53 protein-coding genes and 1 other RNA gene (2 of these 54 running past the window's edge) are annotated in these 57,671 nt (G+C 40.0%); 28 read left to right on the top strand and 26 right to left on the bottom strand.

What is annotated here, in order from left to right:
- Positions 1–217: the 3' end of an N-6 DNA methylase gene (locus M1F25_RS14365; RefSeq protein ID WP_105881188.1), read on the top strand. The gene continues 2,327 nt to the left of window position 1, outside the view; only the last 217 of its 2,544 coding nucleotides appear in the window; the start codon falls outside the window, past its left edge; it ends in the stop codon at positions 215–217.
- Positions 204–989 (top strand): retron system putative HNH endonuclease, encoded by a 786-nt coding sequence (locus M1F25_RS14360; RefSeq protein WP_105881187.1) that lies wholly within the window; start codon positions 204–206, stop codon positions 987–989. The genes M1F25_RS14365 and M1F25_RS14360 overlap by 14 nt, the downstream gene beginning before the upstream one ends.
- Positions 990–1,057: 68 nt before the next feature.
- On the opposite strand, the gene M1F25_RS14355 is transcribed toward M1F25_RS14360, so the two are convergent.
- The 3 genes from M1F25_RS14355 to smpB form a co-directional block, all read right to left on the bottom strand.
- Entirely contained in the window at positions 1,058–2,278 is a 1,221-nt protein-coding gene (locus tag M1F25_RS14355) for an integrase domain-containing protein (protein ID WP_181488190.1), read from the bottom strand.
- 183 nt (positions 2,279–2,461) lie between these two features.
- Positions 2,462–2,825: a transfer-messenger RNA gene (gene ssrA / locus M1F25_RS14350) on the bottom strand.
- Between the two features lie 48 nt (positions 2,826–2,873).
- Positions 2,874–3,356: an SsrA-binding protein SmpB gene (gene smpB / locus M1F25_RS14345; RefSeq protein ID WP_004265004.1), complete on the bottom strand. Its 483-nt coding sequence runs from the start codon at positions 3,354–3,356 to the stop codon at positions 2,874–2,876.
- 153 nt (positions 3,357–3,509) lie between these two features.
- Between smpB and M1F25_RS14340 the strand changes: the two genes are divergently transcribed.
- Complete coding sequence (locus M1F25_RS14340) at positions 3,510–3,944, top strand: type II toxin-antitoxin system RatA family toxin (protein ID WP_036959027.1); 435 nt, start codon at positions 3,510–3,512, stop codon at positions 3,942–3,944.
- A complete protein-coding gene (locus M1F25_RS14335) occupies positions 3,928–4,233 on the top strand; it encodes an RnfH family protein (RefSeq protein ID WP_004265002.1) in 306 nt (101 codons plus the stop codon). Before M1F25_RS14340 ends, M1F25_RS14335 begins: the two co-directional genes overlap by 17 nt.
- Before the next feature lie 173 nt (positions 4,234–4,406).
- Here M1F25_RS14335 and bamE read toward each other — a convergent pair whose 3' ends face one another.
- From bamE to nadK, 3 genes are all read right to left on the bottom strand, one after another.
- Complete coding sequence (gene bamE / locus M1F25_RS14330; RefSeq protein WP_004265001.1) at positions 4,407–4,799, bottom strand: outer membrane protein assembly factor BamE; 393 nt, start codon at positions 4,797–4,799, stop codon at positions 4,407–4,409.
- Positions 4,800–4,911: 112 nt separating this feature from the next.
- On the bottom strand, positions 4,912–6,573 hold the full coding sequence (gene recN / locus M1F25_RS14325) for a DNA repair protein RecN (RefSeq protein WP_112308256.1): 1,662 nt from the start codon (positions 6,571–6,573) through the stop codon (positions 4,912–4,914).
- Between the two features lie 86 nt (positions 6,574–6,659).
- Positions 6,660–7,559 carry an NAD(+) kinase gene (gene nadK / locus M1F25_RS14320; protein WP_094961682.1) on the bottom strand — a complete coding sequence of 300 codons (900 nt, stop codon included), beginning with the start codon at positions 7,557–7,559 and terminating at the stop codon, positions 6,660–6,662.
- Positions 7,560–7,660: 101 nt separating this feature from the next.
- On the opposite strand from nadK, the gene grpE reads away from it, so the two are divergent.
- Positions 7,661–8,254: a nucleotide exchange factor GrpE gene (gene grpE, locus M1F25_RS14315; RefSeq protein WP_004264998.1), complete on the top strand. Its 594-nt coding sequence runs from the start codon at positions 7,661–7,663 to the stop codon at positions 8,252–8,254.
- A gap of 53 nt (positions 8,255–8,307) precedes the next feature.
- Here grpE and ung read toward each other — a convergent pair whose 3' ends face one another.
- Positions 8,308–8,988 (bottom strand): uracil-DNA glycosylase, encoded by a 681-nt coding sequence (ung, locus tag M1F25_RS14310; RefSeq protein WP_181488188.1) that lies wholly within the window; start codon positions 8,986–8,988, stop codon positions 8,308–8,310.
- Positions 8,989–9,368: 380 nt separating this feature from the next.
- Here ung and grcA point away from each other — a divergent pair, with 380 nt between their 5' ends.
- A complete protein-coding gene (gene grcA, locus M1F25_RS14305; protein ID WP_036959024.1) occupies positions 9,369–9,752 on the top strand; it encodes an autonomous glycyl radical cofactor GrcA in 384 nt (127 codons plus the stop codon).
- A 158-nt stretch (positions 9,753–9,910) separates the two neighbouring features.
- Positions 9,911–11,356 (top strand): ankyrin repeat domain-containing protein, encoded by a 1,446-nt coding sequence (locus M1F25_RS14300; RefSeq protein WP_112308257.1) that lies wholly within the window; start codon positions 9,911–9,913, stop codon positions 11,354–11,356.
- A 32-nt stretch (positions 11,357–11,388) separates the two neighbouring features.
- Here the strand turns inward: M1F25_RS14300 and srmB are convergent, their stop codons facing one another.
- The 4 genes from srmB to M1F25_RS14280 form a co-directional block, all read right to left on the bottom strand.
- On the bottom strand, positions 11,389–12,726 hold the full coding sequence (srmB, locus tag M1F25_RS14295; protein WP_181488186.1) for an ATP-dependent RNA helicase SrmB: 1,338 nt from the start codon (positions 12,724–12,726) through the stop codon (positions 11,389–11,391).
- A gap of 191 nt (positions 12,727–12,917) precedes the next feature.
- Positions 12,918–14,123, bottom strand: coding sequence for a sodium/glutamate symporter (gene gltS / locus M1F25_RS14290; RefSeq protein WP_181488184.1), 1,206 nt, complete (start codon positions 14,121–14,123; stop codon positions 12,918–12,920).
- Positions 14,124–14,767: 644 nt separating this feature from the next.
- On the bottom strand, positions 14,768–15,685 hold the full coding sequence (gene hutG / locus M1F25_RS14285) for a formimidoylglutamase (protein ID WP_112308258.1): 918 nt from the start codon (positions 15,683–15,685) through the stop codon (positions 14,768–14,770).
- A 2-nt stretch (positions 15,686–15,687) separates the two neighbouring features.
- On the bottom strand, positions 15,688–16,419 hold the full coding sequence (locus tag M1F25_RS14280) for an IclR family transcriptional regulator (RefSeq protein WP_181488182.1): 732 nt from the start codon (positions 16,417–16,419) through the stop codon (positions 15,688–15,690).
- Between the two features lie 158 nt (positions 16,420–16,577).
- Between M1F25_RS14280 and trmN the strand changes: the two genes are divergently transcribed.
- The gene (gene trmN, locus M1F25_RS14275; RefSeq protein WP_181488180.1) at positions 16,578–17,312 is read left to right on the top strand and encodes a tRNA(1)(Val) (adenine(37)-N(6))-methyltransferase TrmN; all 735 of its coding nucleotides are present in this window, start codon (positions 16,578–16,580) and stop codon (positions 17,310–17,312) included.
- Between the two features lie 30 nt (positions 17,313–17,342).
- On the opposite strand, the gene nadB is transcribed toward trmN, so the two are convergent.
- A complete protein-coding gene (nadB, locus tag M1F25_RS14270; protein ID WP_164455436.1) occupies positions 17,343–18,938 on the bottom strand; it encodes an L-aspartate oxidase in 1,596 nt (531 codons plus the stop codon).
- A 394-nt stretch (positions 18,939–19,332) separates the two neighbouring features.
- Between nadB and rpoE the strand changes: the two genes are divergently transcribed.
- The 11 genes from rpoE to acpS all read left to right on the top strand — a co-directional run bounded on the left by rpoE (position 19,333) and on the right by acpS (position 29,225).
- Positions 19,333–19,911: an RNA polymerase sigma factor RpoE gene (gene rpoE / locus M1F25_RS14265; RefSeq protein ID WP_004264984.1), complete on the top strand. Its 579-nt coding sequence runs from the start codon at positions 19,333–19,335 to the stop codon at positions 19,909–19,911.
- Positions 19,912–19,969: 58 nt separating this feature from the next.
- Positions 19,970–20,593, top strand: coding sequence for an anti-sigma-E factor RseA (gene rseA, locus M1F25_RS14260; RefSeq protein WP_110591977.1), 624 nt, complete (start codon positions 19,970–19,972; stop codon positions 20,591–20,593).
- A complete protein-coding gene (rseB, locus tag M1F25_RS14255) occupies positions 20,593–21,543 on the top strand; it encodes a sigma-E factor regulatory protein RseB (RefSeq protein ID WP_004264982.1) in 951 nt (316 codons plus the stop codon). Before rseA ends, rseB begins: the two co-directional genes overlap by 1 nt.
- 3 nt (positions 21,544–21,546) lie before the next feature.
- Positions 21,547–22,011 carry a SoxR-reducing system protein RseC gene (rseC, locus tag M1F25_RS14250; protein WP_004264981.1) on the top strand — a complete coding sequence of 155 codons (465 nt, stop codon included), beginning with the start codon at positions 21,547–21,549 and terminating at the stop codon, positions 22,009–22,011.
- Between the two features lie 403 nt (positions 22,012–22,414).
- On the top strand, positions 22,415–24,208 hold the full coding sequence (gene lepA, locus M1F25_RS14245; protein ID WP_036959062.1) for a translation elongation factor 4: 1,794 nt from the start codon (positions 22,415–22,417) through the stop codon (positions 24,206–24,208).
- Between the two features lie 17 nt (positions 24,209–24,225).
- Complete coding sequence (gene lepB, locus M1F25_RS14240; protein WP_004264979.1) at positions 24,226–25,191, top strand: signal peptidase I; 966 nt, start codon at positions 24,226–24,228, stop codon at positions 25,189–25,191.
- A gap of 302 nt (positions 25,192–25,493) precedes the next feature.
- A complete protein-coding gene (rnc, locus tag M1F25_RS14235; protein WP_004264978.1) occupies positions 25,494–26,174 on the top strand; it encodes a ribonuclease III in 681 nt (226 codons plus the stop codon).
- Positions 26,171–27,079, top strand: a complete 909-nt coding sequence (era, locus tag M1F25_RS14230) for a GTPase Era (protein WP_004264976.1) — start codon at positions 26,171–26,173, stop codon at positions 27,077–27,079. Before rnc ends, era begins: the two co-directional genes overlap by 4 nt.
- An 11-nt stretch (positions 27,080–27,090) precedes the next feature.
- On the top strand, positions 27,091–27,819 hold the full coding sequence (gene recO, locus M1F25_RS14225) for a DNA repair protein RecO (RefSeq protein ID WP_004264975.1): 729 nt from the start codon (positions 27,091–27,093) through the stop codon (positions 27,817–27,819).
- A 288-nt stretch (positions 27,820–28,107) separates the two neighbouring features.
- Positions 28,108–28,839, top strand: coding sequence for a pyridoxine 5'-phosphate synthase (gene pdxJ / locus M1F25_RS14220; protein ID WP_180312562.1), 732 nt, complete (start codon positions 28,108–28,110; stop codon positions 28,837–28,839).
- Positions 28,839–29,225, top strand: coding sequence for a holo-ACP synthase (acpS, locus tag M1F25_RS14215; RefSeq protein WP_140172293.1), 387 nt, complete (start codon positions 28,839–28,841; stop codon positions 29,223–29,225). Before pdxJ ends, acpS begins: the two co-directional genes overlap by 1 nt.
- Positions 29,226–29,312: 87 nt before the next feature.
- On the opposite strand, the gene M1F25_RS14210 is transcribed toward acpS, so the two are convergent.
- Positions 29,313–29,573, bottom strand: a complete 261-nt coding sequence (locus M1F25_RS14210; protein WP_036959019.1) for a YfhL family 4Fe-4S dicluster ferredoxin — start codon at positions 29,571–29,573, stop codon at positions 29,313–29,315.
- Positions 29,574–30,114: 541 nt separating this feature from the next.
- Positions 30,115–30,564, bottom strand: coding sequence for a hypothetical protein (locus M1F25_RS14205; protein ID WP_004264971.1), 450 nt, complete (start codon positions 30,562–30,564; stop codon positions 30,115–30,117).
- A gap of 184 nt (positions 30,565–30,748) precedes the next feature.
- Here M1F25_RS14205 and leuE point away from each other — a divergent pair, with 184 nt between their 5' ends.
- Together leuE and tadA are read left to right on the top strand one after the other, a co-directional pair.
- Positions 30,749–31,402 (top strand): leucine efflux protein LeuE, encoded by a 654-nt coding sequence (gene leuE / locus M1F25_RS14200; protein ID WP_140172294.1) that lies wholly within the window; start codon positions 30,749–30,751, stop codon positions 31,400–31,402.
- A gap of 95 nt (positions 31,403–31,497) precedes the next feature.
- Entirely contained in the window at positions 31,498–31,980 is a 483-nt protein-coding gene (gene tadA / locus M1F25_RS14195) for a tRNA adenosine(34) deaminase TadA (protein ID WP_004264969.1), read from the top strand.
- Positions 31,981–32,020: 40 nt separating this feature from the next.
- Here tadA and mltF read toward each other — a convergent pair whose 3' ends face one another.
- Entirely contained in the window at positions 32,021–33,685 is a 1,665-nt protein-coding gene (gene mltF, locus M1F25_RS14190) for a membrane-bound lytic murein transglycosylase MltF (protein ID WP_050763803.1), read from the bottom strand.
- Between the two features lie 270 nt (positions 33,686–33,955).
- Here mltF and purL point away from each other — a divergent pair, with 270 nt between their 5' ends.
- Positions 33,956–37,843, top strand: a complete 3,888-nt coding sequence (gene purL / locus M1F25_RS14185; protein WP_112308262.1) for a phosphoribosylformylglycinamidine synthase — start codon at positions 33,956–33,958, stop codon at positions 37,841–37,843.
- Positions 37,844–37,958: 115 nt separating this feature from the next.
- Here purL and M1F25_RS14180 read toward each other — a convergent pair whose 3' ends face one another.
- From M1F25_RS14180 to M1F25_RS14165, 4 genes are all read right to left on the bottom strand, one after another.
- Positions 37,959–38,606: a 3-keto-L-gulonate-6-phosphate decarboxylase UlaD gene (locus tag M1F25_RS14180; protein ID WP_110591972.1), complete on the bottom strand. Its 648-nt coding sequence runs from the start codon at positions 38,604–38,606 to the stop codon at positions 37,959–37,961.
- On the bottom strand, positions 38,603–39,433 hold the full coding sequence (locus tag M1F25_RS14175) for a Cof-type HAD-IIB family hydrolase (RefSeq protein WP_004264964.1): 831 nt from the start codon (positions 39,431–39,433) through the stop codon (positions 38,603–38,605). Before M1F25_RS14175 ends, M1F25_RS14180 begins: the two co-directional genes overlap by 4 nt.
- Positions 39,434–39,483: 50 nt before the next feature.
- Positions 39,484–39,951 carry a PTS sugar transporter subunit IIA gene (locus M1F25_RS14170; RefSeq protein ID WP_094961694.1) on the bottom strand — a complete coding sequence of 156 codons (468 nt, stop codon included), beginning with the start codon at positions 39,949–39,951 and terminating at the stop codon, positions 39,484–39,486.
- A gap of 72 nt (positions 39,952–40,023) precedes the next feature.
- Complete coding sequence (locus tag M1F25_RS14165; protein ID WP_094961695.1) at positions 40,024–41,778, bottom strand: PTS ascorbate-specific subunit IIBC; 1,755 nt, start codon at positions 41,776–41,778, stop codon at positions 40,024–40,026.
- A gap of 402 nt (positions 41,779–42,180) precedes the next feature.
- On the opposite strand from M1F25_RS14165, the gene ulaR reads away from it, so the two are divergent.
- The 4 genes from ulaR (at position 42,181) to M1F25_RS14145 (ending at position 45,579) form a co-directional block, all read left to right on the top strand.
- Positions 42,181–42,936: an HTH-type transcriptional regulator UlaR gene (gene ulaR / locus M1F25_RS14160; protein ID WP_036959016.1), complete on the top strand. Its 756-nt coding sequence runs from the start codon at positions 42,181–42,183 to the stop codon at positions 42,934–42,936.
- Between the two features lie 113 nt (positions 42,937–43,049).
- Entirely contained in the window at positions 43,050–44,117 is a 1,068-nt protein-coding gene (ulaG, locus tag M1F25_RS14155) for an L-ascorbate 6-phosphate lactonase (RefSeq protein WP_004264959.1), read from the top strand.
- A gap of 310 nt (positions 44,118–44,427) precedes the next feature.
- The gene (locus M1F25_RS14150) at positions 44,428–44,721 is read left to right on the top strand and encodes a 2OG-Fe(II) oxygenase family protein (RefSeq protein ID WP_094961698.1); all 294 of its coding nucleotides are present in this window, start codon (positions 44,428–44,430) and stop codon (positions 44,719–44,721) included.
- A gap of 129 nt (positions 44,722–44,850) precedes the next feature.
- Entirely contained in the window at positions 44,851–45,579 is a 729-nt protein-coding gene (locus M1F25_RS14145) for a DMT family transporter (protein ID WP_232368684.1), read from the top strand.
- 153 nt (positions 45,580–45,732) lie between these two features.
- Here the strand turns inward: M1F25_RS14145 and fbpC are convergent, their stop codons facing one another.
- The 7 genes from fbpC to M1F25_RS14110 form a co-directional block, all read right to left on the bottom strand.
- On the bottom strand, positions 45,733–46,773 hold the full coding sequence (gene fbpC, locus M1F25_RS14140) for a ferric ABC transporter ATP-binding protein (protein ID WP_036959014.1): 1,041 nt from the start codon (positions 46,771–46,773) through the stop codon (positions 45,733–45,735).
- Positions 46,774–46,789: 16 nt separating this feature from the next.
- Positions 46,790–48,868 (bottom strand): ABC transporter permease, encoded by a 2,079-nt coding sequence (locus M1F25_RS14135; protein WP_096863437.1) that lies wholly within the window; start codon positions 48,866–48,868, stop codon positions 46,790–46,792.
- 202 nt (positions 48,869–49,070) lie between these two features.
- Positions 49,071–50,102 (bottom strand): ABC transporter substrate-binding protein, encoded by a 1,032-nt coding sequence (locus M1F25_RS14130; RefSeq protein ID WP_004264950.1) that lies wholly within the window; start codon positions 50,100–50,102, stop codon positions 49,071–49,073.
- A 14-nt stretch (positions 50,103–50,116) separates the two neighbouring features.
- Positions 50,117–51,442 (bottom strand): MFS transporter family glucose-6-phosphate receptor UhpC, encoded by a 1,326-nt coding sequence (gene uhpC / locus M1F25_RS14125; RefSeq protein ID WP_036959008.1) that lies wholly within the window; start codon positions 51,440–51,442, stop codon positions 50,117–50,119.
- 106 nt (positions 51,443–51,548) lie between these two features.
- Complete coding sequence (locus M1F25_RS14120) at positions 51,549–53,075, bottom strand: MASE1 domain-containing protein (RefSeq protein WP_110591969.1); 1,527 nt, start codon at positions 53,073–53,075, stop codon at positions 51,549–51,551.
- Between the two features lie 7 nt (positions 53,076–53,082).
- Positions 53,083–53,709 (bottom strand): response regulator transcription factor, encoded by a 627-nt coding sequence (locus M1F25_RS14115; protein ID WP_144140264.1) that lies wholly within the window; start codon positions 53,707–53,709, stop codon positions 53,083–53,085.
- A gap of 156 nt (positions 53,710–53,865) precedes the next feature.
- Positions 53,866–54,891, bottom strand: coding sequence for a methyltransferase (locus M1F25_RS14110; RefSeq protein ID WP_096863440.1), 1,026 nt, complete (start codon positions 54,889–54,891; stop codon positions 53,866–53,868).
- A gap of 1,236 nt (positions 54,892–56,127) precedes the next feature.
- Between M1F25_RS14110 and M1F25_RS14105 the strand changes: the two genes are divergently transcribed.
- A complete protein-coding gene (locus M1F25_RS14105) occupies positions 56,128–57,567 on the top strand; it encodes a sensor histidine kinase (RefSeq protein ID WP_153673946.1) in 1,440 nt (479 codons plus the stop codon).
- Positions 57,567–57,671 carry the start of a two-component system QseEF-associated lipoprotein QseG gene (gene qseG / locus M1F25_RS14100; protein WP_181488178.1) on the top strand. 726 nt of this gene lie beyond the right edge of the window, so only the first 105 of its 831 coding nucleotides appear in the window; it begins with the start codon at positions 57,567–57,569; its stop codon lies off the right edge, out of view. The genes M1F25_RS14105 and qseG overlap by 1 nt, the downstream gene beginning before the upstream one ends.

The raw sequence follows: 57,671 nt of genomic DNA, 5'->3' as shown, positions 1-57,671 counted from the left end.
TGTTTTAGGTGGTAATAATAGAGCCCAACATCTTGATATTGTTAAGAAATTAAATCGTTACACGGAGTTGGTAGAGGCCGATGAATGGGATACAGATGAGGCATTAGAACTCAAAAAAGAGTTATATAAATGGGGAGGGCAGACTGAAGATGAACTTCAAAAATTAGAAACTGATATTCGTATTCGTGAGTTTGAGCGTCATAATGAAAAAAATTAATAAGCTAGATGAGCCAAATCGACTTGGTGTGTTTAGATGTACTCATCCTAATGCTTTGTGGGAGAGGGATAAAAGCTCTACTACAGAGGCTTTTCGCTGTTGCACTGCAAGATATCAGGAAACTCTTCAACAATTACGTACGGATCAAGGCAATTTATGTGCATATTGTGAACAGGACTTAATGTCAGGAACAGATGGGGCATTAGATGACTGCCGCATTGAGCATTTTCACCCTAAGTCAAAACGAGAACGGGGAGAACCTAATTGGGCTCTGGAATGGGGAAATTTATTAGTTGTTTGCTGTGGCGGAAATCAAAGTAATGTTGTTAATTCTGAGCAAAGATTTGATACTGATCGAAAAAATTATTCTTGTGATGTACCAAAGAGTGACAAAATTTTAGATGGCATTATCTTAAATCCACTTAACCTTCCTGAATTAAATCTTTGGAAGTTTGATCGTTCTTCGGGACAGATTTCCGTAAATGAAGATTCTTGCTTAGAGCTCGGCATAAGTGTTGGAATGGCACACCAAACAATTAAGGAGCTGAATTTAAATTCCCCTAGATTAACTAGATTCCGAAAGACTGTTCTAGATAATATCAACGATCAAATTACAAAAATGTTGAAGAATGGACAAACAGTTGAGCAGGCTGTTAGTTTTATTGCTAGATCACTCCTCAGAAAAAATGGATCAGGTGATTGGCCCTCTTTTTTTAGTGCTATACGATCTTATCTAGGTCAACCGGCTGAGCTTGTTTTAGGTGATGTATAGTTCTATGGCGTTATAAACCAGCTCAAATTTGAGCTGGTTTATAACAGCTACCCAACTAGCGATATCCCTCAGATCCCACCATCAATAATACTTCCTCTATCTGCTGCCTCAATAAAATCAGCCCACCATTGCATCATGGGGCGTCTTTGCTCTAGGTAGTCACTGCGATTATAGGCGCGTCTAACTTCGTTTTTATCAACGTGGGCGAGGGCGGCTTCGATAACATCAGGTGGAAAGCCTTGCTCATTGAGAGCGGTACTAGCAATTGAACGTAGACCGTGAGAAACCAATACGCCACCGAATCCAGCACGTTTTAGTGCAGCATTGACGGTTTGGCTGTTCATTGGTTGGGTAGGCTTGATTCGGCTAGGAAAAATAAACTCACGATTACCACTTAATGGTTTCATTAGCTCTAAAATAGCTAAAGCAGCGTCAGATAACGGAACAGTGTGCTCACGGTTCATTTTCATTCTAGCAGCCGGTATCTTCCATTCCTTGGTTTCAAAGTTGATTTCGTCCCAACGGGCTTCAGCGGCTTCGGCAGGGCGTGATATGGTGAGTAATTGCCACATAAACAAACATCTAGTGGGCAAAATAATATTAGCTGTACGCATCGTTTGCATCAGTTGCGGTAATTGCTCAGGGCGAATACTTGGCATATTTTTTTTCTTTGGTTTTTCAAAAGCCTTACCAATGTTGATACTTGGAACAGCATCAATTAATCCAGTATTTTGAGCATAGATCATCACTTCGTTGATACGTTGACAAAGGCGACGAACAGTTTCTAATGCACCTCTAGCTTGAACCGGTTGTATTGCTTGAACCAAGATATGGGCTTTAATATCGGTAACACTAATATCGCCAATAGCGGGGAAGACATCTCGTTCAAGTGAACGCCAAATATCATTACCGTAATCTTCAGTTACGGTGGACTTCTTCACTTCCCACCAACGTTCAGCGACAAGTTGAAAGGTATTTGCCTTTGCTTCTAAGGTGTTACGGACTTGCTCTTTATGGTGATCTTGTGGGTCTATCTGTTTTGCGAGCAGTGTTCTTGCTTCAAGGCGATAACTACGAGCATCAGCAAGACTTACGGCAGGGTAAGAACCAAGGCCCTTTTTAGCTCGCTTTTTAGTGATAGGGCGAATGTAGCGAAATGACCACAGCTTGCTGCCATTGGATTTAACCAATAGTTCTAATCCATCACCATCATAGAGGACATAATCACTCTGTTTTGGTTTTGCTGCTTCGATCTCTTTTACGGATAAAGGTTTGGTTTGTCTTGCCATTTTTGATGTTCCATTGTTTTTAGGCACCTCAAAAACTATAAAGGTTTGCGAGGTGCCTATCAAGGTGCCTAAGATAATTGGATTTAATTAGGTGACATCAGACTGCGCAGGACATAAAAAAGCCCGCAACTCATTGAATTAGCGGGCTTTTCAGTCTTCTTTGGACGTCCTTAGAAGATAATTTGGTGGAGCTGGCGGGAGTTGAACCCGCGTCCGAAATTTCTACATCCTCGGTACTACATGCTTAGTCTAGTCTTTGAATTCATTTGCCAGCTGCGGACAGACACGCCACCAACAAACTATCCTGATTAAGTTTAACGCTTCAACCCCAGGCAAGGCATCCACGCGATCTCTTTTGGGTTTGACCTCTCTTGATCCCCGTCCTAAGAGCGGAGGCTAGGGAGAGAGGGCTCTAAGCAGGTTATTAAGCTGCTAAAGCGTAGTTTTCGTCGTTTGCGACTATTTTTTTGCGGCTTTTTACGAGGCCAACCGCCCCTCGGCATGCACCTTGGGTTTCGCAAATCCCGTCGAATCCAGAATCAGCCCCAAGTTGTTGAGCGCAGTATAACAGAAAAATACTCTATAAAGCTAGAGGTTAGCGATTAGAATGTTTCATTATACGTGCTTTATCGAGTTGCCATTCACGTTCTTTAATATCAGAACGCTTATCGTGAGATTTTTTACCTCTGGCAACGCCGATTTTAACTTTACACCATGCATTTTTCCAGTAGAGAGAAAGTGCAATAACGGTATAACCTTCGCGGTTAACTTTACCGTAGAGTGTATCTAATTCACGTTGATTTAAAAGTAATTTTCGGCTACGAGTTGGGTCGCACACAACGTGCGATGATGCAACAGTCAGCGGTGTGAAGTTTGCACCGAATAAATAAGCTTCGCCGTCCCTTAAAAGAACGTAGCTATCTCCAATGTTGGCTTTGCCCGCACGGAGTGATTTGACTTCCCAACCTTGCAGGGATAGACCCGCCTCGAACTCCTCTTCGATAGAATATTCGTGGCGAGCACGCTTGTTCATAGCAATTGTTGCTGAACCGGGTTTATATGGTTTTTTCTTTGTCATAGTGCAATCATTATACTGTAAGCTGAGTTGAAAGAAATCTTTCTAAGCTGATATTTTTTTGATTGTGCAAATCTTGCCCTATGTGGGTTTTGTTTTTTGTTTAACCAATCAAAGATGGTATTATACGCTCAGTTTTTGGGGATAGGAATTGATATGCCACAGATTAGTCGCTCTGCGTTGGTCCCTTTTAGCGCAGAACAAATGTATAAACTCGTTAATGACGTTATTTCATATCCGAGCTTTTTGCCGGGGTGTGTAGGTAGCCGAATTATTAGTCATAGTTCTGAAGAAATGACCGCTTCTGTTGAAGTGTCAAAAGCAGGCATTAGCAAAACTTTTGTCACAAAAAATGTGCTAGAGGATAACAAGTGCATTCATATGCAACTTGTGGAAGGGCCATTTAGTAAATTAGCTGGTGGTTGGAAATTTATTCCTTTAAGCCCTGATGCTTGTAAAATCGAGTTTCACCTTGATTTTGAATTTACAAATAAATTGATAGAACTTGCATTTGGCAAAATTTTTAAGGAATTAGCTAATAATATGGTTCAAGCCTTCACTTTAAGAGCAAAGGATGTATACAGTGTCTGAGCTGAATATTGAAGTGACATATGCGCTTCCTGAAAAGCAATTTTTGCTATCAGTAAAAGTGAAAGAGGGGGCGACAATAGAAGAAGCAATACTAGCTTCTGGTATTTTAGCTCTTAGAGATGATATTGATCTTAAAAAAAATAAGATTGGTATTTATAGTCGCCCTGCTAAATTGACAGATTTAGTGCAAGATGGGGATCGTGTTGAGATTTATCGACCTTTGATTGCAGACCCAAAAGAATTACGTCGCAAACGAGCGGAAAAGTCTAAAGAAGTTAAAAATAAGTAAACCGATTATACGTAGCGAACCGAGCAAAGCTCGGTTTTTGTCTTTAAATTTATTTATACAAGTTGAGTCTAAATAAATTTTTAATAAAGATACTCATAATAACAACCCGCCTGAATAAGTCCTTCATAAAACAGGTTGTTACTATCACACTAGGTGGTTCTTAGTGTTTGTGGTTAGTCAGCTGTTTTAGTTTCTGATGCTTTTGTTTCAGCAGCTTCCATTGATTCCTGCGCGGCAAGATTTTTCTCGTTTTTGATGTCAGTAAGAATACCATTGCGATCAAAAATCAGAGTCAAAGTTTCTTGCTGAACTGGGTCATGCCCTAGTTCTTGGCGGAAAACATAATACCAAGTCTGAGTACCAAACGGGTCAGATAACATTGGCGTGCCCAAAGTATAAGCGACCTGTTGCTGTGTCATTCCTTTTTGGATCTTAGCAACATCTTTCGCTGTGAGGTAATTACCTTGGTTAATGTCCGGGTGATAGACAAGACGTTCCATCATTGAACAGCCCGTAGACATTAATGCGAGTGATAGTGCGGCAGCAGTTAACAATTTATAACGCATGGATATCTCATTCCTTTTGGAGTCAGAACATCAATGATAATCGACATTGATACAATTTAAAACCTTCCTTATCGACTCTAAGACCACATGAGCGTAAAAAAGTTGTCAAAAATTATGCTGCAAGTAACTCTTTTGCGTTGGCTAGTGTATTTTTGGTGACTTCTGAACCTGCCAAAAGGCGCGCAAGCTCTTGTAATCTAGATTTTTTATCTAATAGCTGCATATGAGTTTCAGTTTCAACGCCATTAGTTTCTTTGCTTACATAAAAATGATGATGTCCACAACCTGCAACTTGAGGTAAATGCGTTACACACATGACTTGAGTTGATTCACCTAACTCACGTAATAACTTACCAACAATAGCGGCTGTTGGTCCGCTAATACCCACATCGACCTCATCAAAAATTAACGCTGGAGTATCCATTTTCTTAGCGGTAATAACTTGAATAGCTAGTGCGATACGCGATAGTTCACCACCTGAAGCAACTTTAGCGAGCGCCTGATGTGGCTGACCTGGGTTCGTTGTAACATTGAATTCTATCTTACATGCACCATCAACCTGCAATTGTTCTGGTATAAATTTCACATCAATAGTAAACAGACCATGAGGCATTGAAAGTTGATGCATACTGTTGGTAATTAGTGTGCTTAACTCTTGGGCATAATGCAGTCGCACATGGTGTAAACGCTCTGCACAAGCTAATGCTTTTTGATGATCGATAGTAACTTGCTCGTTTAAAGTTTCACAATCTTCGTTTTGATTAGCAATTTGTTCTTGCTCAGTCAATAACTGTTGAAATAGTTCAGGTAGTGCCTCGGGGCTAACATGATGTTTTCGAGCTAAGCTAATTTGTTTAGAGATACGTTGCTCAAGTTCAAATAAACGGTTGGGATCAAGTTCGTATTGATCGCAATAATGTTTTATTTCATCACTGACTTCACTGACTTGTATTGATGCTTCTTCAAGCATATCGAGAAGTTCTGAAAATTTCGGATTGAGAGCAACGAGATCAGTCAATTCATTTTTTGCCATATTTAATAAACTAATGACGTTCGCATCATCATTTTCAGATAGTATGTGCGTGGTTGTTTGACCAATAGATAAAAATTGCCCATGATTAGCGAGTTGTTTATATTCTTGGTCTATCTCTTCAAATTCTCCTTGAACAGGAAGGAATTCGTTCAGTTCTTTTAGATGATATTCCAGCAACTGTTGTCGAGATTCACGCTCTTGCATCTCTTTTTGAAATACGGCTAATTGTTGGCAGGAGTCGTGCCATGTTTTCCATGCTTTTTTCATTTGAGCAAGTAGTTCTTGCTGGTTTGAATAGGCATCAAGCAGGGACTTTTGATGAGTGTTATCTAGCAAGAGTTGGTGCGCGTGCTGGCCATGAATTTGGATCAGTAATGTACCGAGTTCTCTAAGTTGTGATAAAGGTACAGAAACGCCGTTAATAAAACCTCGGGAACGGCCGTCAGGAGAGATAGTCCGACGTAATAAGCACTCATTTTGGTTATCAAGTTGGTGCTCAATAAGCCAATTAGCAGCCATCTCAGCATCAACTAAGGAAAAACGGGCACAAAGATCAGCACGCAGTGCACCAGGGCGTACCATATTGGCTTCACCCCGATTACCTAAACATAGGCCAAGAGCATCAATAGCAATGGACTTACCCGCACCTGTTTCACCGGTTATGGCTGTCATACCATTACGGAAATCAATTTCTAATTCACGTACGATTGCAAAATTATTGATTGTTAGTTGGGTAAGCATCTACGCTCTCCTGTAAAAATACACACCTGTGTTTTAATACAGTGTATGACTGTTTTTTTATACAGTAAAGAGGCAGAATGAAAAAATTAAAAAGTTTTTTTAGCCCAGCCTAATTTTGAACTTAATGTATTGAAATAATTGTAATCTTGTGGATGAACTAAATTAAGATTTTTATTACTACGTTTAACAATAACTTCCTCTCCATCCTGAATAGGGAGCATAATTTGGCTGTCACAGCTGACTTCATAATCAATATTTGTTCGTAAAAACTTCAACCGAATACTGCTGTTGCTGCTAATCACCAGTGGTCTGGAGGATAAGGTATGTGGAAACATTGGAACTAATACAATAGCATCCAAGTTTGGGGTTAAAATAGGGCCACCTGCGGAAAGAGAATAAGCTGTAGAACCTGTTGGTGTGGCGATAATCAAACCATCAGAACGTTGAGAAAAGGCAAATTTTTCATCAATGTAAACCTCGAATTCGATCATATGCGCAACTTTGCCTGGGTGCAGAACAATCTCATTAATTGCGGTGCTTTTACGTGCTTTTTGGTTAGCTTTAATGACTTGTGCTTCTAGTAAAAAACGTCTTTCTTCGCGGTATTTTCCTTCAAGAACACTTGAAAGTTGTTGCAATGCATTATCAGGGTCTAAATCAGTAAGAAAACCGAGATTACCACGATTTACACCGATCACTTTATTATTATACCGGGATAAAATACGAGCAGCGCCAAGCATATTGCCATCCCCGCCAACGACGACAACTAAATCAGCCTGTTGGCCTATTTCAGTTAATGTACCAGTGTTGGCATTATCTAATTTTAAATCTTTAGCAACTTGTTTATCGATAATGGCATGATAATTTTTTGAAATTAACCAATGGTATATTAATTCATGAGTTGCCAATGCTTCAGGATGCCTAGGGTGCCCGACAATGCCTATCGTTTTAAAATGTGGTAGTGCTGTATTATTGTCCTTTCGCATACTTTTTTGGCCTCTGATTGTATGACTTCCCTTGAATCCCTGTATTAGATCCCCATAATACTCTCATATATGGGATTAATGCTAAATACGCGGAGATATTCATGAGTAGTAAAGACCAAAACATGCATGATGAGCAAGCTTTTGAACAAAATGAATCACAAAAAGTTCAAGCTGAGCAAGAAGCCAGCGTTCAACAAGCTGATGAGTTACAAGCAGACGAACAAGCGTTAGCCGCGCGTATTGCTGAGCTTGAGCAACAGTTAGAAGCTTCACAAAAAACTGAACGTGAAGCGATGTTACGTGCACACGCAGAAATTGAAAATATTCGTCGTAGGACTGAGCAAGATATCGAAAAGGCACATAAATTTGCACTGGAAAAATTCTCAAATGAATTATTGCCAGTGATTGATAACTTGGAACGTGCAATAGAAGCTGCTGATCACGAAAGTGAAGAGTCTAAAGCGATGTTAGAAGGTTTAAATTTAACGTTAAAAACCTTTTTAGATGCAGTGGCTAAGTTCGGTATTGAGCCTGTCAGTGAAGTGAATGTGCCATTCAACCCTGAAGTTCACCAAGCGATGACGATGATTGAGTCACCTGATCACCAAGCTAATCATGTGATTGATGTGATGCAAAAAGGGTACACGTTAAATAACCGTTTACTCAGACCTGCAATGGTTATTGTGTCTAAATAATCGATGAAATGGGATACGTGAGTATCCCATTTTTTCTTGTCCGCAATTTGAAATTATTCGCTAATTACAGGTGTCCAATCTATAGGTTTTTTGCCTTGCTGAGCTAAAATTTCATTTGTTTGTGAAAAATGCCCACAACCTAAAAACCCGCGATGAGCAGAAAGTGGGGAGGGATGTGGGGCTTTCAGAACATGATGGCGTTTAGTATCAATAATTTTACCTTTTTTCTGGGCATGAGAGCCCCAGAGTAAAAAGATCACGCCCTCGGTATTTTCATTAATTGCTTCAATAACTTTATCTGTAAATGTTTCCCAACCTAAATGTGCATGGGAATGGGCATTGCCTTGCTCGACGGTGAGGACGGTGTTAAGGAGTAAAACACCTTGTTGAGCCCAACTGAGCAAGTACCCATGATTAGGTTTTTGAAAGCCACTAATATCTTTTTCTAGCTCTTTATACATATTGACTAATGATGGTGGTGGCTTAATTCCTGGGAGTACGGAAAAAGAGAGGCCGTGAGCTTGCCCTGGCCCATGGTAAGGGTCTTGCCCAAGGATAACAACTTTAATATCAGAAAGCTCGGTATACCTAAATGCATTAAAAACGTCGTCTTGAGCAGGATAGATAATTTTACCATTTTTGCGTTGTTCTGCTACATAAGCCAACGTTTCTTTGAAATAAGGTTTTGATTTTTCAGGGCCAATAACATCGTGCCACGTAATGGAGTTTGACATGAAATATTCCATAACAATGAATTTAAGAAGGAACAATTATATGAACCAGTTGATAGCTATAAGCTTACTGGTTCATGAGGGAGAGATAAAGCCCTGATATTGAGTATTAATCTTTAAAAAAAATTGAAAATATATAAAAATAGTTAAAAAAGTGAATTATGAATTTTGATTTAAATCATAATGTTGGGTTGGTCGAATTAGTTACTAAGCGGAATAATTGATAAATATCAAAGAAAATAGGGGATCTAGCTGGTATAAAATACCTATATACATTGGTTAGACCAAATATCCAATTACAAGTTTTCATAAGATTGATGGTTAATGTAGCTTCGATTTATTAAGCAAATCGAATGCAATCTAGCTCGAACGTGGAGGTCGACATGATTACAGGTATTCAAATTACTAAAACTGATAATGCAGCATTGATGAATTCGTTTTGGTTACTGGATGACGAAAAAAATGAAGCTCGTTGTGTTTGTGCGAAAGCCGATTATAACGAAGGGCAAATCGTTGCTAAAGACGAATTAGGTGCTTTTGAGTATCGTGAAGTTCCTTTAGAAATGAAACCAACTGTACGTGTTGAAGGTGGTCAGCACTTAAATGTTAACGTATTAAGTCGTGAAACATTAGAAGATGCAGTTAAAAACCCAGAAAAATATCCACAATTAACAATCCGTGTTTCTGGTTATGCAGTGCGTTTTAATTCATTAACGCCTGAACAACAACGTGATGTTATTACTCGTACTTTCACTGAAAGCTTGTAATAAATATTAAATGTAATTACATCTAGTAATGCATAATAAATTCTAAAGCCATTGTTACCAATGGCTTTTTATTTGTTCCTAATAAAGTTGATTATTTCCCACCTTGGTTATTTGTATTTCAATATTCTTCCAACAAATACACTTGTTAGGGAGAATTCATGTCACTACCAACACTACAAACATTATCAAAAAAAGATGAATATATTTTTGTTAGAGAAAACTTAAATATTTATTTGCAGCACCAACATCAAGAAATTAAACCTTGTATAACAGATTTATGGCCTAAAGAGATATTAAGAGAAGACTTCTTAGGAGGTCATGCACAACAAAATGACTATATTTTGGCTCTATTAGCGCAAGGTGCTTATCATAAAAATTGGCGGAATATTCAGGGTGTTGAAAGATTAAGTAATAAAGAGATTTTTGATCTCGGAATTAATGCGGAACTATTAAACGACGAGCAAACAGGTTTTCAAGCTAATATCTGTCGATTTAATGATTTATATATTCTTTGTTTTGCTGGTACTAACGATATTATCGATTTTTACAGTAATATTCGTCAAGGCCTTGGTTTTTATGAGTCTCAATATTTTCAAGCTGTTGGTTTGATGAATGTTTTATTCAATGCAGTTAATGGAAACACAATTTGTACAGGGCACTCATTAGGTGGAGGATTGGCATCAATAGCGGCGTTAGCGAGTCAATCACCCTGTATCGCATTCAGTCCTGCAGGGCTGGCAAAAAATACTATTAATAATATTGGGATTGATTATCACGTTGCTGAAAAAATGGCACAAGAAGGGTTGATACGTTATTACACGGTGCAATATGATTGGCTCGATGGATTACAAAACTCTTTACCGATCCCTTCTGCGTTGGGAAATTGTATTAAAATGGCTTATAGCGAACATAGCTCTTGGAAAAATTGGTTACCCACCCGTTTATTAACAAGAAGTTTTATTGCTCATTCAATGCTTAAAATTATTAGGGTTATGTGCAAACATAAGCCATGGAATAATTGGAATGCAATCACAGGTGAATATAATAAAGTACAAGAAATACCACTAGAAATATTTCCAACTAAAGAAGAAAAACAGGAAATGAGTTGGCAGGAATGTTGTGAAAGTGCTATCAAAAAAGGAAATATAACGGAGTTTTCAGCACTTTTATCATTAGACCACAAACCTTGTGACATTAGTTTATTGGCACAACAATCAGTCAGAACAGTTAATGGGCAATTTATGGCAGCCCTAATGGAATCTCAATATGGTCAAACAATTAAAATGTTTCAATCCAGAGGCCAAAAAAGTATTTTGCATTTAGCTGCGCAAAATGGCCGTCTTATACAATCGCAACTTTTATTAAAAAATGGATTAACAGTGAATATTAAGGATAGTTTGGGGAACACACCTTTACATGATGCGTTAAATAGCCATGCACTTGATGTTGCTACATTACTATTGGAAAATGGAGCCGATTGGCGAATTAAAAATAATAAAGGCTTAGATTGTAAGGATATACTTGGTAGCCATATTATTAAGTATGATTTGCTAACTCATGAAGGCAAACAAATGCGAGATAAAGTTTTTCAAATGATGGGCTAAATAAAAAACGGGCCTAAACCCGTTTTTAGTGACTAGCTTTTATCGCTAGCTGTTGGTATAGAAGGGCTAGCAGGAGTACGACGTTTACCAATATTTTTCTTATCGCGATGGCGTACTTTTTCTTTTTTCTTAGCTTGTTCTTCTTTTTTCTTTTCTTTACGCTTAGCAAGCACTTTCTTCGACGGTTTTGGCTTATTTAGCATCGCTTCTGAAGGGGCTTTAGTTGTTGGACGTAAAGAATCAACCACACGAATTTTGATAGGTTCTTCAATATAACGAGTAATTTTACCCAATAATGGGAAGTCATGCGCTTCGACTAAGGAAATTGCGGTTCCTTTACGTCCAGCTCGGCCGGTACGGCCAATACGGTGCAAATACACATCTGCAGTTCTAGGTAAGTCAAAGTTAAAAACATGGCTAACGTTTTCGATATCTAAGCCACGGGAAGCAACATCTGTTGCAACGAGTACTTTAACTTGGCCATCAACTAGGCGACGTACAGCTTCATTACGCTTAGCCTGCGGCATTTCACCTTCAAGATAACAAGGTTCGATACCCGCTTCACGTAACCATTGGACTAATTCGCGCAAACGCTCACGCTTACGCACAAAGACGATAGCTTTGGTGACTTCATCTTGTTTTAACAAATGGCACAGTAATGCCGTTTTATGCTCTAGTGTGTCAGCACGGTAATGAAATTGCTGAATTTTTTTACGTTCACGGCGTGAAGGGTCGGCGTCAATTTCAATTGGGTCTTCTAATAAGCGCTCAGCAAAGTCACGAATAGCTTCGCCTTCAAGAGTTGCAGAAAACAGCATGGTCTGCTTGCGCCAGCGCGTTTCGCCTGCAATTGTTTCTATGTCATTGGCAAAACCCATGTCGAGCATGCGGTCAGCTTCGTCGAGGATCAAAATCTCAACTGCTCGGCAGTCAAAGTTTTCTTCTTTAATATATTGGAGTAGACGGCCTGTTGTTGCGACGACAATGTCTTGATTTTCGCTGAACACTTCAGCGTGATTCATATAAGCAACACCACCCGTGATTGTTGCAATATCGAGGTGATTATGGGCACATAATTCTTTTGCTTGGTCAGCAACCTGCATGGCTAATTCACGAGTTGGCGTGACAACTAGAACGCGAGGTGGCCCTGATTTCTTTCTAGGGAAATCAAGTAAATGTTGGATCGCAGGTAGTAAAAACGCGGCGGTTTTACCTGTACCTGTCGGGGCTGAACCTAATACATCGCGGCCATCCATTGCAGCAGGAATAGCTGCCGCTTGAATCGCGGTTGGACGTTGATAGTCTTTATCTGAAAGCGCATCAATTAGGCTTTCATCAAGTTCAAGTTCAGTAAAAGTGGATGCAGTCATGATATACCTCTATTTGGGGCGCTGATTATAAACAGGTTAGCAAAATTGTTCACCTGAAAAAATCAGCTTTGCTCAAGTGTAACTGTTTTCACTGTGGACAGGGAGCGATATATCAATGTATGTGAGTGAAATATAGAGAAGATAAATAATTGAAGGAGGAAAGAGCTTTTCCTCCTTCATGCTTATCTAACTTAGCCAAGTATATTAATTAACCATGTATGATAAGGAATACCAACTAAGTCAATGAGCACGGCACCACTGAGTGGCACAATCATGAAAGCTTTCATTGACACTTGTTTGTAACGTTCACAAACAGAGGACATATTCGCCATTGCATTTGGCGTCGCACCTAAGCCGTGCCCCATTAGGCCTGCACACATTACTGCGGCATCGTAGTTTTTGCCTAATAAGCGGAAAATGACAAAGACAACTAATAGAATTAAAATAATCACTTGCGCCAATAGAATGGTGAATAATGGCAAAGCAACAGCTTTTAGCTCCCATATTTTCAATGACATCATCGCCATAGTCAAAAATAGGCCAAGCGAAACTTCAGAGATAAGGTCAACCGACTTTTGGTTAATACGGAATAATTCTACTTGGTCATTAATATTGCGAATAACAATCGCAATGATCATTGCTCCAACATAGCTCGGCAAAGAAAACCCGGTTGCTTTGGTAAATTGCGCTGAAGCGAATTGACCAATAACCATAATTCCAAGAACAAGTGCTAGCATTTTTAAAAAGGCGTGAGCATCGATGGATTCAATTTTTCCAGCAATGGTTTCAGGAACTTGAACTCGCTCAACATTTTCATCAGCTTTAATCTGCACGTTAAATTTCTTAATTAAGAACGTTGCAATCGGACCACCAAGTAAACTTCCTGTAATTAGGCCGAATGTTGCTGCGGCAATTGCGGCAACCGTTGCGGATTGCACGCCAAGGCCCTCAGCCATGCCACCAAAGGCTGCTGCACCACCATGTCCCCCAGTAAGAGAAACGCCACCAGCCATGATACCAATAACGGGATCAACACCGAGTAAATGAGCAAGGCCTGCACCAAAGGTGTCTTGGAAAATAACCACAAACCAGCAGATAAACAGGTAGATAAAGAGTAACCGACCACCACTTTTTAAAATACGGAAGCTGCCGTCAATACCAATAGTGGTAAAGAAAGCGACCATTAAGAAGGTTTGTAAACTGGTATCAAAATTGATTTCGGCCAGATTAAATGATTTGAGCCCCCAAATAATCAAACTAACCAGAAAGCCGCCAATGACGGGAGAAGGGATACAAAAGCGCTGTAGCCATTCGATACGTTTCTTTAAGTGGATCCCCATGAGTAAGCAGATCACCGTTAGGAAGAGGGTGGAGAGTGTGTCGAGGTGTAGAATCATATTTTTCCCTTTTTAACTGTTGTCTTTCACGCTACAGCGTTGTTGGCCGCGCTCCGTTACCCTAGTCACATACTTTTGTATGCTCCTAGGGATAACGTCACTTGCCGCCTAGCTGTAACGCGAAATTCAATAGTTAAAAACCATTAAGTTATTGCGCTACAGCGTTGTTGGCCGCGCTCCGTTACCCTAGTCACATACTTTTGTAGCTCCTAGGGATAACGTCACTTGCCGCCTAGCTGTAACGCGAAATTCAATAGTTAAAAACCATTAAGTTATTGCGCTACAGCGTTGTTGGCCGCGCTCCGTTACCCTAGTCACATACTTTTGTAGCTCCTAGGGATAACGTCACTTGCCGCCTAGCTGTAACGCGAAATTCAATAGCTAAAAACCATTAAGTTATTGCGCTACAGCGTTGTTGGCCGCGCTCCGTTACCCTAGTCACATACTTTTGTAGCTCCTAGGGATAACGTCACTTGCTGCCTAGCTGTAACGCGAAATTCAATAGTTAAAAACCATTAAGTTATTGTGTTACGGCTAGTTTGATAATCAACTTCAAAGCTATTTTTATTGTGGTGTTTGAAAATTAATAATCTTAACAGCGTGAGAAACAGTGTATTTATCAGTCGAGTTGTTGTGTTGTTTTATTAGAATAAATATTGGTATATCAAATAAGCCGCGAGTTTGGCGGTATGGTTGTCAATATCAAATTCAGGATTACATTCTGCGATATCAAAAACCGCAATTTTTTGGCTGCTCTTGATAATGGCAAACAATTCATCAAAAATTTCAGTAGAAATGCCTTTTGGTGCTGGTGCACTAACGCCCGGCGCAATAGCAGCAGAAAATACATCTAAATCAACGGTGACATATAAATAGTCTACTTCGTCAATAAATTTTTTAATTTTTTCAATCGCTTGAGGTAGCTTGGAATAAGCGAGTTCTTTATCGCGGATATATTGGCAACCTAGCGTATCTGCGGTATCGAATAATACTTTTGTATTGCCATGATCTGCGATGCCTAAACATAAATATTTGAAAGAGCGTTGGTGTTGCTGGCACAACATGGCTGATTGTAAAAATGGAGTGCCAGAAGTGGCGACAGGGGCTTCACGCAAATCAAAATGTGCATCAAAGTTAATAATACCAATCGTTTTACCCGCTTGATGTTGTTCAACGTAGTCAAACAGGCCCTGGAAGCTCGCAAATGCAACTTCATGACCGCCGCCAAGGACAATCGGTTTTTGGTTATCAGCGAGGAGAGCGATAAGTTGGTCGGATAAACGGCGTTGTGCTGCTTCTAAATTGCCATCATCACAGCGAATTGTACCGACATCTTTGATTGCAAGTGGTTGATGAATAGGCAAACCTGCCAGTTGATGACGAATTGCATCAGGGCCTGCTTTTGCACCTTGGCGGCCTTTATTGCGTCGAACGCCCTCATCAGAAGCAAAACCAATTAATGCAAACTTGGCAGGTGTGTGTTTATTAATGACTTGGTGGATGCGCAAATGTTCTTGTGTTTCACCATCTGTGCGCCCTTGCCATTGGAAAGGTTGTGTCATAGTTACTCCAAGTTAATTAATTTAGTGATGTTATGCGCTGTTTGGCGGGTGTGCGTGATAAATTCATCCACGCGATGTGTAGAGCGAAATTCAGGTGCCATAACTGAAACGACAGCTAACACATCATTACCTTTGAAAATCGGTGCAGAAACACCCAGTACGCCTTCATCGATTTCACTCACAGACATGCCGTAACCTTGTTTGCGTATCTGTTGTAAATCTTGTTGTAGCTTTATTTTTTGTTGTTCAGTGGTTAACTGCTTTGTATGAGCTTCAAGTACTTGGTTTTGATAGAGTTCATGACGAAAAGCTAACAATGTTTTCGCACTTGCTCCTTTAACTAAAGTATTGCCCCGGCCAATAATAAAAGAGCAGCGCAGCGCTTGTTCACTCTCAATCATGTCGACACAAATGGTCTCTCGTAAATTTGAGGTGATAATCGCCACGGTTTCTTGGGTTTTTTTCGCTAAAGTTTGCAGTTCTTGTTTAGACGCGCTCATCAATAAACTGTGGTGATAGTATTTTTCTTGATTTTTGATACTCTGCGAGCCAACACAGTATGTTCCATATTGTTTTGCGTGAGATACAAATTCCCAATCTATGAGAATTGTTAGTAAACGATAGACGGTTGATAATGGGATCTCTAACGCTGATGAGATAGACTGTGGCGTCACTGGAGATGCGCAAGTTGTGATGTAAGAAAAGATGTCTAAGGTTCTATTTATACTGTTCATGGCATCTCCTTTTTTTCGAACTTATCAGTAAATTTTTTTCGTCTCAAATATAATTCTCATATTATGAGAATTATATTGTAGCAAATAGGTTAAATTATGACTTTTATTTGCTTAGTATGAGAATGTTCGAACAAGTATTAGCCAATTAGAGTGTTTGCATGTGTAAGCAAAAAAAGAATTACCGTAAAGGCGGTTTTACGTTTAAACAGTTTTTTGTGGCTCATGACCGATGTGCGATGAAAGTGGGGACGGATGGTGTGCTATTGGGGGCTTGGGCTCCTGTAGACGGTGTTCAGTCTGTATTGGATATTGGTAGCGGTAGTGGGCTAATAGCATTGATGCTAGCACAAAGAAATGCAATGTTATGTGTTGATGCCGTCGAGTTAGATAGTGACGCGGCAGTGCAAGCACAAGAAAATTTTATTGAATCCCCATGGGCGGATCGTTTACATGTCATCAATCAAGACATTGTGAGTTACAGCCAGTTGTCATCGGTTCAATATGATTTGATTGTGAGTAACCCACCTTACTTTGAACCTGCGGTTGCGTGTCGGGATGAAAAACGAGACCAAGCGAGATATACCGCGACATTAACTCATGATGTATTACTCGAAAGTGCAAAATCCTGTCTTACATCTCATGGACTATTTTGTTTAGTGCTGCCCTATGAAGTTGGTGAAAAAATACAGAAGATGGCTGAGAATTCAGGTTGGTTTACCGCTTTTCGCGTCAATGTTAGTGATAAACCTACAACGGTCTACCATCGCATGCTATTGGGCATTCAACTGCAAGAGATACAAACACAAGTGACATCGCTGGTACTCAAAGATGAAAAGGGTGAGTATACCGATGAATTTCGTAAACTAATTCAGCCATTTTATGTGAAATATTAAAGCCGGCTCAAAGGCCGGCCCTAGCTCATGTTATTCAGGTTTTAAAATAGTGGGGCCTGAATTAGGAAGTGGTTCTGGGTAATCCAAGGTGTAATGTAATCCACGGCTTTCTTTGCGTTCTAATGCACAACGAACCATTAATTCAGCGACTTGAACTAGGTTACGTAATTCAAGTAAGTTATTTGAAATGCGGAAATTTGCATAGTAGTCGTGAATTTCTTGCTGCAATAGATGGATGCGACGCAGTGCGCGCTCAAGCCGTTTTGTGGTTCTCACAATTCCCATGTAATCCCACATAAATAAGCGTAATTCATGCCAGTTATGTTGAATAACAACCTGTTCATCTGAGTTATGCACTCGGCTTTCATCCCATTCAGATAAATAGGGAATTTCGTCGATCTGTTTAATCGTTTTATTAATATTTTCTGCCGCCGCCCAACCATATACCAAGCATTCTAATAGAGAATTGGATGCCATACGGTTTGCACCATGTAAGCCAGTGTAGCTCACTTCGCCAATTGCATAGAGATTCGTGATATCAGTCATACCCGTTTCATCGACAATTACACCACCGCATGTGTAATGGGCCGCTGGGACGATAGGGATGGGCTCTTGAGTGAGGTCTAACCCTAAAGTCATCAATTTCGCATAAATAGTCGGGAAATGGTTTTTAACGAAATCGCTAGGCTTATGGCTAATGTCCAAATACATGCAATCAGCACCAAGGCGTTTCATTTCATGGTCAATAGCTCGTGCAACAACATCGCGAGGAGCAAGTTCACCGCGATCGTCGTGATCTGGCATAAATCGGCTACCATCAGGACGCTTGAGGTAAGCCCCCTCACCACGTAATGCTTCAGTTAATAAGAAATTGCGTGCTTGTGGGTGAAATAAACACGTTGGGTGGAATTGATTAAATTCAAGGTTAGCAACACGGCAGCCAGCCCGCCACGCCATTGCGATACCATCACCAGAAGAAATATCTGGATTCGTGGTATATTGATAAACTTTAGCCGCGCCGCCCGTTGCTAGAACAATCGTTTTCGCTCGAATGGTTTCAACTTGCTCTTTTTGGCGGTTCCATACGTAAGCGCCTAAAATTCGTGGCGATTCAGCCTCATTAGAAAGGATAAGGTCGACGGCATTATAGCGTTCTTTAATATGAATGCTTGGGTGGGCAAAAGCGAGGTCAACTAACGTGGTTTCAACTTCTTTTCCTGTGGCATCAGCATGATGGAGGATCCGCCGATGACTATGGCCACCTTCACGGGTTAAATGATACTGTGTTTCACCGCTTTCGGTAATTTCAGTATCGAATAAAACACCTTGGTCGATAAGCCATTGCACGCAATGTTTCGCATTGGAGGCAATAAACTCAACAGCTTCTTTCTGGCAGATACCTGCACCAGCAATTAGCGTATCTTCTACATGGGATTCGATGCTGTCAGTGTCATCAAAAACGGCGGCAATACCACCTTGTGCATAATATGATGCCCCTTCGCTGAGGCTGCTTTTACTGAGAATGGTCACTTGATGAAAAGGGGCGAGCCGTAAGGCAGCTGAAAGTCCTGCGACACCACTCCCAATGATTAAAATATCAGTGTAATGCTGTGTGGATTCGTTCATAAGTGTTTGCATGTATATAATAGTATGTATTGAGTTTTTTATGTTAGCCTATCGAGTGTCCTATTGCTATTAGTGGATGGTTGTTAATGCACAGTATATTGACCTAGCGCTATTTACGTATTCAAATGCTTTTAGTGTGATAGCTATCGCATTCGCGCCTAAAATCTGTATGCTGTCTTATAGGCCTGAAAGAATATTATAGGCAGTTGTTTTAATAAGGATCTTTAAGATCGTCTCAGTAATTTTTTTATCAGTTTTGTAAATTTTTGACTATTTTTTTAGATTAAATTGAACTTCAACGAGTTCTACTACTCAAAGTAGTGCTTGCTTTAGGAAGGGAGAACATGATCAAGTTAACATATTATCGGCCTGAATTCGGGAGATACTTCCTGGAATGAGCGAGCAACTGACCGACCAGATTTTGGTTGAAAAGGTACAAAAAGGCGATCAACAAGCTTTCAACTTATTGGTGATAAAATATCAGCATAAAGTCGCAAGCTTAGTATCCCGCTATGTACCGCAAGCAGATGTGCCTGACGTTGCGCAGGAGTCATTTATAAAAGCTTATCGCGCCATTGGTTCGTTTCGTGGTGACAGCGCATTTTATACTTGGCTTTATCGGATTGCGGTAAATACAGCTAAAAATTATTTAGTTGCCCAAGATAGACGCCCACCTGCGTCGGACTTGGAAGCGAGTGATGCAGAAAACTTTGAAACCGCTGGTGCCTTAAAAGAAATTTCGAACCCAGAGAACTTAATGTTGTCTGATGAATTAAAGAAAGTTGTTTTCCGGACCATCGAATCGCTGCCAGAAGATCTTAGAATGGCAATTACTCTCCGCGAGTTAGATGGTTTGAGCTATGAAGAAATCGCAGAAATAATGGATTGCCCTGTTGGCACCGTACGTTCTCGTATTTTTAGGGCAAGGGAAGCGATTGATAATAAAGTTCAGCCTCTGATTCAACAGTATTAGTCTGTTAAATCAGTCAATTAAATATAATTGTGATGCAATTAACTGAAGGTAATTGGGCATGCAAAGAGAGAAACTTTCCGCAATGATGGATGGCGAAGTACTAGACTTAGAACTGGTCAACGCTATTTCACGTGATTCAACGTTAAAACAACGTTGGGAGAGCTATCATCTTATTCGTGATACTCTGCGTAACGATACTAATGAAGTCATGCACTTCGATATTGCAAGTAAAGTTGCGGCAGCATTAGAGAATGAAGCTGTGCGTATTAATCCTCAGGTAGTTGTCGAATCGCAGCCAGAGCCTGCGACTTGGGGGGCTTTCCCATTCTGGGGTAAAATTCGTCCTTGGGCGAGCCAGCTGACTCAAATTGGTGTTGCAGCTTGTGTGTCTTTGGCGGTTATTGTTGGGGTTCAACAATACAACCAAAGTAATGCCGTTGACTCACCGGTTGATGAGCCAATGTTTAATACTATTCCTGTTGGTAGCGGGGCGCCAGTTAGCTTAAATATCTCAGATAACCAATTATTTGGTAATGAGCAGCAAATTCAACAAGTTGAGCAACAAAATCAACGTATTAATGCGATGCTGCAACAGTATGAAATTGAAAGACGCTCGATGCTTAACCAGCAATATCAAGAGTCTGTAAAACCTGCGTCTTCAGCAGGAGTTAAATTGCAATAATGAACAAATGGTTATCCGTCATCTGCCTGACGGGCAGCCTGATTATTTCTAATCAAGCTTCGGCATCTGAACTAGATGCCGATGTTCTTTTTAAAGAAATGGGAAATGCTGCCCAGAACCTCTCTTACGAAATGTCTTATATGACATTCAGTCCGCAATCAATAACACCTGTACGTTACCGCCATGCCATCATTAATGGTGAACCTGTTTCACAAATGATCCAAATGGATTCATCGCGTCGTGAAATTGTTCAAAAAGGCAATAGCATCAGTTACTTTGAACCTGGTTTTGATGCATTCAGCTTAAATGGTAAATATATAGTTGATAATTTACCATCAGTAGTTTTTGCCAATTATCAACAGATTAAACCTTATTATAATTTTATTGATGCAGGGCGGACCCACATTGGCGATAGGCCAGCATTAGTAATTCGCATAATATCGAAAGACAATTCTCGGTTTAACTATGTAGTATTGATCGATGAAGAAACGAAATTGCCATTACGTATCGACCTTCTCGATAATAATAGCCAAACATTAGAACAATTTCGTGTGATCTCGACGGTGCTAGATAGCCAAACAGTTAAGGATTCATTACTTGCGTTAAGTAAGGTGAATATGCCGCCATTATTGATTTCCCCTAAAAATGGAAATCCTTCCTTTAAGTGGCAAGTTGGCATGTTACCACCTGGTTTTGAAGAAATATCCCGTTCTTCGCGAAAATTAGCTGAAGATGACGTGGTAGAAACCGCAATGTTTAGTGATGGTTTATTTACCTTTTCTGTAAATGTGACAAAATCGACTAAAGGCCCGTTACTCGATCAACCGCTTCAAAATGGGCGTCGAACTATTTACACAATGACGCAAAAGCAAAATGTCATCACTATCATTGGTGAATTACCATTAGCAACAGCACAAGTGGTAGCAGGTAGTATTCAGTTTCGGGAGTAAATTATGGTAAAAGAGTGGGCAACAGTAGTCCGTTGGCAAAACGGTAGGGCTTTATTGCGCTATGGTTCTTCATCTGGCTGTGGTAGTTGCGGTGCTCGTAAAACCTGTGGTTCTTATGCTTTAAGCAAAATTGGGCCAAATACGGAACATGAATTAGAAATCGCAATTGAACAACCACTAGTTGAAGGGCAGAAAATTGAAGTGGGCATCCCTGAGGGGAGTTTAATTCGCTCAGCGCTGTTAGTTTACTTAACACCCATTTTGGGGTTGTTTATTTTTGCAGGCTTAGCGCAGGCGTTTGATTTTGAGCAGTTCTGGATAGCGATTTCAGGTGTAATTGGTGGTATTATTGGTTTTTATGTCGCGCGTAGGCTAGCGTCAAATTTGCGCGATGATGAAGCTTTTCAACCTGTTGTTTTACAGATAGGGTTGCCTCCGAGCGAGCTTTCAGTACAAATTAATTGTTAAATTTCAATATGTTGAGTTAGAAGGTTAATTTGATATTATCAATAGAAAGGGGAACATATGTTTCCCTTTTTTGTGGATTAGAATTAATTAACATACAAATAGTATTATGGCTAATAAAGTCATTAACATATTTTGTCTGTTTTGAGTTAGAAATTACAATAGATTGATTATGGCTATAAGCGTGGTTGATGTGGTTTGTATTAATGATGAATTATGACGACTAACCTATTAACCTGATGCAGGTTTACAGTTGTTTTACATTGAATCTTTGTGTTAGCGGGTTCTTATATGTAAAATGCTGCTAATTAACAATCTTGTGATAATCATAGCATTTTAGTTTTGTCGCGATACTTGCACAAAACTGATTTTGTAAGGCAATTTAAAAGAAGATATTACCTTGAAAATCAATAATATAAGAAACTTTTCCATCATTGCTCATATCGACCATGGTAAGTCGACCTTGTCAGATCGCATTATTCAAATTTGTGGTGGCTTAACCGACCGCGAAATGGCGGCACAAGTTTTAGACTCGATGGACTTAGAGCGTGAGCGTGGGATCACTATTAAAGCACAGAGCGTGACGCTTGATTATAAAGCGTCAGATGGTGAAACTTACCAATTAAACTTCATTGACACCCCGGGTCACGTAGACTTCTCTTATGAAGTATCTCGTTCATTAGCAGCCTGTGAAGGTGCTTTGCTGGTGGTTGATGCAGGGCAAGGCGTTGAAGCTCAAACCTTGGCAAACTGTTATACCGCTATCGAAATGGATTTAGAAGTGGTTCCGGTTTTAAATAAAATTGATTTACCCGCTGCAGATCCTGAGCGTGTTGCTGATGAAATAGAAGATATTGTTGGCCTTGACGCGCATGATGCAGTTCGCTGCTCTGCAAAAACAGGTATTGGTGTTCAAGATGTGATTGAACGCCTTGTTAAAGAGATCCCACCTCCGATTGGGGATGCGGATGCGCCTTTGCAAGCACTTATTATTGACTCGTGGTTTGATAACTACTTAGGCGTTGTTTCATTGATCCGTATTAAAAACGGAACATTGAGAAAAGGCGATAAAATTAAAGTGATGAGCACCGGGCAAGTATATAATGCAGATCGCCTCGGTATTTTCACACCTAAGCAAATCGACCGTGATGTTTTGAGTTGCGGTGAAGTGGGCTGGTTAGTTTGTGCAATTAAAGACATCACTGGTGCCCCAGTTGGGGATACGCTAACAGGGGCTCGTAATCCAGCAGATAAAGCATTACCTGGTTTTAAAAAGGTTAAACCACAGGTTTACGCTGGTTTATTCCCAGTCAGTTCTGATGACTATGAATCATTCCGTGATGCACTAGGTAAGTTAAGTCTAAATGACGCGTCTTTATTTTATGAGCCAGAAACTTCTACTGCGCTAGGTTTCGGTTTCCGTTGTGGTTTCCTTGGCTTACTGCACATGGAAATCATTCAAGAACGTTTAGAACGTGAATATGACCTTGATTTGATTACCACTGCGCCAACTGTAGTGTATGAAGTGCAGCAGACCAATGGTGATATCGTGTATGTCGATAGCCCATCTAAGCTACCGGCATTGAACAATATTGAAGAATTACGCGAACCAATCGCAGAGTGTCATATGCTGATGCCTAAAGAATATTTAGGTAACGTTATTACACTTTGTATTGAGAAACGTGGCGTTCAGACCAATATGGTCTATCATGGTAATCAAGTATCGTTGACTTATGAAATCCCAATGGCAGAAGTGGTATTGGATTTCTTCGACCGCTTAAAATCAACGTCTCGTGGGTATGCATCTTTAGATTATGCATTTAAACGTTTCCAAGCATCAGACATGGTGCGTGTTGATGTTCTTATCAACAATGAGCGTGTAGATGCTTTGGCCTTGATCACTCACCGTGCGAATTCTCAATATCGCGGCCGTGAACTGGTTGAAAAAATGAAAGAGTTGATCCCGCGTCAGCAGTTCGATATTGCGATTCAAGCTGCGATCGGTAACCACATTATTGCTCGTTCTACAGTTAAACAACTGCGTAAAAACGTACTTGCTAAGTGTTATGGCGGTGACGTTAGCCGTAAGAAAAAACTGTTACAGAAGCAAAAGGATGGTAAGAAACGCATGAAGCAAGTTGGTAACGTTGAGCTACCACAAGAAGCGTTCCTTGCTATATTGCATGTTGGTAAAGACTAAGTTTACAAGGAGTCTCAATGGCTAACACCTTTGCCTTGATCCTAACACTGGCAACATTAATCACTGGGATTATATGGTGTTTAGACAAGTTTAAATTTGCACCTGCGCGTAAAGCAAAACTTAAGCAGTTACAGGATGCAACAAATGGCGCAGTGAGTGAGGCGGATGTGGCAAATGCTGTCCGCCGTCCATCATGGCTTGAAACAGGGTCGTCTATTTTCCCTGTGTTAGCGATTGTACTGATTGTGCGTTCATTTATTTATGAGCCATTTCAAATACCTTCAGGGTCAATGATGCCAACGTTGTTAGTTGGCGATTTTATGTTGGTTGAGAAATTTGCTTATGGTTTGAAAGATCCAATCACACAAACGACATTAATCGAAACAGGTAAACCGAAACGTGGTGATATCGCAGTTTTTAAATACCCTAAAGATCCTAATGTTGATTTTGTAAAACGAGTTATTGGAATGCCGGGTGATAAAATTATTTATAACCCAGATGCAAAAGAACTCACAATTTACCCTAATTGTGCAGATAACAAATGTACAGAGACCTTACCTATTGTTTATGGTCCTCTGGCGCCGAGTGAATGGACAATGTTCCTTGATATCGGTTCTGTTGTTGATAACCAAAAGGGCAATTATGAAATTCCATTAGACCAACCTCTACCAAGAAATGCATTGCGTCAATACGAACGTAGTGAAAAATTGGATACGGTTGAGCATCAAATTTTGATTATTCGTCAAGCAATTACGGAAGCAAAATATTTGCAACCAGGTATGCCAAAGAATGAATGGATTGTTCCTGAAAAGCACTATTTTATGATGGGTGACAACAGGGATAATAGCTCTGACAGCCGTATGTGGGGCTTTGTGCCGGAAGAGAATTTAGTTGGTCGCGCGGTATTTATTTGGTTAAGTCTTGATAAGCAAGAAAATGAATGGCCGACAGGTATTCGCTTTAGTCGAATTGGTCCACTATAATTTGGTTAGTGGGTCTAACTAAATGTTACAAATACGGGTTTTCGTTTGAAAACCCGTATTATCCGAAGCATTATTGTTTTACCCAGTGTACAATATAGATTAATTAATATTATTGGCTCCCCAATTATTAACTCTCCCATTTTAACTTATTGTAACTAATGGATTTTTATAATTAGTTTCACTGAGCTGCAAAAAATGCGGGAGGATTCGGAGTCAGTGCAAACGCAACAGTTTTGTAAAATGGTGCATTTTACAGGTCTGTTGCGTGTGCTTTTTTATCAAATAAAAATGGTTGGGCGCACATGAACCCCTCTTTAATAGAAAGATTACAACGTAAGCTTGGTTATCAATTCAAACAGAACGAGTTATTAATCCAAGCATTGACACATAGAAGTGCAAGCAGCAAACATAATGAACGCCTAGAATTTTTAGGTGACTCGATTTTGAGTTTTGTGATTGCAAATGACTTATACCACCGTTTTCCAAAGGTAGACGAGGGGGATATGAGTCGTATGCGAGCAACGCTTGTACGCGGAAATACATTAGCAGAAATCGCACGCGAATTTGAACTCGGTGAATGTTTACGTTTAGGGCCGGGGGAATTAAAAAGCGGTGGTTTTCGTCGCGAATCTATCCTTGCTGATACTGTTGAAGCACTGATCGGTGGTATTTTTTTAGATAGTGATATCCAAACGATCGAAAGAATTATTTTAGATTGGTATCAAAGTAGACTGGTTGAGATCAGTCCGGGTGATAAGCAAAAAGACCCGAAAACAAGGTTACAAGAATATCTGCAAGGACGCCATTTACCACTACCTAATTATTTGGTTGTTCAGGTTAAAGGTGAAGCTCACGATCAAGAATTTACGATCCACTGCCAAGTCAGTGGTATTGACCAACCGATTAATGGCGTTGGCTCAAGCCGTCGTAAAGCGGAGCAAGCAGCAGCAGAGCAAGCATTGAAAATTTTGGAGCTTGAATGAGTGAATTACAATCCCACTGTGGTTTTGTTGCCATAGTTGGACGGCCAAATGTCGGTAAATCGACATTATTGAATCAATTACTGGGGCAAAAAGTTTCGATTACTTCGAGAAAGCCACAGACGACTCGCCATCGTATTATGGGGATCCACACAGAAGATAATTACCAAATTATTTATGTTGATACCCCAGGACTTCATATTGAAGAAAAACGTGCAATTAACCGTTTAATGAATCGCGCTGCATCCAGTTCAATTGGTGATGTTGAATTAGTTATTTTTGTTGTTGAAGGAACTAATTGGACCGCTGATGATGAAATGGTACTGACTAAGTTATCTAGCTTGCGTTGCCCTGTTATATTGGCAATTAACAAAATTGATAATGTGACTGATAAAACGATACTGTTGCCACATATCAGTATGATCAGTCAGAAAATGAATTTTTTAGATGTTGTTCCTATCAGTGCAGAAAAAGGTACTGGTGTGGATACAATTGCTAAAATTGTTAAACAACATATACCTGAAGCTATTCATCATTTTCCTGAAGACTATATTACTGACCGTTCTCAGCGTTTTATGGCATCTGAGATTATCCGTGAAAAGCTCATGCGTTTCTTGGGTGATGAACTGCCATATTCGGTAACCGTCGAAATTGAACAATTTAAGGTAACAGAAGCGGGTATTTACCATATCAATGGCTTAATTCTTGTTGAGCGTGAAGGCCAAAAGAAAATGGTTATTGGTAACAAAGGGAGCAAACTGAAAACCATTGGTACCGAAGCGCGTATCGATATGGAAAGAATGTTTGATAACAAGGTACACCTTGAGCTTTGGGTTAAGGTTAAATCTGGCTGGGCTGATGACGAAAGAGCATTACGTAGCCTGGGTTATGTTGACGACCTAAAGTAGTAGGTGGCAAAGTGAGTGGTTGGCAGCGTGCGTTTGTACTCCATTCAAGGCCTTACAGTGAAACGAGTTTATTGCTCGATTTTTTTACTGAAGGCGAAGGAAAAATACGTTTACTTGCAAAAGGCGCTCGCCGTAATCGTTCACCATTAAGGGGCTGTTTACAGCCCTTCACACCTTTGTTAATCCGTTGGGGAGGCAAAGGTGAAATCAAAACCTTAATTAATGCCGACCCTGTGTCTTTGGCTCTCCCTTTAACGGGAACCGTTCTATATAGTGGTTTATACCTTAATGAATTAACCGCACGTGTATTAGAATTTGGTACACCATATTCCTCACTATTTTTTGATTACCTCTCATGCTTACAGATCCTTGCCGCAAGTGAGCACACTCCCGAATTTGCATTGCGTCGGTTTGAATTGGCTCTGCTTTCTTACCTTGGTTATGGTGTTGATTTTTTACATTGTGCTGGCAGCGGAGAGCCCGTTTCTGACACAATGACTTACCGGTATAGAGAAGAAAAAGGGTTTATTGGTAGCTTGGTTGTTGACCAGCTTAGTTTTACGGGTAAACAACTTAAGGCATTGGCGAGTCGAGAATTTCCTGACGCAGATACGCTCAAAGCAGCAAAACGTTTTACCCGACTTGCTTTAAAACCATATTTAGGCGGTAAACCTTTAAAAAGCAGAGAATTATTTCGACAGTTTACTTACTCGCCAGTTACACATAACAAACAGAGCTAAAATTGTTTTTCATTTTATTTTTTATCTAGTTTGTTACACCTCGATTACTGCAATATATCCTTTTCTCATGTGTCTTTTTAGCGGAACTGGCTCTTTCAGACAATACATTTATTTCACTGGTACAAAATCTTACGAAGCGCTTCGCAAAAATAAAATACAAATACTGAAACAGGATATACAGATTGGAATTTGCTTCGAATGGTGAGAGATTTATTCCCTCAAAGGAGAAAATTACAGTAGGATAGTAGGTAGATGAGTTTGTTAGTGTTTATTAATGGGGAATAAAAAATGGCAGAGCTTTTGTTAGGCGTAAATATCGACCATATTGCAACGGTTAGAAATGCAAGAGGAACTCAATATCCAGACCCTGTACAAGCTGCATTTGTTGCGGAGCAAGCAGGCGCTGATGGCATTACAGTGCATTTACGCGAAGATCGACGCCATATTACAGATAGAGATATCACTCTGTTGAATGAAACTATTCAAACACGTATGAATCTTGAAATGGCGGTAACTGATGAAATGATTGAAATTGCGTGCCGCATCAAACCTACTTTTTGCTGTTTAGTGCCAGAAAAGCGTGAAGAGGTAACCACTGAAGGTGGTTTAGATGTTGCGGGCCAAAAACAGAAAGTGGCTGATGCTGTAAAACGTCTGACTGACGCGGGCATTCTCGTTTCATTATTTATTGATGCGGATCATCAGCAAATTGATGCAGCACAAGAGTGTGGTGCACCATTTATTGAAATTCACACAGGGGCTTATGCTGATGCTAAATCAGAACAAGAGCAAGAGTTAGAATTTCGCCGTATTCGTGATGGTGCCGTATATGCGGCGAGTAAAGGTATTAAAGTTAATGCGGGTCATGGTTTGACATACCATAACGTTCAACGTATTGCACAGTTACCTGAAATTTATGAGCTTAATATTGGCCATGCAATTATTGGCCGTGCTTTGTTTAGTGGGTTAGCTCAAGCGGTTACTGACATGAAAAAAATCTTATTAGAAGCACGTAAATAATGGCCATTGTTGGATTAGGAACGGATATTGTTGAGATTGCTCGAATTGAGTCGGTGCTTGAACGAACCGGTGATAGTCTGGCGAAAAGAATTCTAACTGAGAATGAATTAGCCCAATATCAACAGCAATCAAAGCCAGCTCGTTTTTTAGCAAAGCGGTTTGCTGTCAAAGAAGCCGCAGCAAAAGCATTAGGAACAGGGATCCGTAATGGTTTAGCCTTTAACCAATTTGAAGTAACCAATGATAAATTGGGAAAACCATTATTAAGTTTAACTGGGGAGGCATTGGAGCTGGCGAATCGGTTAAAAGTTACGCATTACCATGTTTCTATTACCGATGAACGTCACTATGCATCTGCTACAGTTATCATAGAAAGTATTTCTTGAATCAATGTAATACCGAGCTGCCAGTAAAAATCACTGGCAGCATTTAAGGATAACTAGATAAATAATTGGATATAAGTGAAGTTAAACCTAAATTTTATCGGCGTGATGAATTGCAACAAACTTATCCCAAAGCTGTTCTTCAGTTTCGATATGTTGAGGATCTGTGATGATTGTATTAGTAATTGGGCAAACGGACTGGCAAGTAGGTTTGTCGTAATGGCCTACACATTCAGTACATAGTGTTGAGTCAATTTCGTAAATTTCGTCACCCATAAATATTGCATCATTTGGGCATTCGGGTTCACACATATCGCAATTGATACAGCGTTTTGTAATTAATAAAGACATATCAGTGATTTACATTGTATTAAGTTAAAAACTAGTAACTTATACCTTGCACCTATTCGTTACTTTCGTTTGGTTCTTATATTTTTATGCCATGTATTTTACCTGCAAAGCCTGAAAAAAGTAACAACAAATCATAGTGTAGATGTTTTACATCATTTAAATGATAAATTTGTATTTTTAGCGTTCAATTTTTTGCTATACCAGAATATTGGTATCCTTTTCTGTTATTGTATTCACATCTGGATCGTTATTTTCTATTTTTAAATAATCAGTAAACTAGAATGTAATAATAAAGTGAATTAAGATAAGAATGTAAATATACCTATGCTAAATAATCGAAACTAGGGTGAAAGATAAGATTATTTATTTAAATAGACCTAATGTTAATAGTGTGGTGAAGTTTTAATGTTGATGATCTTATACCGCTTTTCTTTCTTTATTAAAATATGATTTTAAAGTTGATTATTTAAATAAGGGGCAAATTAATACCCCTTGTGACTAATTTAAGGTGTCATAAAATATACGTAATATAAGGAAGGTATTATATGATGCTATAGCTATGAGTTTTCCAGCTTTTATCTTTTTCAGCTTGACTGAATATATGGATAAGGCCATTGGCGATAAATAGAGTTGCCGATTGAATTGTACTTCCAACAGTAAATTCATCAACATAGAGTAGTTTTATGCCAGCTTTATCGTCAATTTCATATAATTCGACGATTTTCTCGCTTAAATTATATCCATATAAGTATTGTTTATTATCTACTGTATCATAAAATGCTTGAATATTACCAAGGTAGGATCTTAATTTGCCTTTTTGCGCAGGAGCATTTGGTTCAATTTTACCATTATCAGCCATAGCATAGACAACGTAAGTTTTATCTTTTGAGTGGCCTAAAAAATAATTACGTTTTGCGGCATTGAATGTCATTGTTGTTGGATAAAACTCTTCAAATGAACCGTCTTGTACCAATCTTCTAATGATAGCCATATATTTATTCCTTTTACTATTAATAATGAATAATAATTTGATTGCCTAGTTATCATAAATAAATAAGTTAGATTTAAAATAATCTTTATTATTAGTTCATTTCATATATCTAATAAATAGAATAAATATTCACAAAGATTGAAAGTTGTGATAAAAATAATAAAAAAGATAAAGGGTTGAAAATATGTTCGAAAATCTTGGTGTTCTTAACTTTTGGACTTACCTAGCTGGGCTTGTTTTAATCATTATCGTACCAGGGCCTAACTCATTATATGTATTAAAAACAAGTACTTCGAGTGGGGCTCGGTTTGGTTATCGTGCTGCTCTAGGGGTATTTACTGGGGATGGGATATTAATTTTCCTGTCATTTATTGGTGTAGCTTCGGTAATCAAAGCTTCTCCAACATTATTTATGATAGTGCGCTATTTAGGGGCTGCTTATTTACTATATTTAGGTTGTAAGATTTTATATAGCACATTTATGCATAAAAAGTCGAATCAAGACGGCACTGACACTATTTCAATTAAAACTAAAACAGAAAACCATTTTACTCGAGCCTTAGTGCTGAGCTTAACAAACCCGAAAGCAATTCTATTTTATATTTCTTTCTTTATACAATTTGTTGATTTTAATTACTCTCATGCATGGGTGCCTTATCTTGTACTCGCGACGATCTTAGAATTAGTCAGTTTTTTATACTTAAGCTTATTGATTTTTAGTGGTTACTTGATAGCTCGTTTTTTACGTGAAAAGCAGCTCCTTGCAAAACTTGGAAATTGTACGGTAGGCGCTTTCTTTATGGGTTTTGCAGCTAAATTAGCGATTTTTAGCAATTAAAATTAGGTTGTTATTATAAAGGCAAAAGCATTTTAATTGCGGTCATTCTAACATTTAAGGATAATCACGTATAAACGCATTGGTTAGAGGTAAGAGTGACACAAATAGAAATTGATGAGTATTGGATGCAACAAGCCATTGAACTTGCGCTAAAAGCACAAGATCTTGGCGAAATTCCTGTCGGTGCGGTCTTAGTGAAAGATAACCATTTGGTTGCCTCGGGGTGGAATCGTTCTATTATTGACCACAATCCGACTGCACATGCTGAGATTATGGCTTTGCAACAAGCAGGGCAAGAGCTATCAAATTATCGGTTATTAGATACCACCTTATATGTCACGTTAGAGCCTTGTATTATGTGTGCAGGTGCAATGATCCACAGCCGTATTAGCCGTGTAGTTTATGGTGCTAAGGACTTTAAAACTGGAGCTTGTGGTTCTTACCTAGATATCATGGGGCAAGCAGGGTTAAATCATTATGTGGATGTTACTGGTGGTGTTCTAGAACAGCAATGTTCTTCAATGCTGAGTGCTTTTTTTAAGCTGCGTAGAGCCCAAAAAAAAGAACAAAAGCGCTAATATGGTAAATTTTAGCGCTCCCATTTTATTTCAGCATGATTTATAACGGTTTCTCAGGTGCTTTTAGTGGTGTGATGGGCGTTTTATCATCGGTTTCATCGGTATTTTGCGATGGATGTAGTGAAAGCAAATACTTTCCTAATGGTAGTCTTTTTTCTTCAAGTGTTTTAGGTGGTTGCGTTGCAGAACTCATTTTACCTAAATGCGTAGTACTCACTTTTTCAGGAATAGGGGACTGATTTTGAATCGTTTGAGACTCAGCTGCTGTCAGGTTTTCTGGTGAAATTAAATAAATAAGTGATTTTTGTGCAATATCAAGTGCATGCTGTTTTCTTTCTTGGCTTTGTAAGTAACCAACTAAACTTTGATGATAACGACGAATATTCTCAACGTAACGATAAGCTTCGTGGCCACGTGCATAACCATAAGTGAGCTGTGAGTAATATTTTTTCTGTGTCAATAAAGGTAAGCGAGCTTTCACATCTAACCACCGGTTAGGGTCTCCGCCTAACATTTCAGTTAATTTACGTACATCCTGCATATGCCCATACCCCATATTATAGGCAGAAAGGGCGAACCAGATGCGGTCATCTTCTTCGATGGTTTCAGGTAAACGTTCCATAATATAAGCAAGATAAGCGGCACCACCCTTAATACTTTCTTCTGGGTCTAACCTGTCAGCAATACCCATTGTTGTTGCCGTTGGCTTGGTTAACATCATTAGCCCACGTACACCTGTAGGCGAAGTCGCTAAAGGGTCCCAATGGGACTCTTGCCATGCGATAGCTGCTAATAATTTCCAGTCAATCACCTGAGCATATTTTTCAAACAGCGGTTGATACTCGGGAAGTTTATTATCAATTGCCTTTATAAATGCCATTGTGTCGAAATAATCGAAGGATTCTACATGGCTAAAATATTTTTCATTAAGGCGTGCGAGTAATTCGGTTTCATGACTGAGATTGAAGAAGTCAAGTAACGCAGCGTCTAAACTGTTTTCTTTGCTACGACGCATATACCAAGTGATAGCATGTTCATCCAATAAATCAAAAGCTACGGCAATTTGGGGGTGAATACGTTGCTGTAGTGCAACCGCAATAGAGTCTTCTAACGTGTAGTCAACCTCGCCATCAGCAACCATTTCAAGGATTTGACTGGTATTGTATTTTGAAGTTTCTTCCCACTTTAGGTCTGGGTATTCTTTGGACAATTCTTTAAGTGTACTTGCATGAGCTGTGCCAGCGGTAACTAATAATTTACCATTAATTTCATTGAAATTTTTGGGACGGTTTGTTCCTTTGCGATATACAAGTTGTTGAGTAACATTAAGATAGCTTGGACCGGTTTTCGTTTTGGCTAAACGGTCTTTGTTATACAGCAGGCCCGCTACCGCGATATCAGCATCACCATTTTCAAGGTCATCGAATATTTGCTCGAATGTTGGGCGGATGGTTATTTTGAGTTTAACTCCTAGGTATGAGGCAAAGCCTTGAGCCAGCTCGTAGTCAAACCCGCGCAGCTGTTTTTGCTCATCAATATAGATTAGTGGCGAGCTAACGGCACTAATACGTAATTCACCTTGAGAAATAATTTTATTAATTTGTGAATTCTGCGTATTGGGCCAACGGACGTTAAAACCGATGACCATAGTAGCCAGTAGCGCGATGACCACGACAATTAAATAGTTAACTTTTAAGTTATTCAAATAATAGTTTCTCGTGCATTGACTGGTGCTGTATGTCCATAAAAGAGTATGGCTAAGTAATGGTTATAATTCCAGTAGTCGGCTATTTTGCTCAACATTTAGGAAGGGTGCAACCTATATTATCGTATTTAGCACAGAATAATATTTAACTAATCGCTTTATTTTTAATCACGCAAACGGTTTCGTATTGATGAACATTGCTCTATAATGTGTTCCGGTTTCCCTGCTTTCATGTTCAGGGCTGGCGTTTAAAAGAGAGAAATTAAGACGATGGAAATTTTGCGTGGTTCACCTGCTCTATCAGCATTTCGTATTACCCGCCTTTTGGCACTGTTTGTAGAAAAACAGCTTCCTGTCACGGATATCTATGCTGAGTATATGCACTTTGCTGAAGTTTCGGCGCCGTTGAGTGATAGTGAGCAAGGCAAACTGAGCAGTTTGTTAAAGTACGGCCCTTCTCTGGCAGAGCACGACCCATTCGGTAAGCTTATTTTAGTGACTCCTCGTCCGGGAACTATTTCTCCATGGTCTTCAAAAGCAACAGATATTGCACACAACTGTGGTCTTAATCAAGTCAAGCGTATTGAACGCGGAGTTGCTTATTATGTCCAAGGTGATGCACTGACCCAAGAGCAGTGGCATGAAGTGATCGCTATTTTGCACGATCGCATGATGGAAAGCATTTTCTCTTCTTTTGAACAAGCGAGCGCATTATTTGTGCAGCACCAGCCAGCACCAATGAAATCTATTGATGTGATTGCGGGTGGTCGTATTGCATTGGAAACAGCAAACAGGGAAATGGGACTGGCATTAGCTGATGACGAAATTGATTACCTGTTAGAGGCCTTTGTCGGGTTAAAACGTAATCCAACGGATGTTGAGCTTTACATGTTTGCTCAAGCAAACTCAGAACACTGTCGCCACAAAATCTTTAATGCAGATTGGGTGATTGATGGCGAAGAGCAGCCTAAATCGCTGTTTAAAATGATTAAAAATACGTTTGAAAAAACACCTGACCACGTTTTATCGGCATATAAAGATAACGCAGCCGTGATGGAAGGTTCGCCTGTTGGTCGTTTCTTCCCTGAGCCTGAAGGGCGCACTTACCGCTATCACCAAGAAGATGCTCATATCTTAATGAAAGTGGAAACCCATAACCACCCAACAGCGATTTCGCCTTGGCCAGGCGCAGCAACAGGCTCTGGTGGTGAAATTCGTGATGAAGGCGCAACAGGTCGCGGCGCGAAGCCAAAAGCAGGTTTAGTCGGTTTTTCGGTTTCTAACCTACGTATTCCTGGTTTTGAACAGCCTTGGGAAGAAGATTTCGGTAAACCAGAGCGCATTGTGACCGCTTTGGATATTATGATGGAAGGGCCATTAGGCGGTGCGGCATTTAATAATGAATTTGGCCGCCCTGCGTTATTAGGCTATTTTCGTACTTATGAAGAAAAGGTTAATAGCCACAATGGAGAAGAGTTACGTGGTTATCATAAGCCGATTATGTTAGCGGGGGGCATAGGAAATATCCGTGCAGACCACGTACAGAAAGGCGAAATTACGGTCGGTGCAAAACTCATTGTACTCGGTGGCCCTTCAATGAATATCGGGTTAGGTGGTGGAGCTGCATCATCAATGGCATCGGGCCAATCAGATGCAGACCTGGATTTTGCTTCGGTACAGCGCGATAACGCAGAGATGGAACGCCGTTGCCAAGAAGTCATAGATAGCTGCTGGCAACTTGGTGATGATAACCCAATTTTATTTATCCATGACGTAGGCGCAGGCGGTTTGTCGAACGCAATGCCAGAATTGGTCAGTGATGGTGGCCGTGGTGGGCGCTTTGAGTTACGTAAGATTCTCAATGATGAGCCAGGAATGAGCCCATTGGAGGTCTGGTGTAACGAATCTCAAGAACGTTATGTAATGGCCGTTTCACCAGAGCAGCTTCCTGTGTTCACCGCAATTTGTGAGCGTGAACGTGCGCCGTTTGCAGTGATTGGGGAAGCCACTGAAGAACGTCATTTGACATTAAATGATGAACATTTTGCTAACCAACCGATTGATATGCCACTGGATGTTTTATTAGGCAAAACGCCAAAAATGTTGCGTGATGTAAAAACATTAAAGGCGGAACCGGATTCATTAGACAGAACAGCGATTAATTTAAATGAAGCGGTGAAACGTGTCCTGCATTTACCAGCCGTAGCTGAAAAAACATTCTTAATTACCATTGGCGACCGAACCGTTACAGGCATGGTTGCTCGTGATCAGATGGTTGGCCCATGGCAAATTCCTGTCGCTGACTGTGCAGTAACGGCTGCAAGTTTAGATAGCTACTATGGGGAATCCATGTCTATTGGTGAAAGAACGCCAGTAGCATTGGTGGATTTCGCTGCATCAGCACGCATGGCCGTGGGTGAAGCATTAACCAATATTGCATGTTCATATGTGCAAGATTTAAAACGCGTTAAATTGTCTGCAAACTGGATGGCAGCGGCAGGGCATCCGGGGGAAGACGCAGGTTTATATGAAGCGGTTAAAGCGGTAGGGGAAGAGCTTTGTCCTGCGCTAGGCCTAACCATCCCTGTTGGTAAAGATTCCATGTCAATGAAAACCCGTTGGCAGCAGGATGGTGAAGAACGTGAAATGACGTCGCCACTTTCCTTGGTGATTAGTGCATTTGGCCGTGTTGAAGATGTCCGCTTAACAGTGACACCTGAGTTAAAAACAGGTCATGATAATGCCTTGTTATTAATTGACCTCGGGCAAGGCCATAACGCGCTGGGCGGTTCTGCACTCGCACAGGTATATCGTCAGTTAGGCAATAAAGCCCCTGATGTACGTAGCCCTGAAGTATTGCTTGGCTTCTTTAATACCATTCAGAAGTTATTATCCGAGCAAAAATTATTAGCCTATCATGACCGCTCAGATGGCGGCTTATTCGTCACTTTAGTGGAAATGGCTTTTGCGGGTCATTGCGGTATTAATGTTGATATTAGCTCTTTTGATGAAGACACGCTCGCAGCATTATTCAACGAAGAGTTAGGCGCTGTCATTCAAATTAATGAAGCCGATAGAGAGTATGTGGCAGAATGTTTTGCACAAGCAGGGCTTGCAGGCTGTGTTCATTATTTAGGTTCTGCAATACAAGATGATGCCGTGATCATCAATAGCCGAGATACGGTTGTTTACCGCGAATCTCGCAGTTTATTGCGCCAATGGTGGGCTGAAACGACTTGGCAAATGCAGCGCTTGCGTGATAACGAAGTGTGTGCCGACGAAGAACATACAATGAAACAGGATAACCAAGACCCAGGTTTGAATGTGAAATTGACTTATGACATTGAAGAAGACATTGCTGCGCCATTTATTTTGTCAGGTGTACGTCCTAAAGTAGCTGTTTTACGTGAACAAGGTGTGAACTCACATGTGGAAATGGCGGCAGCCTTTGACCGTGCTGGTTTCGATGCAATTGATGTGCATATGAGTGATTTACTCGCAGGTAACTTGTCTTTGGAACAATTCCAAGCATTAGTGGCTTGTGGCGGTTTCTCTTATGGTGACGTATTAGGTGCGGGTGAAGGTTGGGCAAAATCTATTTTATTCAACAATAAAGTCCGTGATGAATTTGAGACATTCTTTAACCGTGCTGATACTTTATCTCTGGGGGTATGTAATGGTTGCCAGATGATGTCGAACTTACATACGCTTATCCCAGGTGCTGAATTCTGGCCTCGTTTTGTACGTAACCGTTCTGAACGTTTTGAAGCACGCTTTAGCTTAGTTGAAATAGCAAAAAGCCCATCACTGTTACTGCAAGATATGACAGGTTCTCGTATGCCGATAGCGGTTTCTCATGGGGAAGGGCAAGTGGAAACCCGTGCAGCCGCACATTTACAGCAATTAGAAGATAATGGGCTGGTGGCAATGCGCTTCGTGAATAACTACGGTCAGGTAACCGAGCAATATCCAGCTAACCCGAATGGGTCAGTTAATGGTATTACGTCGGTGACCTCGAAAGATGGCCGAGCAACGATCATGATGCCGCACCCTGAGCGTGTTTTCCGCACTGTGAGCAATTCATGGCACCCTGAAAATTGGGGAGAAGATAGCCCGTGGATGCGCATTTTCCGTAACGCACGTAAGCAATTAGGTTAATAAATCACAAGTTTGATAGATTGTTGAAAAGGCCAGCTATTTTGCTGGCCTGAATTTTAATCGAGTGAGTTTTAAACGGAAAGGTCGGTTTTTGAGTCAGAATTATTCCTAATTACTATTTCCAAAAACGGTCAATTTGTTCCCTTAGTGCTTCCGCCGTTTTTTGGCCTTTTTCACCCACTAACGCACGGCCAGCAATAAAGGCTTTTGCATTGATACCATTAAATAAATGCAGGTCTTCTGGAATTATCCCGCCTGTAATTGAGAGTTCTAGTCCTAAATCAGACAGTTTGCGCATTTTTTCGATATCTTCATTGGTCCAGCCAATACCAGCGAGTTCTGCATCACGGGAACGATGGTAAATAGCTTGCGAAATGCCAAGTTCAACCCAATTTTTAGCATCGTCAAAAGTCCAATTACCATAGATTTCAATTTGGATTTCACGATTAAACTCATCGGCAACTTTTTTACAGGCAGCTATAGTGGCAATATGTGCCGCCGCTGATACTGTGATCCAATCTGCTCCCGCTTCAAATGCCATTTTCGATAAAATGGCTCCACCATCCGTGGTTTTCATATCGCAAACTAGAATGTGGTTGGGATATTTTTGACGTAAAGTCGCGACCGCATTCATACCTTCTGCAAAAGCTAAGATTGTGCCCACTTCAATAATATCAACGAAAGTGTGTACATTTTCAGCCACTTCGAGTGCAGCCGGTAAGTTGGTTTGGTCTAGAGCTATTTGGATCAAAGGCTTTGTCATTGTGATTGTCCTAAAATATTTTCATGTATGAGACGCGCAAGGCCATCACCATTGTTATCGGTAGCACAAACGAAATCCGCATGGGACTTCACGGTGTCATCAGCATTTTTCATTGCAACCCCTAAGCCTGCTAGCTTAATCATGGAGATATCGTTGTGATTATCACCAACAGCAATAACTTGCTTCGAGTCATAACCCAGAGAATGAAGATACTCAGCTAAACGCGTGCCTTTGTTATTGCCTTTAGCAGCAAAATCGAAACGGTTTGACCATGATTTTTCTGCATTAAAAGTTTGTTTTATCCAAGGTGAGTTTAAGAAGCGCTCTAACGTAGCCGGTTCACCTTCGACGACAAATTTCCAAATATAGTCAGCGTGCTGGACTTGTTCTTCAAATGAATCAATGCGATAAATTTTTGGCGGATGGGCCATGGTTGGGTCGTTAGCCCATTGCTCCATCGCGCTCATGTAATCGATGGGATCGATTTTTGAATACACCATGGCATCGGTGATATACATCACCATTTTCAGTTTGTCCTGTTGCGCCAGTTCAATAAAAGTGAGCGCGTTCTCTTTGGTGAGAGCATTGTGTGTGAGAACTTTTTCATTTTGGTAATCATAAATATAAGTACCATTGCAACAAATAATTGGCGTGGTTAAACCAAGCTCATCATAATAGGGGCGAGCTGCGGTATGATGGCGACCCGTGACTATCATGACATGGCATTGTTTTGCTGCTTTGTGAATGGCTTGTTTGACGGCTGGGTGGATAGTGTGTTCTTGAGTTAAAACTGTGCCATCTAAATCAAGCGCTAATACGTTATACATAGTTGATTACCTCTATTGCTAATTAATGATTCTTTTTTATTATCATTAAATTAGCATAATGCTTGGTCAATAACCTGATAAACATCATCAATGGTGCGGCAGCGACGTAATTTATCAAGATCGACACCGGTTTCACTGTTTTCATCATCGAGAACGCGAGTCACTTCCATCAAGCCTTCCATATGTTCATCTGATGAGCTACCCGCTAAGGTGATCAGCACATCAACGGGTTCATCCTCGCCATCAAAAATAATGGGTTTGTCTAGTGTGACTAAAGCAAAGGCTGTTTTTAGTACACCATCTTCAGGTCTTGCATGGGGAAGGGCCAAATTAGGCGCGATACAAATATAAGGCCCAAGTTTTTCGACGCTGCTGATGATTGCCTCATGATAACTGGGTTTTATCGCCCCCGAAGCGATGAGCAGGTCTGTACCTATCTTAATAGCATCACGCCAGTTATCAGCGGATGCTTGTAGCTGTATCGAATTATTGTCGATTAGTGATTGTTTAAATCCCATCATTGCCTTCCTATTTTTCAACGTTAAGGGAGTAGATACCGTTATGAGCGATATCTATTCCTATGACTTAGGCTATTTATTTCCGATAAAATTAGTATGTATGATATCGAGTAGTTCATCACCGAATGAGTTAGGGTTGAGCATATTTTGTACGCCAAGCACAAATTTCCCATCACCGGGGTCCATTTCTGAGCTTAAATGCTTAGAGGAAACGATAATATCAGTGGCTGTTAATTTTGATTTATAGTCAGATACGGCGCAGGAGTCCATGATGTGTGGGATCCCTTTTTTCTCAAGATACTGGCCAATTTTCATTTTCATCATCATTGACGAGCCTTGTCCATTACCGCAAACTGCTAAGATACGTACAGGTTTAGCGCCGCTATTTTCAAGTGGGGCTGCTTCAGCTTTCTGATTGATCTGAATTTCAGTTTCGGTTGGACTTTGTGCGTCTTCTTCAGCGCGTAATTTTTTTGCGGCAAAGTACATATAGACAAAGGAGAGGGCGACAACCACAAAGAAGAACATTTTAGAGAAAGACAAACCTTGCATAATGACAGGGAAAGCTAATGCCCAGTCGGCCATTCCCATCCAACCGCTAAATTCAGTACCTTGTCGATTGATAAGATCAATGGCCCAAGCAGAACCTAATATCTCGATAACGCCCATGACAAAACAGACTTTCATAACCGCTTTCCAGCCGCCAAAATGGTTTGCAAAGATACCAATAGTGGCGTTGGAGAAAAACATTGGGATAAAACCAGGAATAATCATAATTGGCGAGTTAAATGCCAACATACCCAGAACGGCAACAAATTGCCCAATTGCCCCCCACATAAAGCCAAACACCATCGCATTAGGTGAGAAAGCGTAGATTGCCGCACAATCGATAGCGAGCACAGCGTTGGGAATGACACGTTCGGAGATTCCTTTAAAGGCCTCAGAAAGCTCGGCAACAAACATTCGCACACCCGTTACAATGATTTGGATAGCAACGGCAAACTTTAAACCTGTTTCAATAATATAAATGGTCCAGTGGGTGGTCCCTGCCATGGTTTGCAGATTAGGTATACCAAAGGAAATTAAGATCACACCAAAGAATAAGGTCATCACAATGGCAGTAGCGGAAATACTGTCATGGAAGATATGCAGCCATTTGGGCAGTTTTAAATTATCAACACTGTCTTTTCTATCCCCCAATTTCGGGGAAACTTTGGTTGCTATCCATGAGGCAAACTGCTGCTGGTGGCCGATAGAAAAACCGGCACCGCCAGTAACTTCTTGCGTTGGCTTAAACATAATATTGGAAGAAATTCCCCAATACAGCGCCATTAATACCGCAGAATACAAAATGGTTTCCCACATGCTTGAGCCAAGCACAAAATAGAAAACAGCGATTAGGCCTGCTTGTTGAAACATAATATGCCCTGTCAACATAATGGTACGAATACCCGTGACGCGGCGAAAAAGGACTAAAACAATATTAATTGCGAGAGCTAATAAAACGGTATAGCCCACCCAAGAATAGTTATCACCCATGGCTTCCATTGTCGCCATCATTGACGTATATGGGTCAATAACTGAGCCCGTAAGTCCATGGTATTCAGACATTTTTTCTATTACGGGTTTAAAACTGGAAACTAAAGTACTGGCTCCAACGCCAACTAGCATAAAACCAACAATCGTTTTGATTGTCCCTTTGAGGATTGTCGTGCCATCGCGCTTTAATAGCCAATAACCAATAAATGTGACTAAGCCTAATAATAGAGGCGCTTTTGTCATTACTTGGCTGTAAAAAATATAGAAAGCGTCGTATAAAAAATCCATATTTTTACCTCTAATCAAATTGTATTTGTAATTTATCTGGGTCAGAGATGATTCATATTGATCGTATCTGGTGTTATTGCGATATAATCATTTAAAGGGGTTAAACAATCCCGCAAAAATCAAATGTGATCATATGTAATCACGAATTGCTCTTTTATGATTGTTTGCATTTGTCTGTTTTTTTACCAGTAAAAAAATAAATAAATGGCGACTTGATCACGTAAAATTTAAAATATCCATATATATCAATGTGATATTTTTACTTGAATCAAATATTGTTTTTTTGCATAAGCAAAGGTTGACAATATTAGATGAGATAAATAGAATCAAAACTAATCACTAGTAATCATTTTGAGTCATATGTCATCATGGTCGTGATTATTAACTAATAAGGCGATGATTATGAATGAAGTGCAAAGACACAATGAAATATTGTCGTTATTGGAAACGCATCGAGTGATCAATGTTTCTCATATAACCGAACAATTTAGTGTGTCTCCTGCAACTGCTCGTCGTGATATTTCAAAGTTAGATGGGCAAGGTAAATTGCGAAAAGTCCGTAATGGCGCAGAACGTATTGAAAATAAAAAGCGTAAGTGGACACCGTTAAACATCAATAGTACTGAGCACTATGAAGAAAAGTCTGAAATCGCAATTAAAGCGGCAGAACTTTGTCTTCCGGGAGAAAGCGCTGTAATTAACTGTGGTTCAACCGCGTTTATGTTAGGGCAGCAGTTGTGCGGTAAAAACGTGCAAATTGTGACGAATTATTTTCCATTAGCGAGTTATTTGATTGACCAAGACCATGATGACGTCATTTTAATCGGTGGGCAGTATAACAAAGCACAAAACATTTTTTTGAATCCTGCTTTGAACACGTTAATGGGCTATGCCGGTAACTGGATGTTTACTTCAGGTAAAGGATTAACGGAAGCTGGCTTATACAAAGCGGATATGTTAACTGCGGTAGCAGAGCAGCAAATGCTTGACCAAATTGATAAATTAGTCGTTGTTGTAGACAGTTCCAAAGTGGGTCATCGAACGGGAATGTTATTTTGCCCAGCTAATAAGATAGATGTTCTTATCACTGGAAGAAATGCCAATGCTGAGGTTATCAAAGCGATTGCCGAGCAGGGCACGCGAGTGATACTGGTTTAATTCCGTCGAATACCTGATTTTTTAATATAGACAAATTCAGCTGCCATGCCTTAATTTCTCGATTAAGGCATCAGGCTTCCTACATCTAAAATTCTAGAAAAGGTATTGTTACTATGAGCAAAGTAAATGAAATCACACGTGAATCTTGGATTTTAAGTACGTTTCCTGAGTGGGGAACGTGGCTAAATGAAGAAATTGAAAAAACGGTTGTTGAACCCAATACCTTTTCAATGTGGTGGCTGGGGTGCACAGGTATTTGGTTAAAGAGTGAGGGAAATACCAATGTTTGTATCGATTTTTGGTGTGGAACAGGGAAAAAAACGCAAAAAAATCCACTCATGAATAAGCAACACCAAATGATGCGTATGGGCGGTGTTGAAGCGCTACAACCAAACTTACGTACTGCGATTTTCCCTTTAGATCCGTTTGCGATTAAAGAAGTTGATGCAATTTTAGCCTCTCATGACCATGCTGACCATATCGATGTCAATGTCGCTGCTGCGGTAATGCAAAACTGTGGTGACCACGTTAAATTTATTGGCCCTCAAGCTTGTGTGGATTTATGGATAAAATGGGGAGTACCAACCGAACGTTGCGTTGTTGCCAAAGTCGGTGATGTACTGGAAGTGGGGGATATGAAAATCCGTGTGTTAGACTCATTTGACCGCACGGCACTAGTGACATTGCCACAGGGTGTTTCTTCTTATGATAAGCAAATTTTAGATGGTATGGATTCACGTGCAGTGAATTACCTGATTGAAACAACAGGTGGCTCTATTTATCATTCAGGCGATTCACATTATTCAAACTATTATGCGGCTCACGGTAACCGTTATCAGATTGATGTGGCATTGCTTTCCTATGGAGAGAACCCACGTGGTGTGACCGATAAAATGACGTCATCCGATATTTTACGTGCGGCAGAGTCATTAGATTGCGAGCGGGTTATTCCATTCCACCATGATATTTGGGCTAACTTCCAAAATGATCCGCGGGAAATTGAAGTCTTGTGGAATATGAAAAAAGAGCGTTTGCAATATAAATTTGCCCCGTTCTTCTGGCAAGTGGGTGGGAAATATACTTATCCAACAGATAAAGACCGCATGCATTATCAACATTTCCGTGGCTTTAGTGATATTTTCAAAAATGAACCTGAATTGCCATATAAAGCGTTTTTATAATTAATCCTGCTATTAAAATCAGCGTTTAAGGAAACTTAGACGCTGTTTTTTTATTGCATTTAAAAAATATATATATTCAAATAATATGTACTGCCAATATATTTATTATCTATGTGGCATTATTTTTTATTAATCTACTGACGTTGACTGTCTTAATTTAATATTTTCTAATGTTAGTGTTATCAATGTAGATAACTTATCTGATTCAATAAAAATAATTTTTGCTGATTTAATTTCAGTTGTTAATGATGTTAAATTTAAAAACTTTTTAGAAAACCTAACAGGAAGTAAAGTAAATATTATATCAAACATGTACTTAAGCAAGTTTGATAAAGATGATTTTCTAACTACACATTGTGACTCCGATGATGGGATAGGTATTGTAATTAACCTAACAAAGGAATGGGAAGCAAATTATGGAGGATTAACGATGATTTTAGATAAGGATAAAAAGACAATTTTAGATACTTTTATCCCGTCATATTTAAATATTTTAATTTTTGATACAAAAAAAAGAAAAATCCCACATTTCGTTTCCACAGTGACATCTAATAGAACAAGTAAAAGAATGGCATTAGTTGTGAGGTATAATGAAGCAAATTAAAGTACTTCTTTGTGCTATTTTAATATCATTCATATGGGGGAGTGCATTTCCTATATCAAAACTAGCGATTGACCAAGTAGGTGTTTGGGCTTTTAGAATCTACTCCCTAATTATTTCAGTTATTTTTTTGTGCTTTGTTTTTTCTTTTTTAGTCGGTGTCGGTTTAATTTTCGAGAGTTTGTAAACAGTATCCCACTTGGTTTTTTAAATATTTTTTTAGTTCCTATATTAAATAGTTTGGCGTTAAAGTATACAGAAGCGGTAAAGGCATCTGTACTTGTTTATACAATGCCAGTAATGGCAACAGTTGTATTGGGTGTAATAAATAAACATATTGAAACTCGGTCAGTATTTGTATCTTTGTTATGCATTAGTGGTATTTTTATCTTTATATCACCAGTTGGTATAAGTATTGGTGAAATGATAATTTTATTAAGTGCATTTATGTGGGCACTAGGAACTATTTTATCTGAAAAAATTACCATGAAAATAAACCTAACTTCAAAAGTATTTTATCAAAATATAGTATCATTTGTTTTTTTTATTTTATTAATTCCATTTTTAAATGTTGATTTAAACATATTGAGTAATATACATTCTGAATTTTTTATGAGTGTATATATACCAATTATCTATATGGGGATAGCTAATGGCGTGATTGTTTATGTTCTTTGGTATTATATGATAGAGTATGGTGGCGCAAAGCTTTCATCATACTCAATTCTTATTTCACCAATCATTAGTGTGATGATTTCATCCTACCTTTTAGATGAGACAATGACAATTTCGATGATAATCGGTATGTTATTTATTTTGTTAAGTATGTTAATTGTACTTTCAGAAAAAAATAAAAATTGATATTGAAGTCACCGATAATATGCTTTTAGTGATTATTTTCTTATGGGGCACATTCCCCCTCCGCCCTTATGGGCGAAGGGAGAATGTGCTATTCACAATGCTAAGTTTCCCTTGTTACCTAATGACATTTTGTATTATTCAAAGAGTGGGATATTACTCAAGAATAAACATGCCGTATGGGTGGATCTGCAAATAGAGGTTTTCCCCGACAGAAGGTTGTAATTGAGTGGCATTAATTTGCAGCAACATTGATTGGCCATGCCAATCAACAGTGACTTCATATTGAGGCCCCATATAAGCAACATGAGTCACTGTACAGCGTTGGCTGTCTTCACCTTGTAAACTCAGCGTGATAGCTTCGGGACGAACCCCCACAGTTACCGCGGTTTTATCAGTAACAAACTGTTCTGGGCGTGGTAAGCGATAATTGAAAATATCCACGGAATCCGCACTGAGTGTCGCAGGGAAAATATTGGCATCCCCCATAAAGCTGGCCATAAATTTTGACGCTGGCTGGCGGTAGAGCTCTTGCGGTGAGCCGAGTTGCATGATTTTCCCTTTATTCATGACCAACACCATATCCGAAACCGCAAAGGCCTCGCTTTGGTCGTGGGTAACATACAAAGAGGTGATATTAAACTGCTGCTGTAACTCACGGATTTTTTCACGCATGCTACGACGTAAATTTGCATCCAAGTTACTTAATGGCTCATCGAACAACAGCACTTTTGGCTTAAGGATCAATGCGCGAGCTAAGGCAACTCGTTGCTGTTGTCCCCCAGAAATTTGGTCGACAAAGCGGTCAGCAAAACCAGCTAAATCAACTAATTCTAATGCCTCGTCAACTCGTTTTTTTATTTCGGCTTTGGGTAATCCTAACATTTTTAAGCCATAACCCACGTTGTCCCCCAAGGACATATGCGGGAACAGGGCATAAGATTGGAAAACCATACAGATATCGCGTTGTTGAATGGAACGGTCTGTCACATCTTCACCGTCAATAAACATACGGCCTTCAGTCGGTTTTTCTAAGCCAGCCACTAAACGCAATACGGTGGTTTTACCGCAGCCTGATGGGCCGAGTAGGGTCACCATGCTACCTTGCGGAATTGAAAGACTTAAATCATCGATGACGGTATTGTTGCCAAAGCGTTTAGTCACATTTTTTAGTTCAACAAAATGATGTTGTGTCATGTCAGTTACTCCATGATTACTGTGCATTTTTGGCTTTGGAACGTGAAACACGGGCTTCGCCAATCAAATAGTCAAATAAGAAAATAATTGCCAACATTACGACAATCAGGATTGAGCCATAGGCAATGGCAACACCATATTCACCGTCTTCAACACGGTTCAAAATATAAGCCGTTGCGACGCGAGTATCTGGAGTAACCAAGAATACAATCGCACTGACAGTGGTGATCGCGCGGACAAAGCTATAAATCAACGCCGATAAAATGGCTGGGCGCAACAAGGGTAATAGGATAAAGAAGATGGTACGCATTGAACCCGCTCGTAAGCTGAGTGACGCTTCATCCAATGATTTATCAATTTGCCCTAAACCTGCAATACCAGCACGGATACCCACAGGGACGTTACGCATGGTCATTGAAATAATGACGATGGCAGCCGTTCCCGTTAAATAAAACGGTGAGTCGTTAAAGGCTAAAATGTATGACACACCTGCCACGGTACCTGGAACCGCAAAACACAACATCGTCGTGAATTCGATGGTCTTTTTACCACGGAAGTCTTGGCGAACTACGATATAGGCAATTAGTAAACCAAGGATCGCGGTAATAGGTGCCGCAATACCTGCATACAGAAGCGTATCTAACAGTGACGGCCATGCACCATCGCTCATACCCTGACCAAATAATTTAATAAAATTATCTAAGGTTAATGTGTAATCAACACCCCAGTTCACGGTAAAGCTACCGTAGAAAATGCTACCGTATAACAATATGTTAAATGCAACCCAAATAGCTAAGAAGGTCGTTACAGTGGCAATTAACGATGTTGGTAACGGCTGAACATCACCACGGTAAGATTTCCCGGACACAGTGACATAGGAGCGTTTGCCTATCCACATATACTGAACGCAGAAGACTAAAAGTGAGAACACTAGTAGTGACGCACCCAAGGTACTGGCGGCTTGATAATCTAACTGCGACCCAGTGATATAGAAGTAAATTTGCGTCGCGAGTACGTCGAAGTTACCACCTAAAACTAATGGGTTACTAAAGTCAGCCAATGATTGCACTATGACGATTAAAAATGCGTTTGCCAAAGCAGGTTTCAGTAATGGCATAAATACATTAAAGAAAGTTTGGTAACGGTTGGCACGCAATGTATAAGACGCTTCTTCTAAAGATGGGTGAATGGTTTTAATCGCACCATCTAAAATCATGAATGACATCGGGGTGAATGCTAGCACTTGCGCTAACCAAATTCCCGTAAAGCCATATAGCCAGTTGGTATTTTCAAGGCCCATATAAGTAGCAAGGAATTCGGTAATATACCCTGAACGCCCCATCATCAATGTGACCCCTAGACCGACGACAAATGGGGGAGTGACGATAGGCAAAATAGAAAAAACACGGCCAATGATGGCGGAGCGTTTAGCAATACGCGTCGTATAAATGGCTAAAATTAAACCAAAGAAAGTACAGCCAGCCCCTACTGCTAACGATAAAAATACAGAGTTAATAATAACTTGGACAATATGCGATTGTGTCAAAATTGCCACAAAGGCGAATGGCGCAAAGTCTCCATTTCCATCAGTGAACATTGGGATAAAAATAGCGACACTTGGGAACACAATAAACAGGGTTATTAAAGCAACAACGGTGATCAGTGAGCCAATAACAAACTGGTCTCCACCGAGCCACTCAAGGCGGGTTAACGCCAATGTCATCACCATTCCCAAGGCGATAAATAGCACAATAGCTGAGTAACCTAACCCTTTTCCTTCAAAGTAGGAGGTTAAGATCACCACGGCGGCGGTGATAACAGCCACGCCAATATCGACGTAATGCCGTGTTTTATGATAACGATCCGCTGGTGTTAACGGGCGAATAAATAAAATAGAAGGTAATAAATACCAAAGCCAACTAATGTTTAGGCTACTCCAACCGTAAGCCGCTATGATCTCGTCTTGTGTTGAATCAAGTACGCCATAGTCTAGGCTCCAAGAAGGTAGTAACGCGAAACCTAGCCATGCAATCAGCAACCAAAAGAATATGCTATCCTTTTTGGTTGGGGTCGATAAGGTTAGGGTTTGAGACATAGTTCCCCCTAAGCTCGTCATATTTTGCGCTGTCACGGTATTGGCTTCACTCCGTTACCCTAGTCACATACTTATGTATGCTCCTAGGGATAACGTCACTTGCCGCCTAGTGACAACACTCATAATTTGAAGCTTAATTAAATTAATTTTTTATTTTAGTTAAGTAAGTGCTCAGTGCGGCGAGTTAACGCCGCACTTAATGCTATTTGCTCATTTTGACTTCAGTAACCCATTTATTGATAAGGTTTTTACGGACGTCAGCATCACCGTATTTATCCATATCGTAATTAATTAGGTTCAAATCATTGAGTTTTAATGAAATAGGCGAGGATTCTGCCGTTGTGTTGGTTAAGATTTGGTAAGATTTCCCTTCTTTCCAGCTCAGCTCTTGAGCTTCTTTCGATAAGACGAAATCAACGAATAATTTGGCGTTGTCCATATTACGCGCGTTTTTCAGGATACTGATCCCGCCGATTTCATAGCCTGTTCCTTCACAAGGAGCGATGAGTTCTAACGGCGCACCGTTTTCCACTTCTAATGAATAATCATGCAAGAAGCCAATACCAATTGCCGACTCACCACGAGCCGCATTACGTGCTGGAGCAATACCTGACTTGGTATATTGTGATATGTTAGCATTTAATTTTTTTAGATAATCAAAGGCTTGCTCATTTCCCCATAATTGGTCGAAAGTGGCTAATGCAGTATAAGCAGTTCCTGAACTTTGTGGGTCTGCGATTTGAATTTCGCCTTTATACTCAGGTTTTGTTAAATCTTTCCAGCAAGTTGGGATCGGCAAACCTTTTTCTTTTAAGCGGTCTTTATTGACACCGAAGCCTAAAATACCGATGTAAACTGCGGAAGAATAATTACCTTTACGTTTTGCTGGGTCTTGGAACTGCGGCATAATTTCAGACAGATTTGGCGACTTGTATGGCTCAAGTAAATCCATTTCTCCTGCTTGTGAATGAGGGTCTAATGTACCGCCATACCACACGTCAGCTTGTGGGTTACGTTTTTCAGCCTCAATTTTGGCTAAAGTACTACCAGAACCGTTACGTACAAAGGTGGTTTTGACATCGTATTTTTTCGCAAAAGCTTGCGTTTCAGTTTCACACATGGCGTTAGTGGCGCTACAGTAAACAACCAAACGGCCCGCAGCATTTGCAGTGGTAGAAATAGCCGCTAGCGATAAACCAGCAGCGATGAGCGTAGAGAGAGTTTTCAGTTTCATTTTCAGTCCTTTATTCAGGTTTTATTATCAGAGGGTGAAACGGTGCCTGCTAAATGCTCTCGCTTGCTGACATTGGCAATCAATAGAGGCATTAGCAGTAATCCCATCAAAGCCGCAGCACTGGCCAGTAAAGAAAACATCCCTGACCAACCATAATGTGCAATGACTTGAGAGAGTGGCCATCCCGCAATTGCCGCCCCTAAATAGGCGTACAATCCAAGATAGCCCGTTACCGCCCCAGCTGCTTTTTTATGACAATATTCTGTTGCAGCTAAGCCGATTAACATTTGCGGTCCAAACACAAAAAATCCGATAGCAAAGAAACATACAGCCAATAAAGCGTAGTGATGAATTGGTGTTAACCATAAGGCGCTAACTGAGACACAAAGCCCCAAAGAAAACAGTAGGATCATTGGCGCTCGTTGGCCGCGAAATAGGATATCAGAGCCCCAGCCAGAGCAGAGAGCACCTAATAATCCCCCCAATTCAAATAACGATAATGTTGCATTTGCACTGAGTAAATTAGTGCCATGTTTCTCTGTTAACCATAAATTCCCCCAATCGTTTATCGCCATGCGAATGAGATAAACCAAAATATAGGAGAAACCCAGTAACCAAATCATACGGTTAAAAATAATGGCATCTTTTAAAATCGTTAACATTGGCATGGGAGGGGACAAACGCTCTTGGCGTAACTCCAACACATCTTGTCGCCATTGCCCCACGCTTGGAAGCTGTTCTTCTTGTGGTGTGCCACGTAATTGGCGGCACAGCCATAACCCAATGATGACTCCAATAACGCCAGGGACAATTAATGCCATTTGCCAGCTGTACTGGGTTGCCAATAATGCCGTTAGCAGAGGCAGTAACATTCCCCCTAGGTTGATGGAAATATTCCACAGCCCCCACCAAAACCCACGTTCATTGCGTGAATACCAGTGCGTTAGAATGCGTGCGCAAGGTGGCCAGCCCCAGCCTTGAAAAAAGCCATTTAGTGTCCACACGATTAATAACGCCGGAAACGATAAGCAATAGGCAAAAATAATATTTAGCAGCCCTGTCATCACTAAGCCGACACCCATAAACCAACGGTATCCGGTGATATCGTGGAAAATTCCCGATAAAAACTTAGAAATACCGTAGGTTAAATAAAATGCAGTCGCTATCCAGCCAATATCGCTTTTATCGAGAAACAGCTCGTTTTGCATGACAGGCATCACGAAGTTAAAACTCTTTCGCGTAAGGTAAAAAGTGGCATAACCAATAATCATTGATAGCATTAAGCGGCGACGCCAAAAACGATACGTGTTATCCAGACTCAAGGTGTCTTTACCTGTCATAGGGCGGTTTCTCTTGTTAGGCAAAATGTAATCAAGTTTTTAACAAAAAGGATGAGAGAAGGTATTAGGGGACTAGGAATAATTCCTAGTTTTGCGATGTTTTATCTCAAAATGTGGGCAAGTTAACACTTATTTGTGTTCCGTTTTGTGTGGTCAATGTCCAGTCACCACCTAAGGCTCGAACTCGTTCCTCAATACCGCGCAAACCAAAGCCACTCGTGCGTTTGCTAAATGGAATACCAACACCATTGTCATCAACAACTAGCTGGATCGAGTCACCTATTTGCTTAAGAGATATGTGAATTTGTGTGGCTTTTGCATGTTTACTGATATTGTTAAGTAATTCTTGGACGAGGCGATAAAGTGTAAATAAAACCGTTTCATTGATCGGCGTTTCTTGTAAGCCATAATGAAAGTGACATTGAATATTATTCTGTGGAAAAGAAAATTCAGTAATTAAGTGCTTAAGTGCATTTTCAAGGGACATTTCATCCAATACGGGAGGGCGCAATTGGCGTAATAATTGCCGCGTAGATTGGTGAATTTGCTGAGCTAGTTCATTTATTTGACTTGCTGCTTGGTGGCTGATGTCGTCAGACGCTGTTTTTTTCACTAGCATTGACTGAATTTGGATGGCAGTAATATTTTGCCCAATTTCATCATGCAACTCGCGAGCAATCGCTTTTTTGATATCTTCCTCGGTATGAACGAGTTGTAACATTAAGTCGCGTCGCGCTTTTAGCTCTTGCTCTAAGCGTTGTCGATAGCGCTGTAGGTTACTCGCCAGTTGTTTTTGTCGGCTAATTGCTATCCCAAGCCCAATGCCAATTAAGGCTTGGGAACTGAGAAACATTTCTAGCTCTTCTAAATCAACAAAGGCACCGTGAAATTGCCGTGCAAAAGTAATAATTAAACTGCCTAATAATGCAGAAAGTACGCCGCCCTGCCAACCATAGCGATAAGCCATAAAAACATTAGGAATAAAAACGAGTAGGACAATTAACCGCTCAATTTCGGGGGCAAAAAAGACTTGGGCACTCAACCCAACGACACAGAATAGAAAACACCAAACTATTAAAGAGGTTCGTAATTGTTTATCTGGCGTTCCATAATCAAGGAGCATTTGGTAGTGCTGCTCGTGGAGATACTCATAAATGAGATAAACAAAAGGAGAGAGAAGTATTCCTCCGGTGAATGTTGTTAGGAATAATTGGCTAATGGAATAAGATGATAACCCACTGAATAATAAAGCGTGTAATACACTATTTGCGGCGACACCTGCGAGCAATAATAGTAATCGTTGCCAATATAACGTATAGCGCCACCAAATGTTTTGAATGACGAAGGCAACACCGAGACTCAATAATGGAGATAACAGTAAAACAGGTTGGAAGAGCAGTTGCTCTGATGATAACCAAAAATTTAATATCCCTTCGCTGAGTAGTAGTGTTGGCCAGTAACGTCGCCACAGGATAATCATCAATGCTAGGCGCAAGCCTTGTGGAAGAAATAAAGTTGCTTGAAAACTGTTTTGACTTAAATAAAAGCCGATGATCCACAACCCAATCCATAACAGAGAATAGGTAAAAAATAGAAAGATGGATTGCAGTGTTAAACGTAAGCTTTTATTCATGCCTAAATTACCTTGATATTAGGTTATGTTCTAACGCGTAATGAACAAGGTCGATGGTGTTTTCGCATTGTAATTTGCCTAATATATTTGCACGATGCACATGCACAGTTTTATGGCTTAATTCAAGTTGCTCTGCGATCACTTTTACACTCAAGCCAGCAACTAATAAATCAAACACTTCTCGTTCCCGAGGCGTGAGTTCTTGTAGACTTTGCTGCTGTTGGGGTGAGTGGCGTAACGCTCTCATGGCATCGGCGCATAGGTAGCAGCCTCCTTGTTGCACTGAGCGAACCGCTTGCACTAATTCTTCAGGGCCACAGCGTTTAGTTAAATACGCACTGGCTCCAGCATCTAAAGCACTTTGCACAAAAGCGGGGGTATCATAAATACTCAAGATAATGGTGCGAAAATCCGGCTTTTTTTGGCGCAATCGTGATAAAAGTTGCAAGCCGTTCTCATCTGGCATCGAAATATCCATGATGGCAACATCAATATCTAAATTAAGCAAATTAGGCCAAGCTTCTTGAGCATTAGCATATTGCCCGACAACCGAAATATCAGGTTCAAGTGTTAATAGTTGTGCGAAGCCAGAACGCACAACGATATGGTCATCAACTAACGCGATTTTTATCATATTTTTATCAATTTGATGAGTAGGGTATTGGCAAATCTTATAGCAAGACGAACAGGGATAAGCTACTAACATAATTTAAAATTCTGATATTCATCAGGTATTTTCTTTCATTATCCTGCTTTAGTGCTTTGATTGTATAAAGCAGGATAGCGGACGTTAAATGGGGTATGCTTCAATAATGGAAATATGACATTGTGTTGAAATAATTTGTTTTAATTGTAAGTTTGCTTGATTTAGCAGTGAATTGAACTCAGTTTCTGTGCGTTCATGGCCTTCATCAAATAAAACCATCTGTACTAAATCCATATTTTTACTGAAGTGGGGGTGATTGTCGTTGGTAACAATATTTTCAATGATTAGTAACTTAGAGTTAGGACTCATCGACTTTCTAATTGTTTTAAGTATCTTTATTGCAACAGTATCTGACCAATTATGAGTAATATACTTGAGTAAATAAATATCAGCTTCAGGGCAGGCTTCAAGAAATGAGCCAGCTTGGATGCTCCAACGTGTGGGGTCATCTAGTTGATTAAAAATATGTTTTTCTAATACTTGGGCTTTATCAAATAATATGCCTTTTAATGTTAAATTTGCTTTCATAACCTCTAAAAGTAACCCACCACAGCCGCCGCCAATGTCTGCAACGAGAGCGTTATCTGGGAAACTATAACTTTCTACGACAAATGCATTTTCTAATTTACTTACAGACGAAATGCCTTCGTGGAAATTATCACTATCAGTAATTCGTTCATCCCAATATTCATAAAAACTCATTCCAAACATGCTGTTAAACAAATGGGGCTCAAACGCGCTGCGGTGTAACTCGCCTGCGGGTAACCAGAACGAAGGGTCAGTAAACATCAATACCGCTTGCCGTAATGAAAACGTATTCTTTTCAGATAAATATTGTGCGGCGGGTGTGAGGTCAAATTTGTTATCAGGGGTTAGCTTAAAAATATCTTTAGTGGCTAATAATCGTAATAATCGAGTGAGTTCTCGGGGATTTGCTCCCGTTTCTTTGGCGAGTTCTTCAGCTGTTTTGGAACCTGATTGTAATGCTTCTGCAATACGCAGTTTCACCGCGGCACGTAGTGCAGCTTGGTATAAATAGCCAATAGATTGCTCTAAAATATGTAAAGCTGGTTGAAGATCCTGCATAGGTAATGAGGGCATTTTATTCATAAATACACCTTAAACGAGAAAGTAACAATAAAATATAATGATTGGTAAAGTATCTATGCTGTTTTTATTATAGATGGATTTAACCAAAGTCAAATATATCAATTATATATTGTTGTCTTGCTCTCTATCTTAATTAGTGCCTTACGGTAAATCATTAATTATTCTAATTTAATTTATATTAAGTGTATATTTAATGTGTGATTAAACGACAGTGTCTTAAATAAGAGACAAACACACTATAGCCGTGTCTCCAAAAGGCGACATTTATCTTATTGATATTTAAGGTATTTGAAAATGAGCTAATCGGGTGTCATAAATTAGCGACACTTAAGAAAAAACAGTAAGCGGGTACGGTGTATTAAAAAGTAGCTAAAGTGGGATTAAAAATAAATTTTGTTTTTAATCATGTAGATATAAAATTTCTTGAAAAGTTGGCACGGCTTGTGCATAATAATATTCAGTTGCTCATTCAACTTCTTATGTAGGTCCAAAATTAGTTGGGTACATACCACATAAACCAAGAATGACGCCAAAGTAAGGTGCCTACCGTCCAACAGCATAGATATTCGCCTTCGGGCCTTATCAAACACAGGGCGACACGTGGAGTGAGGCACCACCTATATGATTATCTTTAATGTAAAGACATAATCATATAAAAAGCATTATAGAAGTTGTTATCGCTGGCGGGGTGAAGGTCAATACTTCATCCCGCCTTCCTGTTTTATGCCCGTCATACTTCGAACCGCAGCGTTGTTACCTGCGTTCAGCCACTCTAGTCACATACTTTTGTATGTTTCATAGAGATATCTTCTCTTGCCGCCCTATGCCCGTCATACTTCGAACCGCAGCGTTGTTACCTGCGTTCAGCCACTCTAGTCACATACTTTTGTATGCTCCTAGAGATATCTTCACTTGGCGCCTAGCTGCAATCCGAATTATTTAGGGCATAGCTTAGTGTTTTATTTTTAAAGAAAAAACTAAAGAAAAGACGAAAGAATTCATTTAGTAAGACCTATCGATTCTTTTATGCTTTCGTTTATGCGAAAAAGGAACATCCGGAGCGTTGAACATACCTATCTGAAAATTATCATTTTTTACCAATTAACTTGGCACGTTCATTGCTTTTTGATTGTTACACTTAGTCTGATTTTAACGCTATGGGACACAGAATTTGGATTGTGCTTTTCGCATTACAGGGAGTTCTGCTACCATTGCAATACGTTTAATGGGTATGAGATGAATGTATTGAGTAAATGGCGTTTTTTCCCTCGCTCCTTGCGTCAACTAGTTGTGATGGCATTCTGGCTTGTATTACTTCCTTTATTAGTATTAGCCTATCAGGCATATCAAAGCCTAGAGCAACTGAGTAACCAAGCTGCCAATATCAATAAAACCACGTTACTTGACGCACGGCGTAGTGAAGTGATGAGTAGCCTCGCCTTAGAAATGGAACGGAGCTATCGTCAATATTGTGTTTTGCAAGATGCTACATTGCATACTCAATATCAGAAACAGTTTGCAGACTACCAGCAAATGTTTGAACGTCAGCGAACGATCTTACCTACCTCGTCAGACACTTCTGCATTGACTAAGACTTTGGATGTACTTAAAACGGTTGTGTGTGAAAACAATGAACCGACAGAAAAAATCACACGGGCTTTAGAACAATTTTCTGCCGAAAATGCCTCATTAGTGCAAGAAACTCGTGATGTGATTTTTAGCCGTGGGGAACAGCTGCAAAAAGCGATTGCGAATAAAGGCCAATTATTTGGTTGGCAAAGCTTAATTTTATTCTTATTAAGCGCATTGCTAGTGGCATTATTTACTCGGATGATTATTGGCCCAGTTAAAGCTATCGAACGAATGATTAACCGTCTCGGTACTGGGCGTACAATTGCGAATAATATTGAACGCTTTAAAGGCCCTAGGGAGCTACGGACAATCGCACAGCGGATTATTTGGTTAAGTGAACGACTCGCATGGCTTGAATCACAGCGCCACGAATTTCTACGCCATATTTCACATGAATTAAAAACACCTCTTGCAAGCATGCGTGAAGGAACAGAATTACTCGCTGATGAGGTGGCAGGGCCATTAACTGTGTCTCAAAAAGAAGTTGTAGAAATTCTTGATCACAGCAGTAAGCATCTTCAGCAACTTATTGAGCAATTACTTGATTATAATCGTAAGCTTGTCGATGACCCGCCAGAAGCACAAATTGTTGATTTACAAAAACTCATTGAAGATATTGTTAAAGCACATAATTTACCGGCACGGGCTAAAAATATTAAAACAGAAGTGCGTTTAAAAGTGGACAGCTGTTTAGCCGAACCCTCACTTTTAGGACGAGTTATTGATAATATCTACTCCAATGCGGTGCACTATGGTGGCGAATCAGGTAATATTTGGATCTCTAGTCGCCAAACAGGTAATAAGCTTCTGATTGAAGTTGCGAATACGGGGACGCCAATTCCTGAGTCTGAGCAAAGTATGATTTTTGAGCCGTTCTATCAAGGTTCACTACAAAGAAAAGGTGCTGTCAAAGGAAGTGGGCTAGGGCTGAGTATTGCGCAAGATTGTATTAAACAAATGGGGGGAGAACTTTCTCTCGTTCCCAACAAATCAGCAGATGTCTGTTTTAGAATTGAACTGCCTCTAACCGCAGAGAATGAATAATGGTAAATCGGTCTACAGGTGTTTGGGCGGTACTTTACCGTAACGCATCGTTAAGTAAATATAACCAAAGAGTACCTTATGTGATGAGACGTACAGGGCTCAAT

Origin of the sequence: Providencia sp. PROV109, assembly GCF_033681625.1 — a bacterium.
Lineage (GTDB): Bacteria > Pseudomonadota > Gammaproteobacteria > Enterobacterales > Enterobacteriaceae > Providencia > Providencia hangzhouensis.
This window is presented reverse-complemented; position numbering and strand designations above follow the sequence as displayed.

Bases quoted from the DNA above. Each gene is read 5' to 3' on its own strand.
- purL (WP_112308262.1), top strand. From the start codon at position 33,956: ATGGAAATTTTGCGTGGTTCACCTGCTCTATCAGCATTTCGTATTACC.
- grpE (WP_004264998.1), top strand. From the start codon at position 7,661: ATGAGTAGTAAAGACCAAAACATGCATGATGAGCAAGCTTTTGAACAA.
- leuE (WP_140172294.1), top strand. From the start codon at position 30,749: ATGTTCGAAAATCTTGGTGTTCTTAACTTTTGGACTTACCTAGCTGGG.
- M1F25_RS14120 (WP_110591969.1), bottom strand. From the start codon at position 53,075: ATGAATAAAAGCTTACGTTTAACACTGCAATCCATCTTTCTATTTTTT.
- hutG (WP_112308258.1), bottom strand. From the start codon at position 15,685: ATGACACAACCTTTCCAATGGCAAGGGCGCACAGATGGTGAAACACAA.
- fbpC (WP_036959014.1), bottom strand. From the start codon at position 46,773: ATGACACAACATCATTTTGTTGAACTAAAAAATGTGACTAAACGCTTT.
- srmB (WP_181488186.1), bottom strand. From the start codon at position 12,726: ATGACTGCATCCACTTTTACTGAACTTGAACTTGATGAAAGCCTAATT.
- recN (WP_112308256.1), bottom strand. From the start codon at position 6,573: ATGCTTACCCAACTAACAATCAATAATTTTGCAATCGTACGTGAATTA.
- M1F25_RS14335 (WP_004265002.1), top strand. From the start codon at position 3,928: ATGTATACAGTGTCTGAGCTGAATATTGAAGTGACATATGCGCTTCCT.
- acpS (WP_140172293.1), top strand. From the start codon at position 28,839: ATGGCCATTGTTGGATTAGGAACGGATATTGTTGAGATTGCTCGAATT.
- ung (WP_181488188.1), bottom strand. From the start codon at position 8,988: ATGTCAAACTCCATTACGTGGCACGATGTTATTGGCCCTGAAAAATCA.
- era (WP_004264976.1), top strand. From the start codon at position 26,171: ATGAGTGAATTACAATCCCACTGTGGTTTTGTTGCCATAGTTGGACGG.
- M1F25_RS14170 (WP_094961694.1), bottom strand. From the start codon at position 39,951: ATGGGATTTAAACAATCACTAATCGACAATAATTCGATACAGCTACAA.
- nadB (WP_164455436.1), bottom strand. From the start codon at position 18,938: ATGAACGAATCCACACAGCATTACACTGATATTTTAATCATTGGGAGT.
- M1F25_RS14130 (WP_004264950.1), bottom strand. From the start codon at position 50,102: ATGAAACTGAAAACTCTCTCTACGCTCATCGCTGCTGGTTTATCGCTA.
- rpoE (WP_004264984.1), top strand. From the start codon at position 19,333: ATGAGCGAGCAACTGACCGACCAGATTTTGGTTGAAAAGGTACAAAAA.
- M1F25_RS14360 (WP_105881187.1), top strand. From the start codon at position 204: ATGAAAAAAATTAATAAGCTAGATGAGCCAAATCGACTTGGTGTGTTT.
- gltS (WP_181488184.1), bottom strand. From the start codon at position 14,123: ATGATTCTACACCTCGACACACTCTCCACCCTCTTCCTAACGGTGATC.
- M1F25_RS14110 (WP_096863440.1), bottom strand. From the start codon at position 54,891: ATGAATAAAATGCCCTCATTACCTATGCAGGATCTTCAACCAGCTTTA.
- M1F25_RS14175 (WP_004264964.1), bottom strand. From the start codon at position 39,433: ATGTATAACGTATTAGCGCTTGATTTAGATGGCACAGTTTTAACTCAA.
- smpB (WP_004265004.1), bottom strand. From the start codon at position 3,356: ATGACAAAGAAAAAACCATATAAACCCGGTTCAGCAACAATTGCTATG.
- lepB (WP_004264979.1), top strand. From the start codon at position 24,226: ATGGCTAACACCTTTGCCTTGATCCTAACACTGGCAACATTAATCACT.
- M1F25_RS14165 (WP_094961695.1), bottom strand. From the start codon at position 41,778: ATGGATTTTTTATACGACGCTTTCTATATTTTTTACAGCCAAGTAATG.
- ulaR (WP_036959016.1), top strand. From the start codon at position 42,181: ATGAATGAAGTGCAAAGACACAATGAAATATTGTCGTTATTGGAAACG.
- M1F25_RS14355 (WP_181488190.1), bottom strand. From the start codon at position 2,278: ATGGCAAGACAAACCAAACCTTTATCCGTAAAAGAGATCGAAGCAGCA.
- M1F25_RS14150 (WP_094961698.1), top strand. From the start codon at position 44,428: ATGTACTTAAGCAAGTTTGATAAAGATGATTTTCTAACTACACATTGT.
- M1F25_RS14180 (WP_110591972.1), bottom strand. From the start codon at position 38,606: ATGACAAAGCCTTTGATCCAAATAGCTCTAGACCAAACCAACTTACCG.
- M1F25_RS14340 (WP_036959027.1), top strand. From the start codon at position 3,510: ATGCCACAGATTAGTCGCTCTGCGTTGGTCCCTTTTAGCGCAGAACAA.
- bamE (WP_004265001.1), bottom strand. From the start codon at position 4,799: ATGCGTTATAAATTGTTAACTGCTGCCGCACTATCACTCGCATTAATG.
- pdxJ (WP_180312562.1), top strand. From the start codon at position 28,108: ATGGCAGAGCTTTTGTTAGGCGTAAATATCGACCATATTGCAACGGTT.
- M1F25_RS14135 (WP_096863437.1), bottom strand. From the start codon at position 48,868: ATGTCTCAAACCCTAACCTTATCGACCCCAACCAAAAAGGATAGCATA.
- grcA (WP_036959024.1), top strand. From the start codon at position 9,369: ATGATTACAGGTATTCAAATTACTAAAACTGATAATGCAGCATTGATG.
- ulaG (WP_004264959.1), top strand. From the start codon at position 43,050: ATGAGCAAAGTAAATGAAATCACACGTGAATCTTGGATTTTAAGTACG.
- rseB (WP_004264982.1), top strand. From the start codon at position 20,593: ATGAACAAATGGTTATCCGTCATCTGCCTGACGGGCAGCCTGATTATT.
- M1F25_RS14105 (WP_153673946.1), top strand. From the start codon at position 56,128: ATGAATGTATTGAGTAAATGGCGTTTTTTCCCTCGCTCCTTGCGTCAA.
- M1F25_RS14115 (WP_144140264.1), bottom strand. From the start codon at position 53,709: ATGATAAAAATCGCGTTAGTTGATGACCATATCGTTGTGCGTTCTGGC.
- M1F25_RS14205 (WP_004264971.1), bottom strand. From the start codon at position 30,564: ATGGCTATCATTAGAAGATTGGTACAAGACGGTTCATTTGAAGAGTTT.
- M1F25_RS14280 (WP_181488182.1), bottom strand. From the start codon at position 16,419: ATGAACAGTATAAATAGAACCTTAGACATCTTTTCTTACATCACAACT.
- rseA (WP_110591977.1), top strand. From the start codon at position 19,970: ATGCAAAGAGAGAAACTTTCCGCAATGATGGATGGCGAAGTACTAGAC.
- uhpC (WP_036959008.1), bottom strand. From the start codon at position 51,442: ATGACAGGTAAAGACACCTTGAGTCTGGATAACACGTATCGTTTTTGG.
- M1F25_RS14210 (WP_036959019.1), bottom strand. From the start codon at position 29,573: ATGTCTTTATTAATTACAAAACGCTGTATCAATTGCGATATGTGTGAA.
- trmN (WP_181488180.1), top strand. From the start codon at position 16,578: ATGTGTAAGCAAAAAAAGAATTACCGTAAAGGCGGTTTTACGTTTAAA.
- rseC (WP_004264981.1), top strand. From the start codon at position 21,547: ATGGTAAAAGAGTGGGCAACAGTAGTCCGTTGGCAAAACGGTAGGGCT.
- nadK (WP_094961682.1), bottom strand. From the start codon at position 7,559: ATGCGAAAGGACAATAATACAGCACTACCACATTTTAAAACGATAGGC.
- M1F25_RS14300 (WP_112308257.1), top strand. From the start codon at position 9,911: ATGTCACTACCAACACTACAAACATTATCAAAAAAAGATGAATATATT.
- rnc (WP_004264978.1), top strand. From the start codon at position 25,494: ATGAACCCCTCTTTAATAGAAAGATTACAACGTAAGCTTGGTTATCAA.